This is a genomic window from Roseovarius albus, assembly GCF_900172335.1.
Lineage (GTDB): Bacteria > Pseudomonadota > Alphaproteobacteria > Rhodobacterales > Rhodobacteraceae > Roseovarius > Roseovarius albus.
Genome location: NZ_FWFX01000016.1, coordinates 1 through 57,313, shown reverse-complemented (window position 1 = coordinate 57,313; position 57,313 = coordinate 1). Strand labels below are relative to the sequence as shown.

The 57,313-nt window shown below is 53.3% G+C and carries 55 protein-coding genes; 33 read left to right on the top strand and 22 right to left on the bottom strand.

Annotation, left to right across the window (positions count from 1 at the left end; all coding sequences use genetic code 11):
* Window positions 1-107: 107 nt before the first annotated feature.
* The 4 genes from ROA7450_RS18635 (at window position 108) to ROA7450_RS18625 (ending at window position 3,205) form a co-directional block, all read left to right on the top strand.
* Window positions 108-1,046 carry a homocysteine S-methyltransferase family protein gene (locus ROA7450_RS18635; RefSeq protein ID WP_085807469.1) on the top strand — a complete coding sequence of 313 codons (939 nt, stop codon included), beginning with the start codon at window positions 108-110 and terminating at the stop codon, window positions 1,044-1,046.
* A 17-nt stretch (window positions 1,047-1,063) separates the two neighbouring features.
* Window positions 1,064-1,636: a GNAT family N-acetyltransferase gene (locus tag ROA7450_RS18630; RefSeq protein ID WP_159454103.1), complete on the top strand. Its 573-nt coding sequence runs from the start codon at window positions 1,064-1,066 to the stop codon at window positions 1,634-1,636.
* Window positions 1,637-1,958: 322 nt separating this feature from the next.
* Window positions 1,959-2,129, top strand: a complete 171-nt coding sequence (locus ROA7450_RS21345; protein WP_234999594.1) for a hypothetical protein — start codon at window positions 1,959-1,961, stop codon at window positions 2,127-2,129.
* A gap of 362 nt (window positions 2,130-2,491) precedes the next feature.
* The gene (locus ROA7450_RS18625; RefSeq protein WP_085807467.1) at window positions 2,492-3,205 is read left to right on the top strand and encodes an enoyl-CoA hydratase/isomerase family protein; all 714 of its coding nucleotides are present in this window, start codon (window positions 2,492-2,494) and stop codon (window positions 3,203-3,205) included.
* 111 nt (window positions 3,206-3,316) lie between these two features.
* Here ROA7450_RS18625 and ROA7450_RS18620 read toward each other — a convergent pair whose 3' ends face one another.
* Window positions 3,317-3,496: a hypothetical protein gene (locus ROA7450_RS18620; protein ID WP_085807466.1), complete on the bottom strand. Its 180-nt coding sequence runs from the start codon at window positions 3,494-3,496 to the stop codon at window positions 3,317-3,319.
* A 147-nt stretch (window positions 3,497-3,643) separates the two neighbouring features.
* On the opposite strand from ROA7450_RS18620, the gene ROA7450_RS18615 reads away from it, so the two are divergent.
* The 6 genes from ROA7450_RS18615 (at window position 3,644) to ROA7450_RS18585 (ending at window position 7,783) form a co-directional block, all read left to right on the top strand.
* The gene (locus tag ROA7450_RS18615; protein ID WP_143534528.1) at window positions 3,644-3,997 is read left to right on the top strand and encodes a hypothetical protein; all 354 of its coding nucleotides are present in this window, start codon (window positions 3,644-3,646) and stop codon (window positions 3,995-3,997) included.
* Window positions 3,998-4,120: 123 nt separating this feature from the next.
* Window positions 4,121-4,390: a ribbon-helix-helix domain-containing protein gene (locus ROA7450_RS18610; protein WP_085807464.1), complete on the top strand. Its 270-nt coding sequence runs from the start codon at window positions 4,121-4,123 to the stop codon at window positions 4,388-4,390.
* Window positions 4,380-4,739, top strand: a complete 360-nt coding sequence (locus tag ROA7450_RS18605) for a type II toxin-antitoxin system RelE/ParE family toxin (RefSeq protein ID WP_085807463.1) — start codon at window positions 4,380-4,382, stop codon at window positions 4,737-4,739. The genes ROA7450_RS18610 and ROA7450_RS18605 overlap by 11 nt, the downstream gene beginning before the upstream one ends.
* A 376-nt stretch (window positions 4,740-5,115) precedes the next feature.
* Window positions 5,116-6,831 carry a ParB/RepB/Spo0J family partition protein gene (locus ROA7450_RS21340; protein WP_234999593.1) on the top strand — a complete coding sequence of 572 codons (1,716 nt, stop codon included), beginning with the start codon at window positions 5,116-5,118 and terminating at the stop codon, window positions 6,829-6,831.
* Window positions 6,832-6,984: 153 nt separating this feature from the next.
* Complete coding sequence (gene mobC / locus ROA7450_RS18590) at window positions 6,985-7,554, top strand: plasmid mobilization relaxosome protein MobC (RefSeq protein WP_085807461.1); 570 nt, start codon at window positions 6,985-6,987, stop codon at window positions 7,552-7,554.
* Window positions 7,547-7,783 (top strand): hypothetical protein, encoded by a 237-nt coding sequence (locus ROA7450_RS18585; protein ID WP_085807460.1) that lies wholly within the window; start codon window positions 7,547-7,549, stop codon window positions 7,781-7,783. The genes mobC and ROA7450_RS18585 overlap by 8 nt, the downstream gene beginning before the upstream one ends.
* A 376-nt stretch (window positions 7,784-8,159) precedes the next feature.
* Here the strand turns inward: ROA7450_RS18585 and ROA7450_RS18580 are convergent, their stop codons facing one another.
* The 6 genes from ROA7450_RS18580 to ROA7450_RS18555 all read right to left on the bottom strand — a co-directional run bounded on the left by ROA7450_RS18580 (window position 8,160) and on the right by ROA7450_RS18555 (window position 13,763).
* A complete protein-coding gene (locus tag ROA7450_RS18580; protein ID WP_085807459.1) occupies window positions 8,160-8,837 on the bottom strand; it encodes a GntR family transcriptional regulator in 678 nt (225 codons plus the stop codon).
* Between the two features lie 97 nt (window positions 8,838-8,934).
* On the bottom strand, window positions 8,935-9,750 hold the full coding sequence (locus tag ROA7450_RS18575) for an aspartate dehydrogenase (protein WP_085807458.1): 816 nt from the start codon (window positions 9,748-9,750) through the stop codon (window positions 8,935-8,937).
* Window positions 9,751-9,792: 42 nt separating this feature from the next.
* Window positions 9,793-10,878: a threonine aldolase family protein gene (locus ROA7450_RS18570; RefSeq protein WP_159454102.1), complete on the bottom strand. Its 1,086-nt coding sequence runs from the start codon at window positions 10,876-10,878 to the stop codon at window positions 9,793-9,795.
* Window positions 10,871-12,319 (bottom strand): Asp-tRNA(Asn)/Glu-tRNA(Gln) amidotransferase GatCAB subunit A, encoded by a 1,449-nt coding sequence (locus tag ROA7450_RS18565; protein ID WP_085807456.1) that lies wholly within the window; start codon window positions 12,317-12,319, stop codon window positions 10,871-10,873. Before ROA7450_RS18565 ends, ROA7450_RS18570 begins: the two co-directional genes overlap by 8 nt.
* A 5-nt stretch (window positions 12,320-12,324) precedes the next feature.
* Complete coding sequence (locus ROA7450_RS18560) at window positions 12,325-12,483, bottom strand: hypothetical protein (protein WP_234999592.1); 159 nt, start codon at window positions 12,481-12,483, stop codon at window positions 12,325-12,327.
* 101 nt (window positions 12,484-12,584) lie between these two features.
* Complete coding sequence (locus ROA7450_RS18555; RefSeq protein ID WP_234999591.1) at window positions 12,585-13,763, bottom strand: M24 family metallopeptidase; 1,179 nt, start codon at window positions 13,761-13,763, stop codon at window positions 12,585-12,587.
* 371 nt (window positions 13,764-14,134) lie between these two features.
* On the opposite strand from ROA7450_RS18555, the gene ROA7450_RS18550 reads away from it, so the two are divergent.
* Window positions 14,135-15,748 (top strand): ABC transporter substrate-binding protein, encoded by a 1,614-nt coding sequence (locus ROA7450_RS18550; RefSeq protein ID WP_085807455.1) that lies wholly within the window; start codon window positions 14,135-14,137, stop codon window positions 15,746-15,748.
* A 202-nt stretch (window positions 15,749-15,950) separates the two neighbouring features.
* Here the strand turns inward: ROA7450_RS18550 and ROA7450_RS18545 are convergent, their stop codons facing one another.
* The gene (locus ROA7450_RS18545; RefSeq protein WP_085807454.1) at window positions 15,951-17,027 is read right to left on the bottom strand and encodes a LacI family DNA-binding transcriptional regulator; all 1,077 of its coding nucleotides are present in this window, start codon (window positions 17,025-17,027) and stop codon (window positions 15,951-15,953) included.
* A 45-nt stretch (window positions 17,028-17,072) separates the two neighbouring features.
* Here ROA7450_RS18545 and ROA7450_RS18540 point away from each other — a divergent pair, with 45 nt between their 5' ends.
* From ROA7450_RS18540 to ROA7450_RS18500, 10 genes are all read left to right on the top strand, one after another.
* Complete coding sequence (locus ROA7450_RS18540) at window positions 17,073-19,400, top strand: DUF1989 domain-containing protein (RefSeq protein WP_085807453.1); 2,328 nt, start codon at window positions 17,073-17,075, stop codon at window positions 19,398-19,400.
* Between the two features lie 29 nt (window positions 19,401-19,429).
* Window positions 19,430-20,395 (top strand): ABC transporter substrate-binding protein, encoded by a 966-nt coding sequence (locus tag ROA7450_RS18535; RefSeq protein ID WP_085807452.1) that lies wholly within the window; start codon window positions 19,430-19,432, stop codon window positions 20,393-20,395.
* 91 nt (window positions 20,396-20,486) lie between these two features.
* A complete protein-coding gene (locus tag ROA7450_RS18530; RefSeq protein WP_085807451.1) occupies window positions 20,487-21,542 on the top strand; it encodes a quaternary amine ABC transporter ATP-binding protein in 1,056 nt (351 codons plus the stop codon).
* A complete protein-coding gene (locus tag ROA7450_RS18525) occupies window positions 21,539-23,095 on the top strand; it encodes an ABC transporter permease (RefSeq protein WP_085807450.1) in 1,557 nt (518 codons plus the stop codon). Before ROA7450_RS18530 ends, ROA7450_RS18525 begins: the two co-directional genes overlap by 4 nt.
* Entirely contained in the window at window positions 23,092-23,868 is a 777-nt protein-coding gene (locus tag ROA7450_RS18520; protein ID WP_085807449.1) for an alpha/beta fold hydrolase, read from the top strand. Before ROA7450_RS18525 ends, ROA7450_RS18520 begins: the two co-directional genes overlap by 4 nt.
* 615 nt (window positions 23,869-24,483) lie before the next feature.
* Entirely contained in the window at window positions 24,484-24,630 is a 147-nt protein-coding gene (locus ROA7450_RS21070) for a hypothetical protein (protein ID WP_159454101.1), read from the top strand.
* Window positions 24,623-25,924: an NAD(P)/FAD-dependent oxidoreductase gene (locus ROA7450_RS18515; RefSeq protein ID WP_085807448.1), complete on the top strand. Its 1,302-nt coding sequence runs from the start codon at window positions 24,623-24,625 to the stop codon at window positions 25,922-25,924. Before ROA7450_RS21070 ends, ROA7450_RS18515 begins: the two co-directional genes overlap by 8 nt.
* A 39-nt stretch (window positions 25,925-25,963) precedes the next feature.
* Window positions 25,964-26,281, top strand: a complete 318-nt coding sequence (locus ROA7450_RS18510; protein ID WP_085807447.1) for an MOSC domain-containing protein — start codon at window positions 25,964-25,966, stop codon at window positions 26,279-26,281.
* Window positions 26,282-26,304: 23 nt separating this feature from the next.
* The gene (locus ROA7450_RS18505; protein ID WP_085807446.1) at window positions 26,305-27,579 is read left to right on the top strand and encodes a Zn-dependent hydrolase; all 1,275 of its coding nucleotides are present in this window, start codon (window positions 26,305-26,307) and stop codon (window positions 27,577-27,579) included.
* Between the two features lie 166 nt (window positions 27,580-27,745).
* A complete protein-coding gene (locus tag ROA7450_RS18500; RefSeq protein WP_159454100.1) occupies window positions 27,746-29,422 on the top strand; it encodes an amidohydrolase in 1,677 nt (558 codons plus the stop codon).
* Between the two features lie 3 nt (window positions 29,423-29,425).
* Here ROA7450_RS18500 and ROA7450_RS18495 read toward each other — a convergent pair whose 3' ends face one another.
* Genes ROA7450_RS18495 through ROA7450_RS18485 form a run of 3 tightly spaced genes read right to left on the bottom strand, consistent with a single transcriptional unit; the run spans window position 29,426 to window position 32,426 of the window.
* Window positions 29,426-30,340, bottom strand: a complete 915-nt coding sequence (locus ROA7450_RS18495) for a helix-turn-helix transcriptional regulator (protein ID WP_159454099.1) — start codon at window positions 30,338-30,340, stop codon at window positions 29,426-29,428.
* Window positions 30,341-30,360: 20 nt separating this feature from the next.
* Entirely contained in the window at window positions 30,361-31,413 is a 1,053-nt protein-coding gene (locus tag ROA7450_RS18490; protein WP_085807443.1) for an agmatine deiminase family protein, read from the bottom strand.
* Entirely contained in the window at window positions 31,410-32,426 is a 1,017-nt protein-coding gene (locus tag ROA7450_RS18485) for an agmatine deiminase family protein (RefSeq protein WP_200812985.1), read from the bottom strand. Before ROA7450_RS18485 ends, ROA7450_RS18490 begins: the two co-directional genes overlap by 4 nt.
* A 104-nt stretch (window positions 32,427-32,530) precedes the next feature.
* Between ROA7450_RS18485 and ROA7450_RS18480 the strand changes: the two genes are divergently transcribed.
* On the top strand, window positions 32,531-33,433 hold the full coding sequence (locus tag ROA7450_RS18480; protein ID WP_085807442.1) for a LysR family transcriptional regulator: 903 nt from the start codon (window positions 32,531-32,533) through the stop codon (window positions 33,431-33,433).
* Here ROA7450_RS18480 and ROA7450_RS18475 read toward each other — a convergent pair.
* The gene (locus tag ROA7450_RS18475) at window positions 33,394-34,413 is read right to left on the bottom strand and encodes an ABC transporter ATP-binding protein (protein ID WP_085807441.1); all 1,020 of its coding nucleotides are present in this window, start codon (window positions 34,411-34,413) and stop codon (window positions 33,394-33,396) included. The two genes, ROA7450_RS18480 and ROA7450_RS18475, sit on opposite strands and share 40 nt — an antisense overlap.
* On the bottom strand, window positions 34,410-35,399 hold the full coding sequence (locus tag ROA7450_RS18470; protein ID WP_085807440.1) for an ABC transporter ATP-binding protein: 990 nt from the start codon (window positions 35,397-35,399) through the stop codon (window positions 34,410-34,412). Before ROA7450_RS18470 ends, ROA7450_RS18475 begins: the two co-directional genes overlap by 4 nt.
* Before the next feature lie 222 nt (window positions 35,400-35,621).
* On the opposite strand from ROA7450_RS18470, the gene ROA7450_RS18465 reads away from it, so the two are divergent.
* The 4 genes from ROA7450_RS18465 to ROA7450_RS18450 are packed head-to-tail and all read left to right on the top strand — an operon-like array spanning window position 35,622 to window position 40,344.
* A complete protein-coding gene (locus ROA7450_RS18465) occupies window positions 35,622-37,277 on the top strand; it encodes an ABC transporter substrate-binding protein (RefSeq protein WP_085807439.1) in 1,656 nt (551 codons plus the stop codon).
* An 11-nt stretch (window positions 37,278-37,288) separates the two neighbouring features.
* Complete coding sequence (locus tag ROA7450_RS18460) at window positions 37,289-38,296, top strand: ABC transporter permease (RefSeq protein ID WP_085807438.1); 1,008 nt, start codon at window positions 37,289-37,291, stop codon at window positions 38,294-38,296.
* A complete protein-coding gene (locus tag ROA7450_RS18455) occupies window positions 38,293-39,222 on the top strand; it encodes an ABC transporter permease (protein WP_200812984.1) in 930 nt (309 codons plus the stop codon). Before ROA7450_RS18460 ends, ROA7450_RS18455 begins: the two co-directional genes overlap by 4 nt.
* A 15-nt stretch (window positions 39,223-39,237) precedes the next feature.
* A complete protein-coding gene (locus ROA7450_RS18450) occupies window positions 39,238-40,344 on the top strand; it encodes an agmatine deiminase family protein (RefSeq protein ID WP_085807437.1) in 1,107 nt (368 codons plus the stop codon).
* A gap of 364 nt (window positions 40,345-40,708) precedes the next feature.
* On the opposite strand, the gene aguB is transcribed toward ROA7450_RS18450, so the two are convergent.
* From aguB to ROA7450_RS18415, 6 genes are all read right to left on the bottom strand, one after another.
* Complete coding sequence (gene aguB, locus ROA7450_RS18440) at window positions 40,709-41,578, bottom strand: N-carbamoylputrescine amidase (protein WP_085807435.1); 870 nt, start codon at window positions 41,576-41,578, stop codon at window positions 40,709-40,711.
* Window positions 41,579-41,584: 6 nt separating this feature from the next.
* The gene (locus ROA7450_RS18435) at window positions 41,585-42,955 is read right to left on the bottom strand and encodes an aminotransferase (RefSeq protein ID WP_085807434.1); all 1,371 of its coding nucleotides are present in this window, start codon (window positions 42,953-42,955) and stop codon (window positions 41,585-41,587) included.
* Between the two features lie 164 nt (window positions 42,956-43,119).
* Window positions 43,120-43,575, bottom strand: a complete 456-nt coding sequence (locus ROA7450_RS18430) for a hypothetical protein (protein ID WP_085807433.1) — start codon at window positions 43,573-43,575, stop codon at window positions 43,120-43,122.
* 423 nt (window positions 43,576-43,998) lie between these two features.
* Window positions 43,999-45,459 (bottom strand): betaine-aldehyde dehydrogenase, encoded by a 1,461-nt coding sequence (betB, locus tag ROA7450_RS18425; protein ID WP_085807432.1) that lies wholly within the window; start codon window positions 45,457-45,459, stop codon window positions 43,999-44,001.
* Window positions 45,460-45,476: 17 nt separating this feature from the next.
* Window positions 45,477-45,830 carry a Rieske (2Fe-2S) protein gene (locus ROA7450_RS18420; RefSeq protein ID WP_085807431.1) on the bottom strand — a complete coding sequence of 118 codons (354 nt, stop codon included), beginning with the start codon at window positions 45,828-45,830 and terminating at the stop codon, window positions 45,477-45,479.
* A 12-nt stretch (window positions 45,831-45,842) separates the two neighbouring features.
* Window positions 45,843-46,925, bottom strand: a complete 1,083-nt coding sequence (locus ROA7450_RS18415; protein WP_085807430.1) for an amidohydrolase family protein — start codon at window positions 46,923-46,925, stop codon at window positions 45,843-45,845.
* Between the two features lie 130 nt (window positions 46,926-47,055).
* Here ROA7450_RS18415 and ROA7450_RS18410 point away from each other — a divergent pair, with 130 nt between their 5' ends.
* The 3 genes from ROA7450_RS18410 (at window position 47,056) to ROA7450_RS18400 (ending at window position 50,361) form a co-directional block, all read left to right on the top strand.
* Window positions 47,056-47,931 carry a LysR family transcriptional regulator gene (locus ROA7450_RS18410; protein WP_085807429.1) on the top strand — a complete coding sequence of 292 codons (876 nt, stop codon included), beginning with the start codon at window positions 47,056-47,058 and terminating at the stop codon, window positions 47,929-47,931.
* A gap of 78 nt (window positions 47,932-48,009) precedes the next feature.
* Entirely contained in the window at window positions 48,010-49,071 is a 1,062-nt protein-coding gene (locus ROA7450_RS18405) for an FAD-binding oxidoreductase (RefSeq protein WP_085807428.1), read from the top strand.
* Between the two features lie 288 nt (window positions 49,072-49,359).
* Window positions 49,360-50,361 carry a GlxA family transcriptional regulator gene (locus ROA7450_RS18400; protein ID WP_234999590.1) on the top strand — a complete coding sequence of 334 codons (1,002 nt, stop codon included), beginning with the start codon at window positions 49,360-49,362 and terminating at the stop codon, window positions 50,359-50,361.
* A gap of 84 nt (window positions 50,362-50,445) precedes the next feature.
* Here ROA7450_RS18400 and ROA7450_RS18395 read toward each other — a convergent pair whose 3' ends face one another.
* A complete protein-coding gene (locus ROA7450_RS18395) occupies window positions 50,446-51,630 on the bottom strand; it encodes a replication initiation protein (protein WP_085807426.1) in 1,185 nt (394 codons plus the stop codon).
* A 526-nt stretch (window positions 51,631-52,156) separates the two neighbouring features.
* Between ROA7450_RS18395 and ROA7450_RS18390 the strand changes: the two genes are divergently transcribed.
* The 4 genes from ROA7450_RS18390 to ROA7450_RS18375 all read left to right on the top strand — a co-directional run bounded on the left by ROA7450_RS18390 (window position 52,157) and on the right by ROA7450_RS18375 (window position 55,427).
* Entirely contained in the window at window positions 52,157-53,575 is a 1,419-nt protein-coding gene (locus tag ROA7450_RS18390; RefSeq protein ID WP_085807425.1) for an AAA family ATPase, read from the top strand.
* On the top strand, window positions 53,562-54,683 hold the full coding sequence (locus ROA7450_RS18385; RefSeq protein WP_085807424.1) for a ParB/RepB/Spo0J family partition protein: 1,122 nt from the start codon (window positions 53,562-53,564) through the stop codon (window positions 54,681-54,683). The genes ROA7450_RS18390 and ROA7450_RS18385 overlap by 14 nt, the downstream gene beginning before the upstream one ends.
* A gap of 124 nt (window positions 54,684-54,807) precedes the next feature.
* Window positions 54,808-55,032 carry an AbrB/MazE/SpoVT family DNA-binding domain-containing protein gene (locus ROA7450_RS18380; RefSeq protein ID WP_085807423.1) on the top strand — a complete coding sequence of 75 codons (225 nt, stop codon included), beginning with the start codon at window positions 54,808-54,810 and terminating at the stop codon, window positions 55,030-55,032.
* Window positions 55,029-55,427 (top strand): type II toxin-antitoxin system death-on-curing family toxin, encoded by a 399-nt coding sequence (locus tag ROA7450_RS18375; protein WP_085807422.1) that lies wholly within the window; start codon window positions 55,029-55,031, stop codon window positions 55,425-55,427. The genes ROA7450_RS18380 and ROA7450_RS18375 overlap by 4 nt, the downstream gene beginning before the upstream one ends.
* On the opposite strand, the gene ROA7450_RS18370 is transcribed toward ROA7450_RS18375, so the two are convergent.
* Together ROA7450_RS18370 and ROA7450_RS18365 are read right to left on the bottom strand one after the other, a co-directional pair.
* Entirely contained in the window at window positions 55,413-56,015 is a 603-nt protein-coding gene (locus ROA7450_RS18370) for a hypothetical protein (RefSeq protein WP_085807421.1), read from the bottom strand. The genes ROA7450_RS18375 and ROA7450_RS18370 overlap by 15 nt on opposite strands.
* Before the next feature lie 3 nt (window positions 56,016-56,018).
* A complete protein-coding gene (locus ROA7450_RS18365; RefSeq protein ID WP_370738220.1) occupies window positions 56,019-57,071 on the bottom strand; it encodes a tyrosine-type recombinase/integrase in 1,053 nt (350 codons plus the stop codon).
* Between the last annotated feature and the right edge of the window lie 242 nt (window positions 57,072-57,313).

Below are 57,313 nucleotides of genomic sequence, written 5' to 3'. Positions count from 1 at the left end.
CGTTTGGGCGATGCCGAATGCGGTTGGATTTGACGATCTTGTGACGGTGAGGATGTCAAAAGCTCTCCACCTGCCGCGTTTAGTCAGGCGAACACAGGAGAAAACCAATGCGACACGAAAAAATTACATTGCCCCAGCTATCGGGCGAAATATTTATGTCCGACGGAGGAATTGAAACAACGCTCATATTCGAGTTCGGTTTCGAACTCCCGGATTTTGCGGCCTTTCCGCTGCTGAATACCGTTGAAGGTCGGGACGCGCTGAAATCCTATTATCGAAAACACGCATCGATCGCACAACGGCATGAAAGGGGTTTTATATTTGAAAGCGCCACCTGGCGCGCCAGTCAGGATTGGGGTGATAGACAGGGATATTCGGTTGAGGCCATGGCCGATGCGAACCGCGCGGCGATCAAACTGATAGAAGAGGTGCGAGAGGAGTTTCCGGAACTCAAAGCGGTAATTTCCGGCTGTGTAGGGCCACGTGGTGACGGATATGACCCGGGCGAGTTGACGACGCCTAGCGAGGCTGAAGCATATCATGCACAACAAGTAAGAACATTTGCCAGCACCCATGCGGAAATGGTCAGCGCCATTACAATCACCAATACGCCCGAAGCCATCGGAATTACGCGCGCAGCTAATTCAGAGGGTTTGCCAGTCACAATTTCATTCACCGTAGAAACGGATGGTCGCCTTCCAACCGGCCAGCCGCTGGGAGAGGCAATTGACGAAGTCGACGCCAAAACCAGGAACGGCCCGGCCTACTATATGTTAAACTGCGCCCACCCTGACCATTTTCGCGATACGCTTGCCAACGGCGGCGACTGGTTGCGGCGGTTGAGCGGCATTCGCGCAAATGCCTCCAGACAGAGCCACGCCGAACTTGACGAAGCCACAGAACTCGACGATGGCGATCCGGTTGAAACCGGTCGAGATTATGCCGAGCTGCGTCAAATGCTGCCGCATCTTGTCGTGTTTGGTGGATGTTGCGGAACGGACCATAGGCATATCGAACACGCCGCTCGGGCGCTTGGCGCTGAATGAATTCGGAGAATCAAGATATGTTTGATAAATCTACAAACATGCGGCCTCTCGATATTGAGAGGTCGCGCCGATCGGAAGCGAAAGCGATGGTGCAAATTTCCATCAGACGGGCCGAGGTGCGCGACATCACTGCCGTCCACGTCATTTTGACTAGCGCTCATGTCATCGAAGGATCGATGCGCGTTCCACATGCGCCGCTTTCGACAACCGAAGACAGATTGAAAGAGCACGCCGACCGCGTGCAACTGGTCGCGGAAACTGATGGTGAGGTGGTGGGTTTCGCAGAAGTGCTTACGGACTTCGCCAACCCTAGAGGCAGGCATGCCGCGATACTAAACATGATTGCCACGCGTGAAGACATGCAATCGCAAGGCGTTTGTACCGCCTTGCTGGAAGCAATTGTTGAACTTTGCAGAGATCACTGGGGTTTGAGGCGCCTTGGATTGATTGTGTGGTCTGATAACACGTTGGCTATCAAGCTTTATGAAGCGAACGGTTTCCGGCACGAAGGTGTACTAAAGGACTACGTTCGATCCGGCGCTATTTACAAAGACGCTCATGCGATGGCGCGGATTTTTCCCAAGGGTTAGTTTTAGTGACTATTGAACAGCGGAGATTGCTGCCCGCTGTTCAATCGTTTGCTTGCGTGTGCCCAGCACAAATCACTCAAGGCCTTACCCTCAGCCTTTTCCGGTATAACGATGGGCTCTTCCCCGATACTCGTACATATCTACAGGAATCTTACACTTGATTTCCCGAGCAGTCTTTGACGCGCCTAGCGTTATCGCCGCAGAATGGAACGCCTTGAAACCGAGCATTGGTCGTCAGATCCGCTTGATGAAATGATGATCCTGACACGCATGGGCCCGGATCAAGTCCGATGGGTCCGTTGCACATGAGCGCGATGGTGACATGACTTACGTTGAATCAGACGGAACTGTGTTTCAGAAAACTGAGTTTGGCGAAGCGATGATGTCAGGTGGATTCTGTCGCGAAGTTTATCAATTTGCGATGGGAGGCGATGTTAAGCATTGGCATTCTCAAACCTCAGTCACAATTATCGGTGACAATTGTTCGAAATAAATCTGCGTTTTGGCAGCTTTAGTGGTTCAGTCTATGTGAAATACTACAAATTGTCCCTGGAATGTAGCACTCTGTTATCGGCGGGTTCTTGCCGATCTTCTGGAATTAGTGCATACGCCTATTCGGACCGGCAGTGCTGTAAATGGTATTTATTTAAGGCACGAACAAAGTGTAATCGCCGGTCCACGAATTCTCCTCCCGTCAGTCCTGCGCCTAACATTATCCCCTCCCGGCCAATCCCAAAACTTTGCGACAGAGCTGACGCGGGTGGTTACAACCGCGCGTGCGGGGAAGCCTTGACAGGCACCAGTGTTTTTCTTCCAAGTGGGCCGTAGAGGGGCTTTGGGAGGAGACCAGACATCATGCGTGTAGAACGTAAAGATCACCTCATGACATGGACGCTTGATCGCCCGAAGCAGTCCAATGGATTGGATGAGGCCACAATGGCCGAGATGGATGCAGCACTCAGCACTCTGGAAGATCGGGCGGCAAACCTGAGCTGCCTGCTGATCCGAGGCGATGAAACCGTTTTTTCCACGGGCCTGGATGCCGGTTTGCTTGAGATCTGCTTTGCCGATCGCGCCATGTTCACAGCTACAGTGCACCGTATGGGGAAGTTGCAAGACCGGATTGCGATGCTTCCACAGGTGACCATCGCCTGCGTGGACGGTGATTGTCGCCTCGGAGGATTGGAGCTGGCACTGGCCTGCGACTTAATCGTTGCGGGCACCGGTGCAAAGATCACTGATGGGCATCTTGAATATGATGCCATGCCGGGCGGCGGCGCAACCAAACGGCTTCCGCTGCGTCTTGGATATAGCGGTGCTTTGCGTTTTCTTCTTGAGTCGCCGCTTCTTAATGGGCAGGAGGCGCGGGCCATCGGACTTGTCGACGATGTTGCACCGGGCCTCGCACACGACCGTGGAACCGAGATTGCCGGTATTGTGACCGAACGGGACCCCGAGCTTATCCGCAGTATCAAAGCTAGTTTGCGCGCCGCCAGCCCGGTGCCCACGGATCAGTCATTTCTCCAGGAATTCCAGCACTCGGTGATTGACCGGTTGATCCCTGAGTAACTTCAAATACGACAACGCCTGCTCCACTGCTAATGTATTGAATTCGTCTCGCGGCAGCCGCTGGTATCCAGGCTGTGGAATTGCGCGCATGTCGTCTACAGCCTTTCTAGGCTATAACTTTAACTTACTCGCCTGGTACTCGATGGCACTTGCGAGCCCCTTCAGATGGCGCTTTTCTTCAACCGTCAACTCCCCCAAGCGGCTTTCCGTTTCCTCGAACAACACCTCCAGCTCCTTCATCTTTCCCTTCAGTCCATTGAGATGAGCGGCGCGATCTTCTTCTGTCAGCATCTGCCTTATCCTTTGTCCAACGCGACGTGGGGAAATCCTACTGGATTTAGGTCGGTAGTAATAGGGTAAGTAAGAGCATGTTGGCACGATGCAATTGAAGTTCAAGTTCTCAATCTCTGATCTTTGCAAATCACGCGCCCCTGGCGCGTGACCGCGTGCTCGTCTGAACCAGCTGCGCCGCGTGACGTACAGATCAAATTTCGCTCCGACAAAATTGTGCTGCGACGCGATCCCGGCATCAGCTGGCAGGGCATTGTGGTCGAGGACGGTCTGATCTCAGTGCAGGTGGGTGGTACCTGGGTGCGGATCAACTCCGATAGGTCCGTTGCACATGAGCGCGACGGGGGCATGACTTACGTTGAATCGGACGGGGCCGTGCTCAAGAAAACCGAATTCGTGGAGGCGATGATCTCCGGCGACGGGGTCGAGTTGTCGCGCCAGACGCCCACCACAATCGCCGCGATCCGCGAGGATGGTGTGCTCGCGAAATCGCGGGATTGACGACTGGCAATTGATGGCATCGTATATCGAAGTTGTGCAATAGAGTTGCCTGTGAATTTGGATAGTCAGCTTGCAAAATACTACTGAGTAGCATATATTGCTACTGGTAACAGGAGACCTGCCATGAGTGTTAAAGCATCCATTTCTCTGACGGAAACTCAGGACGCTTTTGCCCGAGATTTGGTTGGGCAGGGCCGGTATCCGAGCCTGAGCGCGGTACTGCAGCAAGGGCTCGAGTTGCTGCGCGAACAGACCGAAGCGAAAAACCTCGAAACCGAAGCGCTGCGCGCGCTCATTCAGGAGCGGCGGAACGCGCACTTTGTCGATATGGATGAGGGTCGTGCCAGAACACGCACCATGCTGGCGCGCAAAAAGGCCCAGCATGGCCTATAGGGTCGAGCGGTCCGAGGTATCGGATTGCGATCTGGAAGCCATTTTCGATTTTCTCTACGAGGCAGCACTTGGATTTGGCGAGGATGCGGCAACCGCGTTCGAGCGCGCCTCAACGCGCATTCTTGAAATCGAAGATGCAATGGATCGTTTGGGCGAGGTGCCGCATCAGGGCACGCTGCACCCGGATTTCTATGACGGGTTGCGCAGTGTCACCAAGGGCCGCGCCATTTTCTATTTCGATGTGGATGACACAGAGCATCTTGTTCGGGTCCTGGCCATCTTCTTCGGTGGGCAGGATCATCAACGAAGCATGCTGTTGCGTTTGTTGTCGTCAATGGACCCGGCTTAAGTCGCGAAGCCCCCTGCGCTCAGTCCATTCTACACCCGCCACCGAATGCCGAAGCCTGTCTTTGGTGTCTCTGCAGGTCGAGACAGAACCCCGATCCGCAGGGACTGGCGCTCCCGCTGGGGCAGCCAGGTCCTGACCGCGCCGCGCAACGAGCTACGGCTGCTGACAAGTTAATCCAAACTGTCGGCGAATTTCGATCAATGCATTGAATCGAGGCAGTTTCCAGTTGCAGCGCGGCGGAGAATACACCACTTCAATAGCAACCCTTGGATGTATCTGAGGTGGCCCACTCGTCCGAATTGATCATTCAAAACAGGGAAGTCATGTAATTGCTGAATAAGAGCGACCTTCGCCGGTTTGGCTGGAAGAATGGGCAATGAAGAACATCATCATCGCCAATAACAAGGGCGGGGTTGGCAAGACGACAATTGCCAGCCAGATTGTCTATGCGTTGGCAAATAAGGGCCATTCGGTGATTGGCGTCGATCTCGACAGCCAGCGCAATTTCACCGGATCGTTCGAAGACGTCACAGACCTGGGTAGCGCCCTTGATTTGGTGACCAAGGGAAATCCCGTAGTGGGTGAATTGAATGCCGGTGACATTGGTATTGTCTCGGGCCACAAGAATCTGCAGGCACAGAATTCTGATGACGTTCTGCTCAATGTCCGAAACGGCCTGTCCAAAAGCACCGGGGCCGACTTTTGCGTGATCGACGCACCGCCCAGTTTTTCCGAGGTGGTCTACGGGGCGTTGCTTGCATCGGATTATCTGTTGGTGCCGATTGAGCTGAAACGGTTTTCGCTCGATGGCATCGAGGGCGTGCTGGAGGCCTTTATCGCGGCACAAGAACACAACCCAAATCTCGCGCTTCTGGGATTGCTGCCGTCGCGGTTCGATGCGGTGAAACAGGGTGAACGGGATGCGCTTGTCGCACTTGCGGAGTCCTTCGAGCGCTTGATTGTGCCGCATGCGATCCGCAACCGAACGCTTATGTGCAGGCCCAGGATGCCGGGCTTGCCCTATCCGACATCAAGACACGCAGCGGCAGAGAAGCGGCGGCAGAGTTCGGCGCGTTCTTTGAGTGGTTTTATGAAAAAGTTACAGGAGAGACATGCGATGGCGCGCAGCCTGACAGACACGCTGGAAAAATTAGCGGCCTCTGGAAAACTGGATAAGTTTTCGGGAGGCAAGCAGTTGGATGAGGACGGCGCATACCAGATCGACCTTGCCAGTATCGAAGCCGATCCTGACCAGCCGCGCCGCATGTTAGATGAAGGCAAATTGCATTCGCTGAGTGAGAGCATCGCGGCGCAAGGTGTGCTGCAGCCGATCACAGTGCAACCGAAGAACGCCGACGACAAGCATCTCATCATCATGGGAGAGCGCCGTTGGCGAGCTGCACAGCTGGCAGGGCTGACACCCATTCCCGCCATTGTGCGCGAGGCAACTGCGGAACTGCGCGCAATACAGCTGACAGAAAACGTTCAGCGCGCCGACCTGACGACGATGGGGATTGCCCAGGCAGTCGATCAGATGCGCGAGGATGGCAAGAAACGTCCAGAGATCGCCAAAGCCTTGGGCTGGAGTGAATCCGCGGTTTCCAGATACGCAGGCATTGCAAAAATGCCGGATGAATTGCAGGCGCTGGCACGTTTGAGCGTGCCTATTCTCGCATTGTCCGATCTCAGCTCGCTGTGGAAAAAGGATGAGCGCGCCGTGCGCGCGTTTCTGGCGGCCACGCCGACAGAGAACATCTCGCGTGTTACTGTCGCTGGCTTGCGAGTCGAGATCGACGCGGGGCAGGGCGCGCATTCAACTGACGAGTCCGATCAACGGGATCAGCCCGTCTCAAGAGCGGCCAAACCGTCGCGGTTTTTGAGCGAGATCGCCCCTGACCCAGAGCCAGAGGCGATCTTTTCACTAACCGGTCCCGTCGCCATTCTTTGCCGGTATCGCGCCGACATCGGCAGAATTCTGACCGACCGCAAGGCAACATCAAACACGGCCCTCATGGTCAGCTTTGCCGATGGAAACCGTATCGAGGAGATTGCTCTCTCCGAGATCGAGCTGCTCGAAGTCATCGATGCGTGAGGCGATCTCAGTGCCCGACTGCGATCCATTTCCGGAAACCACACCCTGCCAAGCAGACGGCAAAACGGCCGTGTCTGGGAAATGTGCTCCCGGAGCACAAAAACGATGAAGGAAGTGACTAATGCAGGATAGGCGAAGCGCCAGCAACATTAAATGAAATCAATCAAATTACCCAAATCAAAACTCGCTGGAACCCTGCTTTCACCGGAGCGTCATGCGCAGCTCAGGGCCGCGGCAGAAGCGGAAGGGTTGACCGTCTCGAAGTATCTCGGGCGTTTGGTGGAGCTCGTGCTCGAGGATACGTCTCCCGTTGGCATTCAATCCGATGTTCCAACCAAAGCGCGTCGGGAAGGCAAAGTGACCGTCCGGCTTGGTCAGGAGGTTCGGCAGGCACTGGAACGAGAGGCGCAAACTCAGCACGTGCCAGTCTCAACCTGGGCGGCACGGCTTCTGACTGCGCGCGTCAGGTCCGCGCCACAACCGGTGAAGGGTGAGCGCAAGATCATTCAGGCGGCCTTTCGTCAGCTTCGCGGCATGGCGACCAACCTCAACCAGATTGCCGCGGTCATGAACCGCGGTGTGTTTACCGGTGACACCTACGCGCCAACGAAGGATGAGCTACAGGTGTTGCGCCGCGATGTTCAGGTGCTGAGGGCAGACCTGACCAAATACGCCGGAGGGCGGTTTGCCTTCCAGATAGGCGAGGACGTGAACGATGAGTGACTTTAAAGCCAAGCTGGGGTTTGAGGATTGCTGGTCCAATACTGGGAAAGGACGCTCAGTCCGATCACCAGCGGCGGGGAGTTTCTCGACAGGCAAGACTGAGAATGACGGGCAGGGGGGTGATGGCGCGGAAAAGAATCCTGCGGGCGGTTCTGTGTCGGGTGGGGCCGGGCGGTCAAATGCTCAATCCGCGTCGATCAGCACGGAAATCCATCGGGGCTCGCGGTGACGATATATCGGGCCGCTCAAAGAAGCCGGATATACATCAGCAATCGTAAGCGCCAAACCAGAACCAATCAGACCATTGCAATTAAGCGGGGTCCATATACATCCACACAGGACGTTCGCTACGGGCGCGAAAGCTGAACGGGGTTGAACTGACACATCGCGGGACATTGCAGTCATTGCACTCTTGGGCGTTTGCTGGCACAGCGCTGGAAATCCTGTTTTTGGTCATTCAAAGACATCGATCTGAGCAGGTTCGCAACCATGCTTTCGCCGCTGCCAGAACCGGCTAGACAATTAACGGACGTTGCCGCGACTCCTTGCTGATGCAGTGAACTGTCGCGCCGCTTCGCCACTTCAAACCACGCAGTCGGAATGCGCTATTTCGCTTTGTTCAGATGTGCCAACACCAAACCCAAATGTGCTTTGTGAATCGAAGCGGTCAGCTTGATGTCGCCCAATTCCAGACTGCGGTACAACAATTCCATCTCGTGCTGCAATTCGTCGATCTGCGCTTCGAAGTTGATGTCATCCAAGAGTAAAAACCAGAACCTGGCCGACTGATAAAAGAGCGTATCATTGAATTCTCTGAGGATTTGGTTGCGGACCAGACCATGGAGTATTTCGTGCAGCCGGATGATGATACGTGCGAATTCTTCTTTGTCTGGCGCAGTTCTGAGCTGGCGGCACCGATCGGTCAGTTGTTCGACCATTTCGAGCTTGGAGCCGTCGATGTCGACCGGTGTCGAGTCTGCAACGGCATCCATGAGGTGCATGCGAACGACGTAGATGTCTCGCATAGACTGCAGATCGATGGGGGCCACGATGGTTCCGAGCCCATGTTGGCTTATGATGAAGCCGTCATTTTCAAGGCGTTGCAGAACGGATCTTAGGGGCGTGCGGCTAATTCCGAACTCTTGGGCCAGGTCACGTTCATTCAGCCGAGAGCCCGGCGTGTAGTTCAGCAGGCAGATGCGTTTTCGCAGAATTTGATATATCTCTGCTTTGCTGTAGCGAATGACTTCCGAACTGCTCTCGGTATCATGTAGATTATCCATCAACAAACTTACTCCCTGTCGAGGCTGCGGCCGAGTGTGGTGGCGATCACAGCCTTGCCTTACCAAACATCCCGGATCAAACTGATCGTCAACATCTTTAGGTCCCGACCTGCAATGTTGCCGACTGATTTCGCAACAATGCGATCACGCTTAGCGGCGTGATCAGACCGGTTGCCGGGTTGTCAAGGGACGGGCGACCCTGAATCGCGACTGTGAAATCCGAACTGTCCGAGGTGACGCGCACAGTGTGTGTATTGCGCTCGAGCGTTGAGTCGGCCCAAACTTCCATGCGCGTCCGATCGGGCCCGATACCCGCAAGGCTGAGTGCGGCGGCAACATTGACGTTGGCAGGAAACTCGCGGGCCACTTCGGTGACCGATCCTTCGATAACCCTGACCGCTTCGGTGATCCCGGCGAGATCGATACCCGCTTTCGCTAGGTAAGGCGCCTTTATCAGACCGGCGACAGGTTTGCGGGTTTCGATCACGACCGATTGGATTTCACCAACCGCAGCCGCCTTGAGGGCATCAAGCCCCAGCATAGCTCCGGATGGGACAACGATCCGCGCGCCTTGCTCTTGCGCGTATGAAATCAGGTTTGGATGCTCTAACAGCTGGCTGCAGGACAAAACGATCAGTGTCTTGCCGGCTGATAAGACGGGACGCGCCAAATCAACGAATTGTGCCGGGGGTAGGCACTCCAGTATCCAATCGCACTCTCGCGCCAGGTCTCCGAAACTCATGAAAGGCGCAGGTTTGGACAAGGTCGCGTTCAATTCATCCGACCGCGCCTGGCTGCTTGCTGCGACACCTGCCAGATGAAAACCCGGTATGTCACCTTGGTCCAAGGCTCGCGCCACCTTGGCACCGATTGCGCCGGTTCCGGCAATGCCAATATTCTGTATATTACCCATAGGCTTCCCGACTTGGTGGTTTTTGCCTCGCAATCAAGGGTTTCACCGAAGACTTAAAGAGTCCAGTCGATCGTTGCCAGTTGTTCTCTTGTGTAGTTCGCAAACCTGTTCAAGCTGGCCAATCAGATCCGGGTCATCGCAAAAGGTCGTTACGATCCGATATCCTTGCGTATTTGCATCGACTTGCCAGGGCCTGAGCGTGATGCCCACGGCCTGCAATTCCGCCTGCAGCGTATCAGGCATTGCTACGAACAGCTCGTTAATGTGAACTGGATGGACAATTCTGACCCCTTCGCAGCGCCCTAATGCTTTTGCGATTCTTGACGTGTTGGAATTGGCTGCCTTTGCATTGATCAGCCACAGATCATTCTCTACATAAGAAAGAAGCTGTGCAGACATATAGCGCATCTTCGAGAACAGATGCCCCGCGCGCTTGTGCATGAAGCGCAATGTGCGGGCAATGTTCGTATCGAAGGTGATCACGGCTTCAGCATTCATCGTGCCGTTCTTGGTCGTGCCAAACGTCAGAATATCAACGCCACATTTCCAACTCATCTCTGCGGGTGACACGCCCAAATATACAAGCGCATTGGCAAAACGTGCGCCATCCATATGAGTTTTCATTCCTGCTTGGCGGGCAATTTTTGTGAGCGCTGCAATCTCTTCCGGAGAATACGTCACGCCTGCCTCAGTGGCTTGGGCAAAACTCAGAGTGCTGGCCGCCATGTGGTGCACATTCCCGACACCGTGCGCCGATATGCTTTGTTCCAAGGCCCCGGGAGTGACTTTGTTGTGTTCCCCCCCAAGCAGGGTCAGTCGACAGCCGCCGCTATAGAATTCCGGTGCGCCACATTCGGTCGTCACAAGATGCGCCTGCCGGTGGCAAAAGATCGTCCCGTAGGACGGTGTGAGCGCCCCCAATGCCAACCCATTGCCCGCAGTCCCGGTTGGGACAGGGAATACAAAGGCTTCACGTTCAAAAATGTCTGTATATACGGCATTGAGCCGCTCAGTGTAGTGGTCAGCACCATAGGCAGTCTCGACCCCAGTGTTGCAGGAGATCAACGCATCCATGACCGCTGGACAGATTGGTGCTCCGTTGTCCGAGTTGAATTGATAATTAGCCATCATGATGAACCTGATTTCGCACATTTGTGCCGACGTACCCGTCAATCCTTGGCAGCGGAACGGCAAAGTCTTCATTGCTCTCTAAGCAGTGGCCTGCCCTGAGGATCGTGCTCTCTTCGAAATAGCGGCCGACGAGTTGCAAAGCGACGGGCAAGCCTTCTGAGTGCATCCCGCAGGGCATTGTCAGGGCTGGGTGTCCTGTCATGTTGAAGAACGTGGTGAAGCGGGTGATCGCGTTACCCACAGCTTCCTCCACGCCATCGCGAATGGTATTAACCGCCCCAAGCTTTTGCGCAATTTCCGGTGTGGCCGGTGTCAAGATCACATCGACGTCTTCAAACAAGGCGTTTGTCTGTCGCCGATACTGCTCGATAAATCGTTTGGCGCGTACATAATGCTCTGCCAGCAGACACTGTCCAAGCGCTAGTCCTGCGCGGAAATCCTTCCCGTAAAGCTCTCCCCGCTCTTGAAGATAGGCAGAATGCGCGCTCAGGGCTTCGGGCATCTGGACCGTCAGCGAAATGGTGCGGCTGTGTTCCATGTCCGGAAAGGTAACCGGGATCAGCTTTGCACCTTGCTTTGACAGATGTGATTTGACCCGCTCCACTGCCCCCAGAATTTCCGGATCGGTTCGCTCAAAATAGAAGTTCTCAGGAATACCCACGCGCAGTCCCCTGACCCCACCGCCCAGATGATCAGCGTAGATATCGACAGGCTGGTTGACGGAGGCCGGATCATGCGGGTCGTAACCGGCAACGATGCCCAACAGATCGGCGCAGTCAGTAATGGTTCGTGTCATCAAGCCGACATGATCCAGTGTCCAGCAATAGGGCACTACACCGCTGGTGGGTACGCGGCCGATCGTGGGTTTCAGCCCGACAAGACCGTTCAAGGCAGCCGGGGCGCGCACCGATCCGCCCGTATCCGTCCCCAAGGCGGCGGGCACCAGGCCGAAAGCGACGGCTGCAGCCGATCCGCTGGATGAGCCCCCGGCAAGACGCGTGGGATCATAGGCGTTAACGCAGGTGCCGTAGACATCGTTTTCCCCGGTTGCGCCATATGCGAATTCGTGCAGGTTGGTCTTGCCCATGCTCAAGGCACCGGCAGCACGCAGCTGCATAATCGCGAACGCATCTTCCGTGGCGATCTGGTCATGAAATACGCGAGACCCTGCTGAAGTAAGCACACCTTCGACGTCGAACAGATCCTTGCTGGCATAGGGAATACCTGCAAAGGATGACCGGGTAAGGTCCTCGGGTGTGAGCTTTGCCGCAGACACTGCTGCCGATGCACCGGTGACAGTGATAAACGCGTGGGAAAGCGCATTAAACCGCGCAATTCGGTCGGCGAAGACGTGCACAAGCTCACTGGGTGTGATTTCCCGCGCATCAAGCCGCCGTTTCAGGGATCGTACGTCGCTGAATGCAATCTCGTCGGACATCGGGCTTATCGCTTCTGCACGGATTGTGCCGGAGGTATGGTTCCTAGGTCGATCTGCCGCAAGGTTTCCAATTCATCCAGAAGGTCTTGGAACCCCGTGATGATGCCCAGTTTCGGGTCCACCAGTTCGTCCAGTTCGTCGTCGGTCCACGTGTGAGACGCCATTTGCGAGCACAAGTTAGTCAAGGTTTGTTTCGTCAGCTTTTGCATGTGCATTACCCGTTCCGGGGCGCAGGGGGTACGCGCCCCGGAAAAATGTGAGCCCGTCATCGAATGATGAGGGTTTCAGGTGTTTGATTGGTCAGGATTTCAGCGCCATTCTCGGTCAACAGCACCGTGTTTGAAATGAAGTAGTCAATGACATCGGTGTTGGTGAACCAGGAATGGGCATGGAACACCATCCCCACTTCGAGCGTGCGCTGAGAATTGGGGAAAAGGGACGTCACCATTGATCCGCCTGTCCAGCTGGGCGGGAACCCGATGCCCACCATATAGCCGCAGTGATGGCGTTCGTAATCATGTAGGCCGGCAGAGGCAGCGACCTCCCGCCAAGCCGCATATGCATCACCCGCTTTGCCTCCTGGTTTCAATGCGCCGCAGATCGCTTTCATTCCGTCGATTGCCAACTCGGCTGATTTCTCGGCACCCTCGGGCGCGGATCCCACGTAGACCAAACGCCCCATCGGCGCCTGATACTTGCGGTAGGCGCCGCAGGTTTCCATGAACACGGCATCCCCATTGTGAAAGTGGTCGCCGCGCCAAGTGGTATGCTCTTCGCCCAGCCGGGTTGTTGGCCGGAAAAACGGGCCAAAGCCAGGGTACTCGCTGCCTTCAAGGATCGTCTTGTTGTGGTAGGCTGCAGAGATCTCATAATCTGATGCGCCGTCTCGGACCGCTTCGATAGCAGCCAGAGTGCCCAGATCGGCGGCACGCGCCGCGGCGCGCGTGTATTCCATCTCCAGGGGTGATTTGACCTGCCGCAGGTCGTCGATAATTCCGGATGCGTCGAACCAGTCCGCATCAGGGTCCCCTGCCTGGATGAGTTCTGCATGACGCGGGGTCAGAAAAAGGCTGCGCTTTTCGATGCCAACGCGCCCGCCCTTCAGGCCTAGGTCAGACATGGCCTGCAGGACGTAATCCGAAAGCTCTTCGTGATCCTTGTGCCCGTAGAACCGCGCGTTCGTGACCTGATTGTCAAAAGTTATCTGTTCCATCGCGCGGCAGGCAAGACCCATCTCGCCGTTTCGGTTCAGGATCAGGACATGCGCAGCAAAAAAACCCCAATGATCCATGCCTGTCAGCCAGTAGATGCTTTCCGGAACAGAAATCAGAATTCCATCAAGGTCGTTTTGTGAAAGCGCCAAGCGCGCGCGCTCAACGCGAGATGATAACTCCGACATCGGAAACGGAGCAGTTGGATTGGATGCTTTTGTGGCGACGTTCACGGTGGCCTCCTTTGTTCTGTGGGGTGAAGACATAACTCCTAGTGGTGCACCAATAGCAAGATACAGTCCGATTATTCAAGTAAATTCCGCCCCTTTTTTGACGATTTAGTGAATCATCTTGCGATTCCAGAATATATTGGTATACCAATTTTACTGGAATCAACGCCAAAAGGAGAGTTCAAAACCCTCAATCAATCCATTTTCGAGCGTCCAGAAAGCCGCAGATGAGGCTTGGAAATTATGTCCGCCCATCCACCGAGAGAGTGAGGCCGCGTTGCCGCCAACCGTAGATCCACCCGGGGAATGCCCGGGAAATCGCATGGCACTCGCGTGACCCTCAAACCAATAACCAACAGGAAAAAGGTGTCGTAATGACCAAAAGTACCGACCAAATCCTTCTGACCAAACTGGCAGATGCTGCAAAGACGGGCAGCATTTCACGCCGATCTTTCATGCACTACTCGATGGCAGCGGGCATGACCGCGAGCGCGGCCACCGGTTTGTGGACCAGCAGCGCACACGCACAGGAACCTCGCCGTGGCGGAACCTTCCGGGTCGGAATACACGACGGCAATACCTCGGATACGCATGACCCGGGCATGTATTCCTCGCGTCTTCAGATCCACCTTGTCCACCAACACCGCAGCTTCCTCACGCTGATCGAGCCCGATGGCACGCTTGGTCCAGATCTGGCCACGCAATGGACCGCCAACGCAGACGCGTCTGTCTGGACCTTTGAGTTGAACCCCAACGCCACGTTCCACAGCGGAAAATCGGTCACGGCGAACGATGTGATCGCATCGCTCAACCATCACCGCGGAGACGACACCACCTCGGCGGCAAAGGCTCTGCTTGCGGCTGTGACGGATGTTCAGGCCGATGGTGACCACACAGTCGTCGTCGCGCTTGAAAGCGGCAACGCAGACCTGCCTTGGCTCATGACGGACTACCACCTGCCGGTTTGCCCGGCCAATGACGACGGAACGCTCAACTGGCAAAGCGGCGACGGGTCGGGCCCCTATAAGATCGACAGCGGTGAATGGGGCGTAAGCTGGAGCCTGAGTCGCCACGAGGGCTGGCACCTGGAAGGGGCATACTTTGACAAGGTCGACATGCTGGTCCTCAACGACCCGAACGCGCGCCAATCTGCGTTGGTGACAGGTGACGTGGATGCGGTAACTGCGATCGACCTGAAGACATCCGCACTGCTGGAGCGTGATCCGAATATCGCGATCGACAACGTGCCCTCAGGTGCGGCGATCACGATGCCGATGCACTGCAACACCGCCCCCTTCGACGATGTCAACGTTCGCAACGCTCTTAAGCTTTCGATAGACCGCAATGAGATCATCGAGAAGATCGCTTTCGGCGCGGCCTCAATCGGCAATGACTTCCACCATTCGCCCGCCCAACCGTACTGGCCCGACGATGTCGAACAGCGCGAATATGATCCGGACCAGGCCAAGTCTCTTCTCAAGAAAGCAGGCGTGGACGGACTCACAGTCAGCATATCGACAGCAGACAGCCTGTTTTCCGGCGCGGTCGACATGTGCGTGCTTTACGCGGCACAGGCAAAAGCCGCCGGCATCACGGTCAACGTGGTGCGAGAGCCCAACGACGGTTACTACAACGACGTTTGGCTGAAAAAACCTTTCTGCGCAGTGTCTTGGGGCGCACGACCGACGCCGGACGTGATGTACACGCTGGCCTACAAGGATGATGCTGCGTGGAACGAGAGCTTTTGGCAGAACGAACGCTTCAACGAACTCCTCCTCCAAGCGAAGGGAGAGCTCGATGACAGTCTTCGCGCCGAGATGTACCGTGAAATGGCGATCATTGCCCGCGATGACGGCGGCACCGTCATCCCGATGTTCAATAACTTTGTCTACGCCCGACGCAGCAATGTAATGCACGGGCCCAACGTTGCCGCGAGCTGGGAACTTGATGGCGCACGCGGCCCAAGCCGCTGGTGGTTCTCTGGTTGAACATCAGGAAATTGCGGCACAGCCCCGATTGCGGGGCTGTGCAGGACAAACCGAGCTTTCGCTGCAAGTTGACCAATGGCAGTAATATTTACATTGCGTCAGACGTAAAACCTAGGTTGGCAGGATGTCGTTAGTCAACTTCGCGTTAGATCGAGCCATACTTTTTAGGTCGCCTTTCCAATTTCAAGTCTGCGGAGTTGTCTTAATTAAATTCTCGCGTGGAATTCCGAACAATCAACTCCGCTTGGAGAAGTTTTGATTTGGGTGCGACGTGGTTATCCAGCCATTCAACTATCGCTTCCCCAGTGGTTTCACCCATGGTTGCAACCGGCAGATGAACGGTTGTGATTTCGGGGAATGTGCAGGACGATGAAGGCAGGTCATCGATGCCCACCAATGACATCTCATCAGGCACTTTTATCCGATTTCGTTGTAATTCGAACAGAACACCTAAAGCCAGAACGTCAGAAAAACATAAAATTACGGAAAAAGACGTGGTTTCTGCGAGCAGCATTTGAGTTGCATCACAGCCACCTTGAACTGAAATGTTCGTCTCGAAGGTTTGCAAAGTGTGGTTCTGGTCTAAGGCCTTCAAACCTGACAGTCGAGCCAATGTTCGATCGTTGTCTTTCACCGGACCGTGAACCACCGCAATCTTTCGGTGCCCGGCAGACAAGAGGAAATCAAGAGCAATACGTGAAGCGCCGGCGTTATCGTAACCAATTGTCGGCAAATGATAGTTTTTATCATAACACGAGGTGGCGATCACGGGGAGGCGCGTCAGTTCGATTAATTTCTCGAAATCCGGACTATGCGTTACACCAGAAACAATCAGTGCTTCTGCACCTATATCTACTAGGCCTTGTGCCTTTTGTGCTTCAATATTCGGATCACCTTTTGTTGTTGCAACAACAAGCGATAGCCCATGCTCTGCCAGTGTCTTTTCAAGCGTTGCGAGAAATTTTGAGAAGATTGCGTTGTCGAGTGTTGGCACGATGGCTCCAACCACTCGAGTTCTGCCGGTATTGATTGCTCGGGCTGCCGCACTTGGTACGAAGTGCAAGCTTGCAATGACATCCTGTACACGGCGACGAGTATCTTCGGATACCGTGACTGGAGAATTCAATACACGCGATACTGTCGCTACTGAGACGTTTGCTGCCTTGGCAACATCTCTGAGGTTCGCACGTTTCTTGCGTTTCTGGTTGGCCAATTTTTTTGAAATCCATAGGTTGCCTGATTTTTCGATGAATACCTTGACACATGTAACTAGTTTCATCAAGATCGTGTAACTAGTTACATACTGCGACTCATACTTGAAACAATGCGAACCTTTTCGATCCTTCATGATTTTAGCAACAACGGCTATGAGACGCCTGCACGGGTCTATGCAGGGTTCCAAAAGCCATCACACGGAAAGACATTTGCACTCGCGCCACGCGAAGTTTCCTATATCCCCATGCAAATAGGCGACCTCCTGTCAGTCACGGGGAGTGGGCCAAACACTCGATTGCAAGTTTTAGCCTTTGACGAAACAGGCCGAAATGCCTTGACCTCTTTGGCACTATCCAAGACCGGGGAATTAGATTTGTCCAAAGTGGATAGCGACAGGCTGGTCGCTTGGATAGCGGCACAGGGTGGTGAGCCAGGCTCCGGTATAGCCATCGCCGATTTGCCCCGAAGTGAAGATCAGATCATATTGAAAGCCAGCGCTCCGATTTCAGTGTGGATCATGCAACCTTTGAAACGGGATCAACTGGTTACCGGAAGCAGTAGCGGTTCGGTTGTCGTTTCTCACCAACAGGCAAATGCTAGCGGCCCGATTTTACCTGACCCCTTGGGGGACGTGCGCGAGGAATTCACGGTCAAGCGCGGCACTGGTTTGTCCTATGAGGTTCGGCAGGGCGAAATAGTCCAGATCATCGATGTCGAGGGCCAGCAATGCTCGGACTTTGTCGCCATCAGAACGGATGGCCTAGATAAAGGTGAGGAATGGCTGATCGATAGTACCTCAACCCGATCGATGGTGCGTCGCGCCTATCCGGGCCCTGGCATGCTGGACAAATTCTATGACGGCGAAATGAGGCCCCTTCTGAACGTTATTCAAGATACATGTGGACGTCACGATGCATACGGCCTGGCTTGCACAGCACGGGGTTACGCCGAGCGCGGCTTCCCGGGTCACATTAACTGTTCCGATAACATTTCTGACGCTCTCACACCTTATGGTGTGAGACGTCGCTCGGCCTGGCCTGCGATCAATTTCTTCTGGAATACATGGATCGATTCACATTCCCACGAATTGCTGGTTGATGAAAGTCATTCGCGCCCGGGTGATTATATCGCGATGCGGGCGATGGAAGATTTGGTCTGCGCTTCTACCGCTTGCCCAGATGATCTTGACCCAATTAACGGTTGGAATCCCACCGATGTGCATGTGCGGATCTACCGGCCTGAAACTCCGATCCGCCGTGCGGTCGCCTACCGTGAAAAGGAAGATGCCCCGATGTCCATTAGTCAGGAATCCGCCTTTCATGAACGACTAGAGCCACTGACCCAGCATTTCGCACCCGCGCGGGATTTGTGGGCGCCGGTCAGCTTTCCGTCACACGGCACGTTGGGCGAATATTGGGCCTGCCGGGAAGCGGTAACTTTGCAAGACATGAGTGGCCTGCGCAAATACGACATCATTGGACCAGATGCCGAGAAATTGTTGCAGTTGGCGACGACACGCAATGTCGCCAAACTACCGGTGTGGCGTGGTTCTTACACGTTGATGTGTGATGAAACCGGTACGGTCATAGATGATGGCACGCTGTTCCGGCTGGCAAATGACTTGTTCCGCTGGTGCTGTGGCAGCGAAGAAAGCGGTCGAACATTACTATCATTGGCGGAGGAGCACGGGCTACAGGTACGAATCCACGACATGAGGAATGCGCTACCTAACCTAGCACTACAAGGGCCTAAATCCCGCGATGTGTTGCGCAAGATCGCTTTCACACAACCCCAGGTTCCTACCCTTGATCAGCTCAAGTGGTTTGGCTGCACGGTCGCCCGACTGAATGATCGCGAGGGGGCGCCATTTATGTTGTCACGCTCTGGCTACACCGGAGAACTTGGATACGAAATTTTTTGCTCTAAGGCCGATGCAATCACCATCTGGGACGCAGTGATGGAGGCGGGTAAAGAGTTTGGGATCACCCCAATGGGATCAGCTGCGCTTGAGATCATCCGCATAGAAGCGGGGCTGGCGGCTGCCAACGCGGAATTTGCTCCCGGAGTCGACGCGTTCGAGGCTGGCCTTGGATTTGCCGTTGACCTGACCAAAGCTGAATTTACTGGAAAGGCTGCATTGGAGCGGAATCAGCAGAACCCGCGGCAGGTCCTCAAAGGTTTGCTTTTGGAGTGCGATGATATTCCAGCGCATGGGGCTTCTGTTTTCGCAAATGAAAGACAGGTCGGAATCATTACCTCTGCCACCCGGTCTCCTTCACTCGAACACAGTATCGCAATTGCACGCCTTTCTGTGGAATACTCAGAAAATGAAACAAGGCTGGAAATCGGGCAGCTTGATGGACGCATGAAACGACTAGGCGCGAAAGTCACCGATATTCCGTTCATAGACCCGCGGCGAACGCGGGCGCGCGCATAAGAAAATATCTAATCAGCAGGAGAGAAACTATGACCCTAAACATGAAATCCCTGACATTGTCAGCCTCACTCGGCCTATTGGCGTTGCCCGCCGCTGCGGCTGAAGAGGTAAAAATAGGTGTCCCATCCTGGACCGGCGCCCAGGCGATCGCGCATCTATTAGGTGCGGTCGTCGAAACGCGGATCGGAGGCTCGGTCGAGTATGTACCTGGCAATAACGCGACGATCTTCCAAGCGATGGACCAAGGTAAGGGTGATATCGACGTCCACCCTGATGTGTGGTTGCCCAATCAACAGAGCTTCACTCAAAAATACGTGGATGAAGCAGGAACGGTTACCTTGTCGTCAAACCCTTACGAAGGAAATCAGGGTTTCTGTGTGTCAAAAAACTTCGGCGAGGCCAACAACATTACCGACATTGCCGATTTGGGTCGCCCTGATGTTGCTGCCCTGATGGACAGTGACGGCAATGGCCGCGGCGAAATGTGGATCGGTGCGCCAGGATGGGCCTCGGCCAACGTAAATGAAGTCAAGGTGCGTGACTACGGTCTTCTGGATTTCATCGAACCGGTCCGTGCCGAAGAAAGCGTCAAAACTGCGCGTATCAAGGATAGCATCGCCAAGGACGAAGGTTATGCTTTCTATTGTTATAAACCGCACGCGGTTTGGTACATGTTCGATGTGGAAATGCTATCGGAGCCAACATTTGACCCCGAAAAATACGTGATGGTGCAGCCATCGGATGATCCTGACTGGTATGAAAAGTCGACGGTCGCCTCTAAAGATGCGCTGAAGGACGTGCAGATTGCATGGTCCAACTCTCTGGCTGACCGTTCTCCGGCGATTGCAGAGTTTTTCGCAAATTTCCAAGTAACTGCGGATGACGTTTCAGCTTTTGCCTTTGAAATCAGCGCTAATGGTCGCGATCCGTCGGAAGTGGCTCTCGAATGGATCGATGCAAACCCAGATCGTGTAGACGCCTGGCTGGGCCTTTAATCCGACCCGGATGTCATCAACCAATGTGGCAGCGCATGTTTGCTGCCACATTGAAATAACAGGGCCATTTGTTAGGCCACGGGGGAGAGACATGAGCGACGATACCGTTATTGAAATTTCGAATGTCTGGAAGATTTTTGGAGCCAAGCCCGAAATCGCGTTGCAGGCAATACGCGAACAAGGCTTGACCAAAGCCGAGGTCCTTGCTGAACACAACTGTGTCGTCGGTGTCGCTGACGTGAGCCTGTCCGTGAACCGCGGTGAGATATTCTGTATCATGGGCCTGTCCGGTAGCGGCAAGTCCACGCTAGTCCGCCATTTCAACCGATTGTTGGAACCCACTGATGGAAAGATTGAGATTGAAGGCACCGACGTGATGGCGTTGGGACCACAAGAGCTTCAACAGTTTCGCAACAACAAAATCGGCATGGTGTTTCAGAACTTCGCATTGATGCCGCACCGCTCGGTTCTGGATAACGTGGCCTTGCCGTTGGAAATCCGACAAGTGAGCAAAAATGAACGCATGCGACAGGCGGCGGCCATTCTGGACATCGTTGAATTGGGGGCCTGGGGGTCTAAATTCGCGCACGAGCTTTCCGGGGGAATGCAGCAAAGGGTTGGTTTGGCGCGCGCTCTGGCGGCAAACCCTGACGTGCTGCTGATGGATGAGCCATTCTCGGCACTAGATCCGCTCATTCGGCGGCAATTGCAGGATGAATTCATCCGGCTCAGCAAGATCCTGAAAAAAACAACAATCTTCATCACACATGACTTGGACGAGGCTGTGCGTATCGGCAATCGAATTGCAATCATGCGTGATGGCAAAGTCGTTCAGATCGGTACGGCTGAAGACATCGTCATGAATCCTGCCGACGATTACGTGGCAGACTTTGTGGCGGGTATTTCGCGGCTCAAGGTGGTGCGTGCCCACGCAGTTATGCAACCGATTGATGACTATGTCGCCACCCATGGCCCGCTGGGTGCAGATTCACCGCGCGTCAACGAGAGTGAAAATCTAAGCACGCTGATCAATTTAGCGATCGACAACAGCGGTGCGATTTTGGTGGAAGATGGCGGTAGAGATGTGGGCCTGATCACACGTGCCGATCTACTGCGCACAGTAATCGAAGGGACGGAAGTATCATGAGCACATCCGACGTGAACCCCGATGGCGTAAACCCGCTAGAAGATACAGAAAGTGAAGCCGCTTTGGCTTATGCCGAAGAGCGACGCGAAAACATCCGGAAATTTGTACGAACCAACCCCGACTATTACATCAAGAATTTCGACAAGATCGGCGCGTCTGCTCGTTTTACGGCGACTTTCAATCTCATGGCCGGGATATTCGGCCCTGTCTGGTATGGCGCTCGCGGCTTGTGGACATGGGCCTTACCATTCTTAATTCTTGAAACACTTGCTTATGTACAGATTGCGCGCGGTCTTTTTGGAGATCTTGCGGCTGATGCAATGGCTCGCATCGCGTCAATCGAAGGAACACTGGAACTGCGCCGCCAGCAGTTGGAAGCCGCAATTGAATCAAACTCCGACAAGGTTGATGTCTATCAGCGCACAGTCGACTCGCTTGAGGCCAACATCGGAGGAATCCGTGCCGAAGCCGAAGCTTTGGCCGCCGAAGGCCCTTCAATAGTGTTGTGGGGCCTTGTTCTCTTGCTGGTTATCAAAACGATTCAGTCTGTCGTGGCCAATTGGGCGCTTGAGACGCGGTTTTCTGAATGGTTGTCAGATCGGTCAATCCGTTCAGCCATGCCTGTCTCTGAGATCGTGTTCAGTGCTATTTTCATGGCGCTGATCGTGACAGCGGCAATGATGCATTACAGTTTCCCCGGTCGTTTCTCATTGCTCAGCCACTTTCCAACAGATCCCAATATCCGTTTGACTGGCATCACCTGGGTGGAAGACTTTATCGCGTTTTGCGTCCGAAATAGTGAAGCATTCTTTGAAGGGCTCACGATTGGTATCCGAGCATTGCTTGATGCGTTGGAAGTTATACTTGTACAGACCCCATGGATCGTGATTGCAAGCCTGATCATCCTGCTCACCTGGCTAACCGCGGGGATCAGAACAGCGATCTATTCAGGCGCATTCCTCGCCTATATGGGCCTCTTAGGCTTTTGGGAGGCGGCAATGACAACATTGGCATTGCTAGGCACTGCGGCGTGTTTATCAATCGTGATCGGCATACCGTTGGGCATGTTCGCGGCTCGGCGTCCACGCTTCTACGCCTTCATCCAACCCATCATGGATTTCATGCAAACGATGCCTGCCTTTGTCTTCATGGTGCCGGTCATCGCGTTTTTCGGCGTCGGCAAACCAGCGGCCGTCATTGTTACGATGATTTTCGGCGGTACACCGGTGGTACGCCTGACTGTTTTGGGTTTGCGTGGCGTCCCTGAAAGCGTGCGGGAGGCGGCGATCAGCTTTGGCGCAAATAAGTGGTACCTACTCACCAAAGTCGACCTGCCGTTAGCGAGCCCCTCAATTCGGGCGGGTATCAATCAGACAATCATGCTGTCACTGGCGATGGTTGTCGTGGCCTCACTGATCGGCGCGAAAGGATTGGGTGAAGACGTTCTTGAAGCACTACAATATGCCAATGTCGGACAAGGCATTCTGGCAGGCTTTGCTATCCTGTTCTGCGCCATGATACTTGATCGCATCGTGCAGGGACAGCGGAAGTGACACCACTTGTCTTGGTGCATGGTTTCATGGGGGGCAGCGCGCAATGGGCACCACAACGGTGCGCGTTGTCGGACACCCGAAACCTGATCACGATTGATCTACCAGGCTTCGGACAAAATGCAGATTTGCCCAGTATTGACTCGATCAGCGGGTTTGCTGATTGGGTCCTGGATCAACTGTCCTACCTTGAGATCGAACGTTTCCACTTGTTGGGTCATTCGATGGGAGGGATGATCGTACAGGAAATGGTTCACCGCGCACCACACCGGGTCGATCATGTGATCCTCTATGCCACGGGCGCAGTCGGCAACCTGCCAGGACGGTTTGAAACTATTGAGGAAAGCAAACGGCGCGCCCAAACCGAGGGGTTCGAGGAAACCGCTCGTCGCATCGCTGCCACATGGTTTCTGAAAGAACATTGTGCAGCCGCCTATCCAGATTGTGCTGAAATAGCCGCACAAAGCGCACCAGATGCGATACTCAAAGGACTGGATGCAATGCGCCATTGGCGTGCCGACGATCGCCTATCTGCTATAAAGGCCAAAACCATGGTCATTTGGGGAGATCAGGACCGCACGTATTCATGGGCACAGACCGAACAGCTCTGGAGATCAATCCCTCAGGCCGAACTTGCTGTCGTTCCCGGTTGCGCCCATGCAGTACATTTGGAAAAACCAAATATCTTCAATGCATTACTGTCGGATTTTTTAAGCCGGACTGAAAAGGCCTCTGTGCTTGAAACTTTGATGGATCACCACCGTGACATCTCTTGAATGGTCGTTTTGTGGACCGCACAGCATCAATGGCCAAAATAGACTAACGTCAACAAGAAACCATTTGCTCTAGTTGAAACAGCAGCTTTAGGCACTTTGCACCTATTCGTTTGAACCGCAGCATTCGACAGTTTGGGCTCAAACAGGTCATCCATCCGTTTCCATAGATCATTGTCGGCATAACGACAATTGTTTATCCATTGAACGACACCATTAAGGAATAATCTCCGAGGCCAGCTCCGCGCTCCGAAGTGCTGCAGTTTAATCTCTGACGGCCTATGCAACGAACTTTGAAGATGTCTGACCGAAGGAGCACTTTTGTTCAGCTCACTAATGGTTTTCAAAAGGAGGAGACTGCGACGTAAACGGGTTTCAATTGTCTAGAGGATGTTGTCACGCCAATTTTCGGGTCAATGAAAAACCTGATGCTCGGATTTTCAAGCCGCGCGAGTGGCAGGGTTATGTCACAATCAATTGAGAAAATTTAGGCCCCCCAGCAACAGATGCCGTGCCAACACAACGAGTTGCTCCCCTAGTCCCCCATAGGTGGGACTCACATCCAAAGCTATTTCAGGAGAAATTAATGCTCACTCATAGCAAGTAGAGTAATGGAAAATGCTTAAAATTGCTTCTGTAAAAGAATGGCAAAACTTTGCGGTTAATTTGCAACCGGATACACAGCTGTTGGCTGATGGGAAATCGCAAGAGGCGTTGCTGAAGAACACACAAACAAAATCAGTTTGGATGACGCTGGATGGCTGAAATTGTTATCATAGGTGGTGGTGCCGGAGGCTTAGAATTAGCTATCCGGCTATCAAAGAAGCTGCGACGCAGCTCTAAAGACCGCGTGACACTTGTTGATCGGAAAATGAATCATGTGTGGAAACCGCTTTTTCATGAAGTGGCAGCGGGCACACGAGGAATTTCCGGAGATCAATTGAGTTATCTTTCTCTTGCTGACATGCACGGGTTTCGATTTCGCACTGGCGAAGTGTTGCACATTGACCGAGAGGCTAAAACTATAGCGATTTCCGGACGCTTGGGATCAACTGGAGAAAGCATACCTAAACGCACTTTGCCATACGACCATCTTGTTTTTGCGATAGGTAGTGAACCCAAAACATTTGGCATTCCCGGTATCACAGAAAATTGCTTTTTTCTGGATACGCTAGAACAAGCCAGCCGGTATCAAGATGCGTTTTTCGAGCACTGTCTGCGTTTGGATACAAAGAAGGTAGAAAAATCGGAACAGCTAAGAATTAGTATAATCGGAGGGGGAGCTACGGGTGTTGAGCTGGCCGCGGAGTTAACACATTCGATTGGTCATCTGACTCGGTACGGTTTTGACGCTTTTGATGCCAGCAAAAGCGTTTCGATTACGCTAATTGAGGCAGCGCCCCGCATTTTGCCGCAGCTAGATGAGACCCTATCGACAAAAGCGCTCGAGCGACTGCAAGAACTGGGTGTCGACGTTCGCACTTCGTGCAAAGTTCATGAAGTTTTGCCCAGTGGCGATGTGAAAACTGAGGATGATACAGTTATTACCTCAGACATTACGGCATGGGTGGCGGGTATCGGAGCACCAAGCGTATTGAAAGAGCTTGTGCCCGACTTTTATTTGGAATCCGGCTTTCTAGCCATTCAAGACACGTTGCAGCTACAGGGTGATGAGACGATGTGGGCCCTTGGCGATTGTGCTCGTTTGCTCGATCCCAAATCAGGCCGGCCATTGCCCCCAAAGGCGCAGGTAGCGTCGCAACAAGCTGAACATCTCGCCAACGAATTAAGTCGACTTCTAGTAACTAAGGCACCTGCTGGTGTGTTTCGATTTAAAGACCACGGGTCTTTAGTGAATTTTGGTTCGCATTCGACAATAGGTATGATGATGGGGAATTTACTTGGATCTCATAATGTAGACGGTTGGTTTGCTCGAAGAGCTTACAAACTTTTGTATCGTCGGCATCAGTTCATCCTGCACGGTGCGCTTCGGGGTTCTTTGCTTATTCTAAGCGAATGGCTCCGAGAGCGCGTTCACCCCCGACTGAAACTTCATTGATATGCAAGGGGTCAAATTTTTCAAAGAGGACTCTGAGCGATGATCATTCTGGGCCCAACCAAGATCGAAGGACGTGTTGAGGTCCTGCTGGCCAATGGAGATCACGACGACGAGAGTCTGAAATCAAAACCGATTGAAAAGGCAACGATGGCGTTCTCGCGCATTAAGGAAGACCGACCTTGCCGATATCCCGGTGATGAAATTGATCAGATACATCCCGGTTGCGGGAAGCGCTTTGTAAAGGCCAAAACAATTCGACGTGGCTTGGTTGCCTGGGTGGATAAGGAAGGCAGCATTCTAACAGGTGATCGCATCGCAGTTCACCGTCCTCCGAGACGTCTCTACCCTCACGCATGATCATTCTAGAAAAGGAAAGATTTATGACAGATCAATCAATCAATTCTGAACGTCTCTGGTCACGTATTATGGATATGGCTGAAATCGGAGAGATCCCTAGAAACGGCAGCCGTCGTTTGGCAATGTCACAAGATGACATAGATGGCCGAGAGCTCTTTCTCGCATGGTGCAAGAACAGAGGGTATCAAACATTCTACGACAAGATAGGTAATCTCTTTGTTCGCCGTTCGGGTACAGAAGTCAGCGCATTACCTGTGGTGTTGGGTTCACATCTTGATACGCAGCCGAATGGGGGTCGGTTTGATGGTATGCTCGGCGTTTTGGCTGGCTTGGAAGTTCTTGAAACCCTTGATGACCACAAAATTAGCACTCGCAAACATATAGATGTTGCGGTTTGGACAAATGAAGAAGGCACTAGGTTTCAACCTGCAATGATGGGTTCTGGGGTGTTTACAGGAACACTTTCACTTCCAGAAACCCTTGCAACGAAAGACTCTAACGGGGTTTCAGTCTCAGATGAATTGATTGCTCATGGGTATGACAAAGGTTTGCCTCCCGGCAATCATCGAATCGGCCGCTATATCGAACTTCATATTGAGCAGGGTCCGGTCCTTGAGGCCGAAGAGAAGACAATCGGTATTGTAACAGGTGGCCAGGCCATTCGCTGGTTCAACGTCACTTTGCAAGGCGAAGAAACACACGCTGGGCCAGTCCCGATGGCATCTCGTAAGGACCCGGTTCCAGCTCTTGCCCGGATCATTGACTTAGTCTTTCAGATTGCTGAAGTGGATATGGCTTCGCGCGCAACTATCGGCGAAATCGATACCTTTCCTAGCTCGATCAACGTTGTGCCAGGCCAAATTCAAGTATCTGTGGATTTGCGAAGCCCTGATGAATCTGTGCTCGAGAACATGCAACAGAGATTTCTAGAAGGAATTCAAACTATTGCAAAGGCAAACAAACACTTGAAGATCGAAGCGAACTGCATCTGGCATTCTGCTGTCGTTCAATTTGACAAAGATATGGTTGATGCGGTTCGTGGCGCGGCTTTGAAGCGCGACTATGCGGCGATGGAAATTGTGTCAGGTGCAGGTCATGATGCATTTAATCTTGCGCGGATTGCCCCAACAACAATGGTGTTTATCCCCTGCAAAGATGGAATTAGTCACAACGAACGAGAGTACGCATCTCCTGAACACGTGGAAGCCGGCGCAAATGTACTCCTAGATACTGCTCTTCAATTTGCGGGTAAAATTGTTAGTGCTGCTCAAGATGCAAATGCCGGCGAGCGAGTATGAGACTTTTGGGAAAAATAGCACCAACACATAAACTGATCTTTAGCTGCTGCGAATCTAAAAGGCTTGTAGCTATCTGGTTTCGGAGGTTCCGATCAGGATTGCCGACCTCATTCAAGGTATCTGGGCTCTTGGATGAACGCACTATGGTAATCGAGTGGAGATGAACATGAGAATATTCAACACGTTGGCCTTATTGTTGCTGAGTATTTCCCCACAAACGGTATTAGGACAGGCATTAGTTCTTACGGGCGGCGAAATCTATACCGTGGATGAAAACCGTAGCTGGGTCGAGGCGATCGCGATTGATGAGAATGGCATCATCACCGCAGTTGGTACGCAAAGCAGTGTTTTCGCGACTGTGGGTACTGATGCAAAAATCGTGGATTTGGGGGGGCGTATGGTGCTGCCCGGATTTCAGGACGTTCACCTGCACGCGGTCGAAGCCGGGGTGAACGCGGTCTTGTGTTTGTTTGAACCGTTTGATGATCTGAACGGATACCGTCAGAGTGTCATGGATTGCGCCGAAGATAGCGAAACCGGTGATTGGGTTCTGGCCGCAGGTGTCAACATGACAGCCCTGTTGGACCTGCATCCAAATCCGGTTGAGGTACTAGACGAGGTTGTGCCAGACCGGCCAGTTCTTATCCTGGACGATATTGGGCATGGGGCTTGGGCCAACTCGAAAGCGCTGCAGGCTGCCGGTTATGACACGGCGCCCGACGCGCCCAACGGAAATATTATTTTGCGCAATCAAGCGGGAACACCCAATGGTGTTGTTTTGGAAAACGCGCCAAACAATCTGCGTACTCTCGCCTTTCCACCAACCGAAGAAAATCTCAACTTTGCGTATGATAGTCTTCTGTCCGCAACTGCAGAGCTGAACGCAAATGGCATCACGAGTGTCAGCGATGCGGGTGGGTATTGGCCGCAGGGGCATCACAAAGTTTGGGACTGGGCGGAAGAGGAAGAAGCACTCACAGTCCGGGCATCGAACGCTTTTTACATCTACCCCGACAGACCGCTAGAGGAACAGCTAGCTGAGTTGCGAACGCTCTATCACAATGATCCTGACCGGCTTGTGCGGTTCAATCAGGCTAAGATCTATGTGGATGGCATTCTAAGTCAGGCAACCGGCGCCTTGTTGTCCCCCTATGAGCCGGGTTTGGGTTTAGAACCAGATGAAGAATACGGCTATCTATATTTCCCAGAAGAGGCGCTAAAGCGGGCAGCACGAGAATTAAGCGCCGCAGGATTCCAGTTGCACTTTCACGTTACCGGCGACTATGGAGCACGGCTTGCACTTGATGCGATTGAAGAGGCTGACCCGACAGCTGGTCCGCATCGACTGACGCACCTTTATCTTATCGATCCCTCGGATTATCCACGGTTCGCGGAATTGAATGCTGTGGCAGACATTCAGCTCGCTCCCAGTGCACTTGATGTCAACTACGTCGGCTTTATGGAGCAATTCCTCGGACAACGTGCGTCACACTTGCTTGCAGCTGGAGATCTGATCAACGCAGGTGCGACTGTAACACTTAGCAGTGATTGGGATGCTGATGAACTGAACCCAATGATCAAAATCGCGGCTGCGGTTGGCCGAAAACATAACGGTTTCCCAGATGTGGCGACTGCAATTGAAGCGATGACAATCAACCCGGCCTATCTTCTTCAGCATGATGATCGGACAGGATCAATTGAAGTCGGAAAATTCGCAGACTTGGTGATCATCAGCGAAAACATACTGGACATTCCCGTAGATCAGATTGCGGATGTCCAGATTGAGGCGACGCTCTTGCAGGGCCAGGCAGTCTTTGACGAAACCGGGCTTTTCTCCAAATGACGCTTAGTCGTATTCGCTCACTTGTCGATCAAGGTAAGTGAGCGGATCTTCTGTTGCATTTGATGGCGTTTGCGATAGCGCGTCGAGGAAGAGTGAAAACAATTCACCCTGAGAAGCGATGCCCAGCTTATTATGAATCCGCTTGCGGTGCACTTTGACAGTTTCCGGGCTGTTTCCTAGCTCCCGTGCGATTGATTTGGAGGAATGGCCTTTCAGGATCAATCGGACAATTTCTGCTTCGCGTTGGCTTAGTACAGAGGTAGAGAAGCGTTCAAACGATTTTTCGAGGTGTAAACCTATTCGGCCCTGGCCTTGAATGCTTTCAGGATTGAATTTGGGCCAATGGCGCTTGCAAAGCGCTGAAATGCAAGGGAAAAGTGCCGTCAACATTTCTCTGGCCGCATCCGAAAGCATAAATCCTTCGTCGCGACTACCTAAAGACAAAGATAGAAAAGTCCCTTCGCCAAAAGGCACGATGACGTTGGCTTCATCAAAAAGTCCTGTCCCGACATAGAAAGTCTCATAATATTCTGACGTTAAAAAGTCATCTGGCGCGCAGTCTTTCAGAGTGACGACACCGTCGTGTCGACCGTTTCGGATCAAGTTGTAGAAAGGGTCAAGCAGATAGGCAAAATCTAGGTAAGGCCCGATGGTTGCATCACTAAATTCATCATCCAGATTGTCGAAAAGCTCCACAGGAGAATGACTATCAAAATATGCGGTGATGAATGTACTGTCGTAGCCGGATGCCGCTTCGCACAACCTTGCAAGAGCAGAAAGGAAGCCATCTTGACCCACTAAGGTGACAACCTCTGAGAGGGCATCAAGACAATAGGTTAAGCTTTCCGGACCCGGAGAATGAATGTTAGTTTCTGCAATTCGTAAGTGGAATTTATTTAGTGTTGCGTAGGGTGACATCATGCGCTCCTTTCCAGATTTCAGGCGGGTTGCTGCTGAGTCATGCAGTGAATCCCACCACCGTTCCAACAAACGTTGCGAATATCCACTTGCACGATTTTTCTCTCAGGAAAGACCTGTCGGAAAACGTCGACGGCGGCCTCATCAGTTTCGGGCGTCCCGAATTTTGGCAAAACAATCCCACCATTTGCGATGTAGCAGTTCACATAAGACGTCGCTGAGGCATCGCTGCCGTCGTCATAGAGATAGGCCTCATTCATCAAGGTGATCTCGATTTCATTACCGTCAGCATCTGTTTGTCCCTTCAATGCTTTCAGGTTCTCACGACACACTTTCTGATGCGGGTGGTTGTCATCAGGATTGTCTTCAAAGATGACATGGCCCGGTTTGACAAAGGTCAACACGCCATCAATATGACCATCCGTGATCCATTCCTCAGTATCGCCGGGCAGCCAAATGACCTTGCGCGCACCAATAGCGTGGAACAATTCGCGTTCGACATCTGCCTTGGTCATGCCAGCGTTTCGATTTGGGTTTAAAAAGCAAGTCTCAGTCGTGATCACCGTGCCTCGGCCGTCACTGATCAGCCCGCCGCCCTCGCCGCACAGTGGGGACTGAAACAACGGCAGGTCCAGATGATTGATCAGATTAGCACCAATATCTCGGTCACCGGGTTCAATCGGAAACTTGTCCCCCCAGTTGTTGAAAATCAGGTTGGAGCCGATGGTTTGCCCAGCCTCGTTCTGCACAAACAAAGGCCCCGTATCACGAAACCACAAGTCATCCTGCGCCAGAGCAATGACGTCTACTTGGGGTGGCAAGAGCTTGCGCGCCTCATCAAAGACCTCTGGATGCGCCACGACACGAACGCGCTCGAACTGCGATATGGCAGTGGCAATTTCAACAAAAGCACCTTGAACCTGAGGCAGTTCTGCCCCCCATGTGTCAGCGTGATCATCGTGCACCCATGCCATCCAGCAAGCGGCGTGACGAGCCGTTTCTGCTGGCATGACAAACCCCAACTCTCCTGGAGTTTTGCCGGCAGACAGTTCAGCTTTTATATCAATGGTCATGCTGCTGGCTCCTGCTGAGTAATGCAATGGATGCCTCCGCCACCAATTGCGATGGAAGGGATATTGACCTGAACAATCTCGCGTTCGGGGAAATGCTCTTCATAAACTTCGCGCACTAGATCATCCTCGCGCAGATCGTATTTCGGCATCACGACCGCGCCATTGCAGATGTAAGAGTTCACGTATGAGCTGCAAAATTTCTCATGATCCGAGCCATGATCTGAGGCATCAGGAACTCGTACAATCTCGAGCGCCCGGCCCTTCGCGTCAGTTTGACCATCAAGTGCCGCGATGTTGGCTTTATTGATATCATACCATTCGCCATCAGCGGGACCTTCGCCTTCGACCAGCACAACCCCCGGCGCAAGGAATACGGCCGTACCATCTATATGGCCGTCGGTTTCCGTTTCCAGATGGTTTCCCGGCAGCCAAATGACTTTATCCCCGCCAAGCATTTCCTTCAGCTCAGCTTCAATCGCGTCAAGGCTCCAGTCAGGGTTTCGGTTCGCGTTCGGAAAGCAGCTTATAGTGCTAAGAATGGTGCCTTCGCCATCGACGCTGACGCCGCCACCTTCAGCCACCAACCGCGAGGTGAATTCACGTACATCTGCGGCACTGCAGATCGCTGCAGAGACAGCATTATCGCCTCCGTAGGGCTGATATTTTTCGCCCCAGGCGTTAAATTCAAACGAAACACCAGCACGATCTCCCTGATCATTCACAAGAAAGCATGGGCCAGCATCCCGCGCCCAGCTATCATCAATTGGATGTTCCAACAGATCAATATCGCTGCCCAGAAAGTTGCGGGCTGTTTTAACATCTTCGCTACGCACGAGCATTGTCAGAGGTTCAAATCTGCGGATCGCGTGTGCCACTGCTGCGTAGTTAAGGCAGGTTTCTTCCATGCGGTCCCAGACCTCAGGGCGTGAGGGCCACATCATCCAAGTCCGGGCATGCGGCACCCATTCGGCAGGCATGTAAAATCCGGCTTGCTTTGGGGTCAATTGTGACATGCGATATCTCCTACCTGTCCGTGAGTGAGTCTTGCTCGTAGCTTACACATGAGGTATACTAATCTACAAACCCGTAATTCTTATCATATCGATTAGTTTAATTCATGAATAATCCGTATCGCCTTCTCCCCCCGCTTGGAGCCTTGGTTGGATTCGAGGCCGCAGCACGTCTGGGCAGTTTTTCGTTGGCAGCTGAAGAACTTAACGTGACCCAGTCAGCGATATCGCACCAAATCCGCGCGCTGGAATCCCATCTTGGGCAGCCGTTGTTTCAACGGATCGGAAGAGGGATCGAGCTAACCGATGCCGGAACCGACCTTTACAACACCAGCGCAGACGCGTTGGAACGAGTACGCCTAGGCGTGCAAAGATTGGATGCCTATACCAAGCCCGGGACTGTCGTGGTTCATATACCGCCCAGCCTTGCCGCTGGATGGTTTATGCCGCGCCTGGCCGCGTTGAAATCCGAAGCCCCTGAGATCGAACCTTGGCTTTATACTGGTGAAAGCTATCAAGAACTGGCCGACACCGAATATGATATTTCATTCCGGCGCGAGCCGCCGCAATTGCCTGATGAGATTGGGCAAGTGTTTCTACAGGAATGCCGAGCACCACTGTGCGTACCCGCGCTTTTGGAGCAGTTAGAAGCCGCGCCTGACACGGTTCCCCTAATCCATGATGAGGAACCCGATGACTGGCGAAAGTGGTATGCGCATGCTGAGCGAGAGCGAGAAAACTTTTCAGCGGGGCTCAACTTTTCCGACCCGACGTTTGCTCTGGATGCCGCCGCACGAGGCATGGGTGTCTATCTGGGCAATCCAGAGCTGGCCAAGCCATGGCTTAAAGAGCATAAACTGGTGCAGGCCCCCGGCCCGGTACTCACGACAAAGCGCTATATTTACATGGTGACATTGGACCATCACCTCCAGCGACCCGACGTGCGTAAACTTTGGGATTGGTTGTGCCGTCACGCCCCATTGTCAGGTGATTCAACCTCGGTCGAATAAAAGCAGGCAGATTGACGGGCACTATCAACCTTATCCAACGACGGCACCTCTGTACGACAACGTGCCGGGCAACCTTTCTTTTCGTAGAGCCAACATCTGGTGTGAAACGGGCAACCGCTTGGAATTGCTGCATGCGACGGCACGTCGCCCTGCAAAACAATTGGTTTAGACCGTGCTTTGTTGCGGGCTTTCACCCGAGGCACGGCTGACATCAGTGCAGCTGTATAGGGATGCGCCGGATTGGCAGCCAATTCCTTGGCAGGACCAATTTCAACAATACGACCCAGATACATGACTGCAATTCGCTGACATAGATGCCGAACCACCGACAAATCATGGCTAATGAACAACATCGCCATGTTTTCTTGCGATTTCAAATCATCCAGAAGGTTCAGGATCTGCGCCTGCACTGAAACATCAAGCGCACTGACAGGTTCATCAGCAACAAGAACAGAGGGCTGGTTTGCAATTGCTCGTGCGATCGCAATGCGTTGTCTTTGCCCCCCGCTGAAATGCTGTGGGTATCGCGCGGCATGGGTCGGGCTCAATCCGACTCGTTCCAGCAATGCGTTAACCTTTGTTGTTTGGTCGTTACGGCCGGCGGTTTTTTGGATGCGAAATGGTTCAGCCAGTGTATGGCCCACGGTCTTTCGCGGATGCAGCGAGGAAAAGGGATCCTGAAACACCATCTGCACCCGGCGTGCCAGCTCATGCCGGTCACGATCTTTCTGTATATCAAGCGCTGTACCATCAACCTGGATCTGGCCTTGCGAAGTTTGCACCAACCCCACAATCGCTTTTCCCAAAGTAGTTTTTCCGCTTCCGGATTCGCCAATGAGACCTAAAACTTCTCCCGTGGCCACAGACAGTGAGATATCACTCAGGGCCCGAAAGGTCGCTGGCGGCTGGAACAACCCGCGCGCGCCTGGGGATGGAAATTCAACACTGAGGTTTTCAACCTCTAACGCCACGCGGTTCATGCTATTGCCCTTTCCATAGACACGTCCCCATTCAGTAAACAAGCGACTTTATGGTGCTCACGTTCGGTACTGAAGAGGCTGGGAATACGCTCTGCGCACTGGGGTTTGGCGTGCTTACACCGGTCCCTGAAGGCACAGCCCGAAGGGCGGTGCCAGATCGATGGAGGCGCTCCGGGGATGGGGGTAAGGCGGCTGTCGTCTGCATCTAAAGACGGGTGCGCACCAAGCAACCCAACAGTGTAGGGATGAGATGGATGTTCAAGCACCTCTTCAGCTGGCCCCCGTTCCACGTCACGACCAGAATAAAGCACAATGACCTCATCACACATCTGGGATACGACCCCCAAATCATGGGTGATTAGAATCAGCGCCATATTGAGATCCCGCGATAGTGTTTTCAACAATTCAAGAATTTGCGCCTGAATTGTCAGATCGAGGGCAGTTGTCGGCTCATCCGCGATCAAAAGCCGAGGCTCAAACACGATAGCCATGGCAATCATGACCCGTTGCCTTTGACCCCCGCTGAGCTGATGAGGGTAGCGCTCCAACATACCTTCGGGATCCGGCATACCCACCTGAGTAAGTACATCCACGGCTTTTTCGCGGGCTTCTTTCTTGTTTCTTCGGCGGTGGGCCTGAACACATTCGATAATCTGGTCGCCTATTCGCAAAACCGGGTTGAGACTGCTCATTGGATCCTGAAAGATCATCGCAATCTCTGTACCTTGCAACTGGCGGAATTCCTTTGGGCTCAAGCGAGCAAGGTCGGTACCATCAAAAATCACCTTGCCTGAGACATTCAAAGATTTGCTGTCGAGCAGGCCCATGATGGCCATAGCGGCAGTACTTTTGCCCGACCCGCTTTCACCCACAATTCCCAAGCATTGCCCCTGTTGCAAATCAAAGGAAAGGCTATCCACGATAGCGGCAGAATGCGCTTGGCGAACAACTGAAACAGTCAGATTGCTAACATTGAGCAGATCCATATTTAAATGACATCCTTATCCATGAAGACTTGAGAATTTACACCTACGGGTCGGTCCCGCACTTCCGAATCCTACGATATCAATACACGGAACGCGCCTGCATGGCTGTGCCCCTTTGTGGGTATCGACAGATTGGGGGTAACGAAGCGATCTTTAGAACATGCTTGCAGCGTGGAATCCCTGCGCCGCTGTCAATCGTCTGACCTCATACGGAGTCCACTCATGACCCACAAAGCCCAACGTCCCACCCTTTCACAGTTTCATATGCCGCGCCGGTCCTTTCTGGCAGGAAGTAGCGCGTTGGTCGCTTTGTCCACCACAACAGCCGGGCGCGCGTTCGCCGACAGTCAGGCCGCGCCCCCTGCTCTTGGGGCACGAGATCCTAAATCACTGGTTGTTCTGGTTGATGCAGCCGTTGAAAATCTTGATCCTGCGACCAACATCGAATGGGCCTATGGTCTGCGTCCTATTTACGAAACCCTGACAGTTCTGGATGGTACCGATACCCTGACGGTCAAGCCTGCACTAGCAACCGCTTGGGAAGCGAATGAGGACGCCTCAAGCTGGACGTTTACTCTTGCTGAAGGCGCGCTATTTCATGACGGCACAATATGCGATGCCGAAGCCATCAAAAAAGCAGTGACACGTATGGTTCTACACCCTGCTGGTCTTGCCGGAACTTGGCAGCTTGAGGACCCAGAGACGCAAATTGTTGTGTTGGATACCCATACCATCCGCTTTGATCTGGGCGAACCTCGGCCATTCTTTGATCGGCAGGTCAGCTCACAATACGGTTTCTGGATTGCCAGCCCCACTGCTGCAGAGGCCAACTCCAAAGGCGACGATGATCTGGGTTCAGAGTATCTGCAATCCAACCCCGTCGGCACCGGACCTTTCACGTTAGAAAGCCTTAACCCTGGTCAAGAGGCGATCTTCGCAGCTGATCCCGGATATCGGGGAGGTTGGGAACATGATCATTTTGATCGTGTGATCACCAAAACAATTCCAGTCTCGGCGACACGCCGGCAACTATTGGAAACCGGCGAAGCAGATATGAGTCTTGCTCTGGAGCCGGAAGATATGCTGGCGCTGCGTGACGACCCACGTTTCACCCTGTCCGACACACCAACCTTCACGGTGCAATATGTTGCCTTTGCCACAGATGGCATCCTTGCCGATCCCAGAGCACGGCAGGCAATATGTCACGCCTTTGATCATGATGCCTACATCGAGGAAGTCATTCTTGGCACGGGAGATAAACCCACTTCGGTCTTCCCTTCGCTCATGCAAGGAATGGATGACAAAAGCCGCCTGCTACCCTTTGATCTCGACCGTGCCCGTGCGTTGCTCGCTGAGGCCGGAATTCCTGAAGGCACTGAGCTAACAATGGCTTATTACGCGGGCTTTGGCGATATCGAGGGCCAGCTGTTGCAAGCATGGTTGTCAGAAATTGGCATTAATCTCCAACTTCAGGAGCTATCGTTCTCGGCCTATCTTGATGTCTTCTTTGGTGAAGGAACAGCTGAAGAGCGTCCCGACCTTTTCTACTTCTCCTGGTGGCCTAATGTGGATCATCCCTATAGTTTTGCATGGGGGCTGTTTAGCGGAGACGCGGCAACCTATGATGGCAACACAGGTCGCTATGCCAATGAAGAAGCGACCGCGTTGATCGATGCGATGCGCAATCAGGAACTGACCGATGAGATGGCCGCCAAATTCCAGCGCCTAGCTGGTATTCTGACAACAGAAGATCCGGCATGGTTACCAATCATGCAAGAACGCGCGCAATTTGTATCACGCAATGACATCGCAGGGATTGAAAACAACCCGATCTATGTGGCCACGCTGGATATGTATAATTTGTCCCGTAAAGACTGATTGGAAAGACAATGCTTCGTTTCATTCTCAGACGGGCAGTGGCCACAACTTTTCTGCTCATCGGAGTGATCCTGATGACCTTCGCGCTCGCCCGGCTTTTGCCGGGCGATCCAGCGCGTTTGATCGCTGGCGCACGGGCAAATGCCGAGGCGGTCGCCGCTGTTCGGGAACGTTTGGGGCTGGATGATCCAATCACAACCCAGTTTGTAACGTATGTGGGCAATGTGCTTGAGGGTGATTTTGGACGTTCTGTCATAACGCGCCGCCCAATTTCCGAGGACATCCTCACATTCTTTCCAGCAACCCTAGAGTTGGTGATCGTTGCTGCCTTTATCTCACTTGTGCTTGGGGTATTCCTAGGGGCGCTCGCGGCAGTCCGCAGCGGGAAGCCCACGGATATTGGTGTACGTGGCGTTGCTGTAACCGGGCTTTCGGTTCCGGATTTCTGGCTCGCTCTAGTGTTTCAACTGGTTTTCTTTGCCACGTTAGGTCTGCTCCCGTTTGGTGGTCGACTGGGAACAGGTGTAGCCCCACCAGAGTTTGTGACGGGTTTCATGACCATCGATAGCCTTATAGCAGGCCGTTTTGATCTATTGATCGATGCACTCAAACACATGATCCTGCCTGTGACCGTTCTGGCAATTCCTTCGATGGCGATCACGATCCGTGTCGTTCGAACCTCAATGCTGGAAGTATTGAATCAGGATTTCATCAGAACCGCTCGTTCCAAGGGGATCTCACCTGCCCGGGTGTACCGACATCATGCACTACGAAACGCGCTGTTGCCGATTGTGACCATCTTTGGCCTGAATACCGGCCTGTTGATTTCAGGGGCTGTCTTTATCGAACTGATATACGATTGGCCGGGTCTTGGGCGGTATACCGCAAATGCTATTTCGGCCTCTGATTACAATGCCATCATGGCGATCACGCTGGTGGTTGCGATTGCGTACACGCTGATCAATTTTCTAGTTGATCTGAGCTATTCCTTCATTGATCCGCGAGTAAATTTATCATGACCATGCTAAGCACATCTCCGAAAACGGGTTCTTTCGAACAAGGGCGGATCAAAAGCACTTTGGGATGGGGTTGGGGTTTCGCAACCTCATCAGGTCAAGCCATGTTGGCCGTTTCAATTGTGCTATTCGTCATTGTCACCGCCATGTTGGCTTTTGGCGCCTATGCGACTGACACCTATCTGACCAGCTTTGACCCCCTGAAAATGAACATCCGCACCCGGCTTGAAGCGCCAAGCGCAGAACACTGGATGGGGACTGACAAGATCGGCCGCGATGTGTTGGCGCGCGTGATCGCAGGGTCGTGGATATCGTTGTCTGTTTCCTTCGCTGTTTTGCTCGTCGCGGCAATCATAGGGACTTCTGTCGGCCTTATTGCTGGCTATGTAGGTGGGATCACTGATGAAATTCTGATGCGCATCACAGATCTCTTCTTGGCCTTTCCTGCACTGATTCTTGCGGCCGCCATCGCGACCAGCTTCGGTGGCGGCATGGTTTCCACCACTGTCGCACTCGCAGCGGTGTTTTGGCCTTGGTACACCCGGCTGATCCGCAGCCGTGTGCTATCACTCAAGCAGCAGGATTTTATTGCCGCCAGCCGGTGCCTGGGTGCCTCCCATACCAGACTTATCTTTTCGTCTTTACTGCCAATGGTCTGGCCACTGGTCATTGTACAAGCAACCACGGATGTGGGCTTCGTCATTCTTGCGGCTTCGGGTTTGTCGTTTCTTGGCCTTGGCGCGCAACCACCTACACCGGAGTGGGGAGCAATGATCTTTGACAGCCTGACTCATCAACCAGCGTCGTGGTGGTTGGCGGTGTTCCCCGGGGGTGCAATAGCCACCGTGGCTATCGGTTTCAACCTGCTTGGAGATTCCTTGCGCGACCATCTTGATCCGTCTCTCGGCGCGTCCGAAGCGGGCGTCTGAACGAAAGGTTAACACATGAACAGACGATATTTCCTTGCCGGGGCCACCGCCGCCGGCGTTTCAACCGCTTTGCCGTCCAGCGCCGCAAAATCAATCGATTACACCCAAACGGGCGCCCAGGTGATCGGCGGTTCAGCTGGGCAAGATGGTTATATGTTTCCGGCAGAATGGGCACGGCATGAGCAAACGCTGATGCAATTTCCGTCCCCGCAAAACTGGCCCCGTCGGCAGTTAAAGGCGGCGCGGAAGGAATGGGCCAATGTTGCTAATCTCGTGGCCGAATATGAACCCGTCACCATGGCGGTCAGGCCACAAGATCATGCAGCGGCGCAAGCCATGCTTAGCAACCAAATTAAACTGATCGAAATGCCTCTGAATGACGCGTGGTCGCGCGATAGCGGTCCAATGATTGTTCAAAACCGTGCAGGCGACCGCCGGATTGCTGGGTTTACCTTCAATGGCTGGGGAAACAAGTTCCCACCTTACAGTGCAGACCAGCTAGCAAAAGGCCGCTTTGCGGCGCACCTAGATATGCCAATGTATCAAAGTGACCTGGTCCTTGAAGGGGGCGCCGTAGCCTTTGATGGTCAGGGCACCATTCTAACGACCGAAGAATGCCTTTTGCACAAAAACCGCAATCCAGGCTGGACCAAGGCGCAAGTCGAGGCCGAATTAAAAACACAACTCGGTGCTGACAAAGTGATCTGGCTACCAAAAGGGCTGACCCCAGACCCGATCACCGATGGACATGTCGACGGGATTGCTGCCTTTGCGGCGCCGGGAGTGGTTTTGCTTCACACAATCCATGAAGCCGGTGATCCAAATACAGCCATCACAGCCGCAGCGAAACGCGTGCTGGAAAACACGACAGATGCGCGGGGGCGTCGCTTTGAGATCATCGAAATACCTTTAACAAGCTTCGATGTGGTGCACATGAATTTTTACATCTGCAACGGCGCGGTTGTTGTCCCTATCTCTGGAAAGCCATCAGAAGACAATACGCCGCTTGCGATCATTCGAGAGGCCTTTCCACGTCACAAGGTCCACGGGGTTTCCGGTCGAATGATTGGTGGCGGTGGTGGTGGCGTGCATTGCATCACACAGCAAATACCTGCTGTCTAAAAGTCCTAATCAAAGAAAAAGTGGGGGCCGCTAAACGGCCCCTAAAGTTGGGGGAGATTGGCTTTGGTTTTGGATTTGACGAAAGGTGTGAGCTCAGCCACCTGATCGTACAGACGCCTCGTTGTCGTGTTGAAAACCTGAGTATGCCAATCCAACGGCTACGCCGCCTTGTTCGGCAATCAGCCCTTGGTGTTCAGTTGTTTCGGTTAACAAAAGGCGCGCAAAGTTGTCCTCAAATGCAGAATCTGGAAGCGCTGTTTTATCAGACGCCAGAGACTCTGACCACAAACGTTCCCAATTGAGCTTATCTTTGAGTTGAATCGAGCGGATCACGACTTGGCGGTGATTTCATGAGCCATCATACCTATGTCTTTCCATCAAGTGTTTGCAAGGTGCCATAAGCATCAGGACGCCGATCCCTGAAAATACCCCATGAACCGCGAAAAGCAGCAGCTTCATCAAGATCTACAGTGGCTGTGACGATCGTTTCCGAAACCCGGTCTGCATCAGCAAGAATTTCCCCGGTGTAACCTGTGATGAAGGATGTGCCGTAGAACAGACCTTCAGTCTGGCCTTGCTTTTCCCGTCCTACGCGGTTCGAGGCGACAAGCGGTATCATATTGGCAGCAGCGTGCCCCTGCATTGTACGTCGCCAATGGCCCGCGCTATCAAGGTCGGGATTTTTTGGCTCTGTCCCGATTGCGGTCGGGAACATCAAAATCTCGGCTCCTTTTAAAGCCAGGCTACGCGCGGTTTCGGGAAACCACTGGTCCCAGCACACCCCACATCCAAGGCGGCCAAACTGTGTTTCTACAACCTGAAATCCGCTGTCGCCTGGATTAAAGTAAAACTTCTCTTCATATCCTGGAGCCTGGGGAATATGGGTCTTTCTGTAATTGGTCAGAATCGTACCATCCGCATCCGCGATAGACAGAGAATTATATCGCGCCAGACCGCTTTGCTCAAAATAAGAGATCGGCAGCACGACACCCAATTCATTGGCAAGGGCCGAAAAGTGACTGACCGCGCGATTTTCATCTTGCTGTGTCGCCATACTCAACAAACCAATATCCTGTTCCAAACAGAAATATGGTGTCTCGAACAATTCTTGCAGCAAAATAACCTGTGCACCTTGTGCCGCCGCCTGCCGAACAAGGCCCTCGGCTTTTTCAATGTTCTCATCAAGGTCCCAGCTACAAGACATCTGCGTTGCCGCAAGGGTCACATTTCGCATTTTGATTTACCTTTGTGCCACAAATTCGGTGATGCTTTCGTTCACTGTATTGATGATTTGGTCGCACTGCTCTTTGGAAATGATCAGTGGTGGTGAAAGTACAAGACAGTCGCCAACTGGACGTATGATCACGCCGCGCTCAATACATTTTTGAAAGATCGTGCCCGCGGCCTTTTCGCTCATATCGATTGGCGTCTTTGTTTTCTTGTCTGCTACCAGATCAATGCCCATCATCAATTGGCTGCCACGTACATCGCCAACAATCGGCTGGTTCAGAAGCGATTTGGCGCTGTCCTGAAAATAGGTTCCAACCTCCTTGACGTTGCCAAGAATGTTTTCACGTTCCAGGATCTCGATGTTCTTCAGGGCTGCGGCGCAGGCGACGGGATGCCCAAAGTAGGTCAATCCCATCGACAGCACCCCACCAACGCATTGAGGTTTTGAAATGACGTCGTAAATCTCGGTCGAAATCAGCGTCGCCCCCAGAGGGATGTAGCCAGAAGAAATGCCTTTGGCGCAGACCAGGATATCTGGCTGATAGCCATAGATAGCCTCTGACGCGAACCACTCGCCCAACCGGCCAAAGGCAGTCACAACCTCATCCGCAATGTAGAGCATGTCGTATTTTTTACAGATCTCCCACATGCGTTTGTGATATCCGTCTGGCGCGACGAGAACTCCGCCTGCCCCCATTATCGGCTCTGCGATAAACGCCGCGACATTGTCAGGGCCTAACTGCTGAATTCGCGCCTCGAATTCGCGCACAAGATAATCGCAATAGTCGCCGTCGCTCCACCCTTCGGGCTTGTCATAAAGATTAGCAGCTGAAACGTGCGTGATGAAATCCTCTCCGATCCGATCAAAACCCGTTTTGGTGCCGTGGATCCCAGTCAGAGACGCTGCAACATAGGTTGCCCCGTGATAGCCGTTTTGCCGCGAAATAATCTTTTTCTTGCGGTGTTGGCCCTTCATATCAAAGTAGTAATGCACCAACCGGATCGCCGCATCATTAGCCGTTGAGCCGCCGCAGGTGTAAAAGACGTGGTTTAAATCGCCCGGAGCCAATTCAGCCAGTTTCGCACCAAGAGTGGCAGCTGGAATGTTGGAGCTGTGCCCAAACGGATTGTAGTATTGCATGTTCATCACCTGTTCGGCGATGGTTTCAGCCATTTCTTTACGGCCGTGGCCAATGTTGACGCACCACAGTCCTGCTATTCCATCCAGCAGTTTGTTGCCATCTGTGTCAGTGACATACATGCCTTCTGCGCGCTCAATGATCTGGCTGCCCTCATTGGAGAAGGTAGAGAAATCCGTATAGGGATGGATCACATGCGCACGGTCATTTTCCCAAGCGTTGCTTTTATCAAAGGCAGTCATTCAGTCACTCCATCAATCCGGATCTCGGCAGGTCCACGTTAATCATGAGAACAGTTTACGCGATCTGCAGACAAACCGGAGTCCCCCTCAGGGGGTATCGACGCAGTCGAAAGTAACAGTGACTTGGTGTCAAATCTCCCAGTAGGGACTCAAATCCAACGCTGTTAACGTTTCCCACATGGCAGCGCGGTCTCACACAGTCCGCTGGAGTAAGAACCCAGAAGGTCCTGCAAGGCGGGATGAAACTCTGATTGCTCAAAAGTTTCGCAGATATAGTCACGATGCGGTTCCAGCAAACCTACTAGGGGTGAAGTCCAGTTCACATTCAAGCTGATGGTTTGCTCAGCAGTGTAGAGAACATATTCGACATAATGTTCATAAGCAGCATAGGCTTCAGAGGAGTGGGTGGCGCAATGATCAAACACCGCCAGTTCGGGTTTATTCAGCGTCACCTCCAATAGGCCTCGATAATATTCGCGAGCTGATTGCGCATTCTGCTGGGCTGCTGCGGCATCGATCTGCAATTTTACGCCAACAATTGCAATGATCGTTGCTGCTGCCATGATCATCGCCGCCGCTGCCTCAATGGCTTCAGAGTTTCTCTTTATCCAGTCCCACATTGAAATCTCCAGCGACCTCTTTTATCTTCTCCGGCGTTTTTCAAGAGTATTAGCATTACCTCGCCACCAGCCGAATCCGCTGACTTTAATGGCATCGCAATTTTTGAAAATCAACTAATCGCAGTGCTCCGCCTATCTTCGATCAACTGATTCAAAAAGACACGAATTGATTGACCAATCCCCCAATACGTGCCGCCTGTTCGTGCGCGGCTTGTCGCTCCGCAGCTTTTGGCAAACGCAACGGCTTCTTCGCGCGGTTACGCTGCGGCCAGATTCTTGGCCCAATTACTGCATTCATCGCGATGGCCCCTGCTTAAGTAGACATCGTCAGACCGGATGTAAGCCGAAATACCTGACAGGACGAACAGACCCGTCAGGGCAACAGAAACCATACCCGACCCGAAGCCACAGGGTAGAATCGGATCAGTAGCTGTTTTCGAACCGAGACATCGAAACATATACCGATTTGAGTTGGCTATAGTGTTCGATGGCAGCACGTGCGTTTTCACGTCCAATTCCGGATTGACCAACACCGCCGAAAGGCATTTCTACCGGTGTGAGATTATAAGCGTTTATCCAGCAAGTCCCTGCCTTGAGTTGCGATACGACACGGTGACCGCGCGCGAGGTCACTTGTGAAAACGCCAGCCGCAAGGCCGAATTCAGTGCTGTTCGCGCGGGCGATCACTTCCTCTTCGGTCTGGAACTCAAGCACCGACATCACCGGCCCGAAAATTTCCTCACGGGCAATTGTCATTTCATCCGTCACATCTGCAAATACCACAGGGCTGACCCATGTTGCGCCTTCGGGTAACGGCAAGGCCGGTGTTATGCGAGTGGCACCCTCTTGTTCCGCTTTAGCAATATAACTTTGTACCTTCTCCGCCTGCGCTTCACTGACCAGCGGGCCGATCTGGGTATCATCCATCATTGGATCGCCAATCTTGATCTTAGCGGTACGCTCAGCAAGACGGGCCAGAAAGGTTTCTTTGATATTCGCATGGACAAAGACGCGCGTGGCATTCGAGCAGATCTGGCCGGTCGAATAGAAGTTGCCGAGTATTGCACCCGAAACAGCACTGTCGATATCCGCATCATCGAAGATGATCAGTGGGGATTTCCCACCCAGCTCCATGGTGATGTGCTTCATCTGCCCTGCAGCAGCCGCGGCCACTGCGCGTCCGGTGGGGACCGAACCTGTCAATGACACCTTGGCAATACCGGGGTGTTCTGTCAGCGCGGCGCCGGTTTCACGCATGCCTTGCACGACATTGAACAAGCCTGCGGGGGCACCTGCCTCGGTCAGGATCTCAGCCAGTTTAAGAGCCGTCAGCGGAGTCAGCTCAGACGGCTTGAATATCATCGCATTACCGCATGCGAGTGCTGGCGCGGCCTTCCAGCATGCGATCTGAATTGGATAGTTCCATGCCCCGATACCAAGGCATACGCCAAGAGGTTCGCGCTGCGTGTAGGCCCAGTCACCCCCCAGCGGAATATGATCGGCTGTCAAGGTGGCTGCATGACAGCCGAAGTATTCTAGACAATCTGCACCGCTGGCAGCGTCAGCCTCACGGGTTTCAGAAATGGGTTTGCCGGTATTCAGAGTTTCTAAGACAGAAAGCTCTTCGTTGCGCTCTCGAATAAGGTCCGCAACTCTGCGCAGAACGCGCCCTCGTTCAGCAGGAGGCGTAGCAGCCCAGATGGCCTGCGCGTCGCGCGCGCAGGCCACGGCCCGTTCAACAATTTGCGGGGAGGCATTGTACAAACGGGCGATCACATCCCCTGTTGCCGGGTTGAGACAATCGAAAGAAACGCCAGAAGCATCTTCCAAGTAGCCCCCACCAACGTAATGAGAGGCTTCGGGCTGGTAAGAAAGTTGCAACATACTGGCGTTCCTTGATATCAGATGTGAACGTATAGATCGCTGCCATCGACAGAGACGTCGAAGCGGCGTGTTTTGACAGAAGAGTCGACGAGGAACTCACCCGAACGGATGTCGAATTCCCAGCCATGCCATGCACAGCGGACAATTTCGCCTGCACGATCATAGACAAATTCGGTTGAATCCGTCTGTTTTGTGGTGCCGCAAACCGGCCCTTCACACAGCGCCGCGCCTTTGTGAGGGCAGATGTTCAGCAGTGCGTGAAAGCCATCTTTCAGTTTGAAGACACCGATTGGCATGTTGGAAACGGTCACGATTTTGGCCGCTTCTTCTGGAATCTCATCTACCTTGCAGGCAAAATGCTTGGTGGTCATTTCAAGTTCTCCTTATTCAGCAGCCTGAACTACCGCGCGCGGCAGACGTGTGTAGACATCCAGTGCGTTGAGACCGAAGATCTTCTCGCGCCATGCGGGTGGTACGTGCAATTTGTTCACGTCGTCGTAATCCCAGTGCGGATAGTCCGAAGCGAACATCAGGGTGTTTTCGCCATCCATGGCTTCCAGCGTGGCCCAAAGGTGCTGGATATTGTCTGGCTGCTCGAGCGGTTGAGTGGACAGGCGGATGTGATCCCTGAAGTATTCGGATGGCAAGCGCTTGAGCCATGGTGTCTCTTTGCGCAGGGCTTTGTAGTTTGCGTCAAGACGCCACAACAGTGATGGTACCCATGCGATGCCGCATTCAATGATCACAACCTTCAAAGATGGCCATTTTTCGAACACGCCGTGTGCGATCAAGCTGGCCATGTGCGTCATGGCGGTTTGTGGCAGGATCGCGTGTGTTTCCCAGAAGAAGGTCGAAGGACCGGCGCCAACTGGGTTCGCGTTGATGCCGCCCTGGCCGCCCAGGTGCATCGCGAATGGCAGGCCCATTTCGGCGCAAGCTTCGTAAATCGGGTGGTAGAATGGGTCACCGTAAGGACGTGACGCACCGTGGCTGACCAGTACTTGAACAACGCGCGGGTGGCCACCCAAGCGGCGAATTTCGGCTGCGGCCAAGTGGGGATCTTGCGGCGCCACTACGATGGAGCCCCAGAAGCGATCATCTTTGGGAAGCCAGTAGTCGATCATGTAGTCGTTGTAGGCTTTGCACAGTGCATTTGCGTAGTAAGCATTAGCCAAAGTCGATGCTTCGATCGGCTCGTCACCAGTCAGGATCGCAACATCGATATTGTACTTATCGAGATGCTTTTCCTTCATGATGGTGTAGTTATCGTCTTCCTCGATTGGGTTGACGTCATGGCGGGCAAACCCCTCAGGGTGGAACCAGGGACGGTGTGCATGCGGGAACGCTCCGCGGGGGCCAGTACGCTCACCGCGGACGAACATATCCTTGAAAAGTCCGTCCATATACGGCTCTAGAACCGTAGCGCTGCACCAGTAGTTGTGGCAGTCGCAATCGACAATAAACATGCGATTCTCCTATTATTGCTTGTCCGAAATCAGACGGGCTGTGGATAGTGGTGACTGAAATTAATAAGTGTTTAGCCGATTCCAATAAATACGATTGTTGTTGTGTTATTGATCGAGTATATCGATTGATATGAACCGTCAGCTGCTCCATACCTACATGGATGTTCTGGAAACCCGGAACTTCAATCGTACTTCAGAAAGACTGAATATCACCCAATCCACAGTCAGCGCGCGCATAAGGCAGTTGGAAGAGGAGTTAGGTACTCGATTGTTCGAGCGCGGGCGTGGAGGGGCTGAACCGACTGCAGCCGGGCGCAGGTTTGAAACCCATTGCAGGTCATTGTTGGCGGCGTGGAGTTTGGCCAAACGGGATGTGTCAATCGGTGGAGGGCAAACTCGGCCACGGTTGAGGATTTCAGTCCAGTTCAGTCTCGCGCAATCCATTCTTGTGGACTGGGCGAAACAGATTAGAGCCCAAGTGCCGAGATTGGATCTATATCTAGAGTCAAATTTCGCACAACAAATTCAGAGAGATATCCTAACTGGAGAAACGGATATCGGAATTGTATTTGCATCTCAGCACTATCCAGATGTGCATGTTGCCGAGTTTGGTTCCGAATACTATGTTATGCTGTCAACTGATTGCGATAACCTTTTGGAGGTTAATTGGCTCCGATACATCAAGGTTGCCTACACGCCTTACTTTGATCGACAACATGACGAGATTTTTCCAAACTTGGCACGTGTCCAGACAGTAGTGGGGAGCGATAATATAGCGGTCCGCTTTTTGAAGACGGATGGAGGTACAGCCTTTTTTCCGGGTCTTGCTGTGCCTGCACTGTTAGAAACGGTTCCCGGGTTGAAACGTGTTCAGGGCGCGCCGGTGATACCTCAGCCGCTCTATTCGATAGTGCATAGCCGCAAACGCAATGACCCACTTGTAACGCAAGCGGTCTCACTCATTCGAAAGTTGATTCAAGATCATACAATCGATAAATTCGATTAAAGATACCGCTTACGTGGTATTTTAACATTTGATTCCGCTGTTACACTTGCCTGAACTACAGTCGAGGAAGCCAGCACCATGCTCATCGCAACCGAAAGCCCATTTTCGCTAAGCTCAGCGAATACCCAGCCCTGCTATGCGGGTGGGCCGGCCACACTGATCTGCAAGGCAGTGATCGAAGAAACGCACGACTGTAAAACTCTTGTATTCGAAGATTCACAAAGTCGCAGTTTTGATTTCAAACCTGGTCAGTATGTAACTTTCAGCTTTCTGATCGATGGCAAAAGCCATGTGCGCGCTTATTCCATCTCTTCAACGCCAACCCGGCCGCATAATATCCAAGTGACGGTCAAGCGCGTTCCAGACGGGTTGGTATCCAACTATCTCAACGATGAAGTCCGCCCGGGTATGGAAATTGAGATCGCTGATATCTCTGGCAGTTTTAACTGGCTGGATATTCCGTGCGAGAAGCCGTTGCTGTTGTCCGGAGGGTCCGGAGTCACGCCGGTGATGTCGATGCTGCAGTACATCACTGATGTCACTTTGGCCAAAGATGTGGTGTTCGTACATTTCGCGCGCTCTTACCAAGACATCATATTCCGCGAGCAGCTCGAGTTCCTCAGCAAGCGTTTCCAGAATGTGACAGTGCACTTGGTCGTGGATTCAGCAGAGGGCTCAGCCCCAAACATCGAGACCGGTCAAATATCATCCGAGCTGCTACAGCGATTGGTTCCTGATCACGCTGAGCGTAGCATCTTTATGTGTGGGCCTGAGGGTTTCATGAAAGCCGCACGCTCTGTTGCGGAAGAGATTCCATTTGCCGCAATTCATGAAGAGAGTTTTGGCGAGAAAATTATCATCGAAGAAACCGAAGGCACCGGTGGCGAAGTGTTCTTTTCGATGAGCGGAAAAAGCGGCAACTGTTTAGAGGGTGAAACACTGTTGGAGGCCGCATTGAATGCCGGTGTTTGGATCGATTCAGCCTGCCAACAAGGTGTTTGTGGCAATTGCAAAGTCTTGCTGACCCAAGGCCAAGTGGAAATGCAAGACATGGGTGGATTGCAGCCTGGAGAAGTTGAGGCCGGATATGTGTTGGCATGTTGCAGCTGGCCTAAAGGCGCCGTTGCGCTGGATGCATGATGAAAGAAAGAGAGAGGTTGGTCTGAAGATCCCTCTCAACACTAGAACAAGGATATGCGCCTGAAGCTCGAAACGAGAACTATAAATATAAGATATTTGCCAAGCTAACCGGTGATGAACACGTATGGTTGGCATGAGTTAAACAACTTATCGATTTGTGAAGAATAGCAAACCAAAAATTGAAACTATCAGTACAGGCGCATTGGCCTAAGTGTGTGATGAACTGGTGAGGAAGGGGCGAGAAATCAGAGTGATCTGAAACAAAAGATAGGGAGAGGAGACATGAATATGAGACCAACGAACACTGAAGTGCCTAAGGCACAACAGGCAAAGTCGTCTCCGCCATATGACTTCCAGTTTGTACTTGCACCAGGTTATTCAATGCTGTCGCTCGTGACAGCGCTGGAAACACTACAGAATGCGAATCTTTGTGCTGGCCGGCAGATTTACTCTTGGTCCTTATATTCGGTGTCTAACAATCCTGACTCCTCCCTCAGCGACTTACAGTTTCCCTGCTCTCCTCTGGCAAAATGCATTGAACCGAATGACATCGTGATTGTCGGCGGCGCATCAGTTTCATGTCTGAGTAACAAAACACTGAATGTTTGGCTCTCTCGCTATGCGCGCGGAGATGTTCGGGTCACCGGTTTGATGACCGGCTCTATTGTGATGGCTGAAACGGGTCTTATCAATGATGTCCCGGTTACCTTGCATTGGCAGTATCGAGACATGTTTGCGGAAATTTATACCGATGCTGAACTCAGCAGCCGACCCTATTTGTCAGCGGCCAACCGCTGTTCCAGTTCCGGCGGGGTTTCTGCGATAGATTTGTTTTTAGATTTTATCCAGCAAACTCACGGAGAAAAATTTTCAGCCAATGTTGCAGAGAGCATGAATTATGTAACGATTAGGCAAAATCACCAGATCGCAACTGCGGAAGCTTCGGCACGTCAGCGCATTGGAAACCCTCACATTCGCGTAGCACTGAAGATTATGGAGGAGAATCTGGAGCATCCTGTATCTCCCAAAGAAATCGCGCGAGAATCTGGTGTTTCGGTCCGGCAGGTTGAGCGTCTATTTAGTCGGTATTTGGGCAAGTCACCTAGCGCTTACTATATGCAGCTTCGTTTACGACGAGCGTATTTTCTTTTGACCCAAAGCGAATTAAGTATTGCGGACATCAGTTTGGCATGCGGTTTCAATAACCTGAGTCACTTTTCCAAGTGTTTCAGAAATGAGTTCGGCCATTCCCCTAAAAATGCTCTGGAAGAGCGGGTTTCACCGCGTTAACCCTGAGCCAGACCAGACGGTGTACCTTGCATTCACTCCATAATATGGAAGATATACAAGGTTAAAGTCGGATCGCCTCGAGTTTCATCCGCCCTCTATCCCATCAAAAAGCCCCGGATTGAACTCTTCCCAGAATGTCGCAATCTCGGCAGCGTTCACGGGTGACATCCAGCCGAAGCGCTCAAAATCTGCTCGCGCAACATTGTCCTCTATCCGGCTTAAGAACAGGCGCTTGTCAGCATCGCGTTGTGTGGGGCTGCGGCCCTGTACGGCCTGTTGCACCCGGCCCAAACGCTGGGCCTTAGCGCTTTGAGGTGCTGGCGCATCCCCCTGCCCTACTGCACCATAATCCTCTTTCAGGGCTGCACTCAGATAGCCAACCATGCTTTCGACGTTCTGGCGCTTACTGACATAGTCCAGCTTCGCTTCAATTGCCTCTTCCCCGTGGGTCTGCAGCCATTGCCGGGCCAACCGGTCACTGACACCAAGGCCGCGCAGCTTGCTGTAGATCGCCCCGTGACGATGCCCTTCCCCGTCATCCAGATCCAGAATGGCCAGTTGCGGGTTTTCCTTGATCTTGAACCTGATGTCCGTCACCGCCCTGCCCCGTTTGCGCGTCTCGGGTTCCAACAAGATATTGCTGGTCTTGTTGACCTCAGCCACTGCCGGCTTAATGATCTTGGCGTTCAGGTGCTTATAACTCTCATAATAGCTCGACCCATCCACCCCCATCAAACGGCGAAACAGCTCCAGCGACCACCAACCCGAACTGCCCGTGCGCACAAAGCGATAGCAATTTTCATACAGCGCCAGCGCGTGACCGCTGGTGAACCGACGTTGGATATTCAAATTGATCAGTGCAAACACTTTTGGATCATGCAGCTTGTCTGCCAAAGCCGGGGAATAGGCATACTCACAGACACCGTCCTTCAGCTTGGCATAGCTCAACAGGCTCGACACCCCCCATTCCTGCCGCCCCTTTTCGTCCAACATATCCCATTCGGCCACGGTTTCTGCCAGACCGCGCAAGGATTGCTTCAGGGTTTGAAAATCATTCGAGTTATAGCCGATCATCATGCACAACGTCCGCGCATCTATTTGGTGTCGCGCCTGACTGGCAAGCGTATCATACGCATTGAGCAGCAGCACATTCGAAAGCTTGCGCTGTAGTAACGTTAACTTCCCAGAGACATGAATTGCAGCGACGTGTTTTTTAACTGCGTCTCGCCGCAAAGAGCCCGTCAGCTTGTCACGCTGAATATCCGCCATTGCCTTGCCTCATTATTTTTTGCGAAGTATGCCCTTATAGGAACCCGCAGTCAATTACTTCTCAGGTTCCTATAATACTGTAAAATCCATCCTGTAAACGGGTCCTTTACAGGTAAGAACCCACTCTTCACACTCAGTTAAGGTACCCAAATACGGTGCTAGGGTGAACCAAAGATTGAGCCAGCGCGCACGAAATGGCATAAATAGGCTCTAACCGGAGTCTGGGACCCTTAATCCTGCGAATCGGCACCTCTTACCCTGCTTAAAGGTGCCTTTGGTCCTGCAAACGGATACCATTGGTCCTGCAGACGGGTCCCGAAAGTGTGCTAGTCAATTGATTTTAAATACGTAAATTGCAACAAAGATTCTAAATATCTAAAAGACTCTACAACTTTGTTGATGCCTTTTTATGTAAAATAATATTGGTTTCGCCGCGAAACTGACACGAGGGATTCCTTTTCGCAGAAACATGTGCGATAGTTCCACCAAAATCGCGTTACATATCGCACATCGTTAAGGAAGCAGGATGACAGCAGGCAAAGATCACCTTCCCCCGTATTTTAGCATCGACCCAAAACAAGCCGCCGAGCGTCTCACAGATCCTATCGACACCGCCCGATTCGCGAAAGCCGCCGCTTTTGCTGGCCGTGGGCGCGAGGATCTGGCCAAACGCGGCTATGCCCCGGATGGACAAAAACGCCTACGCCGGTTCTCAACCTGGGAGATCTGCCGCTACTTGATCCCCGTCGCTCCTGCCCATTTCCGGCGGGTGTTGAAAAAGCACCCTGCCCTCCCCCAAGGTCATGGTGAGGGTAATTCCAAGTGGTTCACGCTTGAAGAGGTTCTCACCCTGCGGCAGCATTTCGCCAGCGAAGGCGCTGCTGATCGCGAATATCAACCTTGGCGTCCCGAAGGGCTTCCGGCAAAAACAATTGCCATTGCGAATTTCAAAGGCGGCGTTGGCAAAACCTCGACTTGCGCTCATCTCGCCATGTCAGCGGCCCTCGATGGCTACAAGGTGCTGGTCGTTGACCTTGATAGCCAGGGATCTCTGACCTCGATCATGGGCGGTGATGTCCCCGATGAATGGTCCACCGCCTTTCCATTGATGGCCAAAGATTACGCTCAGGCGGTGCAGGCCGAAAATTCGGTCCGTGCGGCTGCCGGCCGCCCTGCCCTGCCCTTTGATGAAACCTTGACCGAGTCGCTCAACACCAATGCGCGCGATATCATTCAATCAACCCATTGGCCCAACATTGACCTGCTGGGTGCTCAGCTCAACCTCTACTGGGCCGAATTTCAGATCCCGGTCTGGCGCATGGGGTTGCGCAGCTGGTCACTGTGGGATGCGTTGAACAACGCCCTTACTAACGAACGCATCGTAGACGACTACGACATTATCCTGATCGATACTCCCCCTGCCCTCGGGTACCTCACGATTAATGCGCTTTCCGCCGCTGACATCCTGCTGGTGCCGCTTGGGGCCTCGTTTTTGGAGTTTGATTCAACAGGCCGGTTTTTCGACATGCTCTATTCCACATTTGCCAGCATTGAAGACGGTGAAAACGCCGCCCGCCGCCGTGATGGATTGCCCGAATTCCGTTTCGAATGGGATGCTGTACGCGCATTGATCACTCGCTTTGACGCCAATCAGCAAACTGATCTGGCGAATGTCATTCAGGCCTATTTTGGAGACTTTATGACCACCTATCGGCAAGAGGTCACTGCGATGGTCGGGCAAGCTGGTGAACAAGTGAATGGCATTTATGAGGCGGATTACCGCGAGTTCAATCGAGATACATACGTGCGGGGGCGTGAAACTTTTGATCGGACCTGGGCCGAGGTCAAAGAGATCATTCTCGGCACCTGGTATCGCGACCTACAAGAGGCGCAGCAAGACGCCCAAGAGCAAGAGCAGAAGGATTTGACACATGGCCAAGCGTAGAAAGCTAACAGCACCAAGCGCCGAAGACCTGACCAAAATCGAAGACGAGTTTCGCCGCGAAACCTCGGGCCGCGGGATGCTCGGGGTCGGGGGCACCGTTCCACCCATCGCGCAGGTGGCTGCTGAAACCGCAGCAATGACGGAAACCGTCCCATCTGAGCAACGCGCTGAAAACGCCCGTAACGCGGCGCAGGCGCAGGAACTGGAACAGGCACAGGCCGATGGCCGCTTGATGACAGACTTGCCGCTCTCTGAGATCGATGCCGACGCAATGATCCGCGACCGCATTGATCTGGACGAGGCCGAGCTGATGGAGCTGCGCCTGTCGATCGCCGCCAATGGTCTGCGCCTACCGGTCGAGGTGTTTGAACTGAAAGAACCCACCGCCAAAGGCGCGCGCTATGCGCTGGTCTCAGGCTATCGCCGTTATCGCGCGGTACAGGCACTGTTGGAACTGACCGCAGATGCAAAATACAAATCCATCCGCGCCATCATCAAGCCACGCGCCGATGCCGATGCGGCCTTTGTTGCCATGGTCGAAGAAAACGAGGTGCGCTCGGAACTCAGCCATTTTGAACGTGGGCGCATCGCGGTGATTTCAGCCCAGCAGGGGGCCTTTGTGAATGTTGAAGATGCAGTCAACAAAATGTTTGCGACGGCCTCCAAGGCGAAGCGATCGAAGGTGCGTTCCTTTGCCCTGATTTTTGAAGAGCTGGGGGATATGCTAAGCTATCCCGAACAATTGACGGAAAAGCGCGGTTTGCGTTTGGCACAAGCGCTGCGCGGCGGATCCGAGCGGTTGCTGCGCGAAGCCCTGGCCAATCACACGCCGGGCAATGGCGAGGAAGAATGGGCCATGATCGAGCCGGTGCTTGAGGGCGCAGAAGTGACCCCACGCGACACGAGCCGGGGCGGGCGACCAAAGGCATCGGGTGCGCCCAAGGTCGGTTGGCAGGGTGCGGAAACGCTCCATACGTCCAGCGGTGTGACCATCCGCAAAGTGCAGGATTCCAAAGGCTACGTTCTGCGGTTCGAAGGGACCGGTTTGGATGCGGATCTGATGGAGTCCCTGATGGTTGAAATTCAGGCGTTGCTGGAGAAACCCTGACGAAACGTCAAAGGTTTCGCCGCGAAACCCAAGCGCTATGATCTGAAAACAATGAGAAAAAGCCAATTTCTTGCCTCAACACCCAATCTTGTATATATAAAGGTGTATACAAAGGAGTGTCTCTATGATTGAGACCAAGATTCGCAAAGTTGGAAATTCGGCGGTCATGACGTTGACCACGGAAATGTTGACGATGTTGGACGTCAAAGAAGGCGACACATTGTTCGTGGTCCGTGGCGATGACGGGTCGATCAAGATCACACCGCAGGACCCAACAGTGGCCGAAGCCTTGGCCGCAGCAGAAATCGTCATGGATGAAAACCGCGACCTGCTTGAGGCGCTTGCGTGACAGGCCCTGTTTGGGTTCCATTGCGCGCCATCGTCACCGTCCATGATCGACAGATATCTCGCCACGGCGGCGGCTCTGGCCTGCGTGATATGGCCCTGCTGGAAATGGGTTGCGCCCGGGCGTTGAACCTTGCCAATTATAATGAACAGTCAACCCTGTATGAGATTGCAGCCGCCTACGCCTTTGGGATTGCCAAGGCGCATGCCTTTGTCGATGGAAATAAACGGACAGCCTTTGTGACAGCGGTGACCTTTCTGCGTCTCAATGGCCTGTCATTCCGCCCCTATCCGGTGGAAGGCGTGCGGATGATGGAAATGCTGGCGTCCAGTGATGCTTCTGAGTCGCAGTTTGCCACATGGTTGGAGCAGGGGAGCAGGCCGTTAGGGGAAGTCTGAATACCATTCAGAATGATCACCTGCATGATTGACCATGCCGGGCTTTGTCAGGCAGCCTCTGGGCGCGAGGAAACTGTCGATCCGACGCTTGGGGGCCTCATTCCAAAGGATGTTGAAGGCGCAAAGCTTGGGATAGAACTCCAGATGGGCATAGGGCAGGTGATCATGGATCCACCACGCAAGCGCACGCCAATCGGCGCCTTTGGCATAGCGATCGGCGAACCATGGGACGACAACGCAGGCTGCGGCACCCTTGTGGCCGTCCTGATCCAACATGTCCCAGATGTGGTATCCAGCGTTGTACCTGACACTTGCGCCGTGTTTGCGGGCATTGCCGAAGGCAGTCACCTTTGCCGAGCGATAGCCTGATCGGATTGCAAGCCTGCCGAACTTGGCTTGCAGGGGTTCCAGAAGGTCCTCGCACAACCGGGTTCCGGTCTCAATCGCAAGGTCTGGGTCTTCGGGAATGTTAGGGAGGCCGTAGAAATTCGCGATCTCCGACATCAGAAAATCCCGAAGATAAAAGGTCTGGCTCAGACGCACGCGCCCCAGTTCTTCAAGACCTTTCATCGATTTGGGGGAGCGCATCGCCTACAGCCCCGCGGCTTTGGTGAGATTGACCCGGAACCGGTCGCGATTGCGCTGATAGCGGCGGGTCATCTCGGCCGTGGCATGGCCAAGGTGCTTTTGCACATAGCGCTCATCCACCTGCGCCGAGGAGGCGAGGCCCGCGCGCAAGGAGTGGCCGGAGAAGAGCTTGAGGCGGTCCTTTTCGGGCAAGTCCGCGCGGATCCCGGCCTTCAGTACGCAGGATTTGATCAGTCGGGCGACGTGTTTGTCATTCAGGCGGCTTTCCAACGCGCGTTTGCCGTCACGCGCCGTGCGGGTGAACACAGGGCCAAAGTCGATTTTGGCGAAGTGCAGCCATTGCTCCAATGCATGCACTGGACAGCTTTGGTCCGAGGAGCCGCGGCCAATCTCGACCTCGCGCCAGCCGGTCTTGGCGTTGAGGGTGAGCAGGGCGCCTACCTCCTGAATGTCGATCCAGCCACCACTGTCCATTGTATCGTCTTTGCCGACATCGAGACTCACGATCTCGGAGCGCCTCAGACCACCGGCATAGCCAACGAGCAGGATCGCCCGATCCCGTAGCCCGCGCAGATCAAACCCCAGCGTGGCCACCATCGCCAGAATGTCCTCGGGCGTGATGGCTTCTTTCTGCACCGGCGGCCGCGCATGCTTGCGCTTGATCCCGGCCAGCACGGCGGCGATGTGACGGTTCCGGCGATCCAACGTCAGGCCTCGCTGCGCATAGTTCCAGCTAAGCCCGGAGAGGCGGCGGTCTATGGTGCTCACGGAAAGGGCAGGGGCCTTTCCTGCAGGCGCCGCCAGATCGGTCAGATAGAGCCCGATCATTTCGGGTGAGGGAGGCAGGGGCTCGGTTCCTTTGCGACGGCACCAGCGCGCGAAATGCTTCCAGTCGGCGACGTAGGCCTTGTTGGTGTTGTCAGAAGTTGATGCTTTGGCGTAATCGCGCGCGTTCTCAACCAGCCGGTCAAGAGTGCCGGAACCCGCGACTTCGGCGGGTAGGGCGATCGCGTCACCGTCCGCAGGTTCTCTCTCGTCGCGCTCGTCATTGTTCATCGCATCATTGGACGTTGAGCGCGATTTCTCAGCCTTAGGGGGCTTATTTTGGTGCTGTTTATTGCTGGCTTCCGACATGTCGCTGAGCATATCTTTTTACGTCCGATAAGGCAACCTTATTGGACATAGTTTCATTCTGTAAAGAGCGGCGGTTAATGCAGTATATTGTGGCATAAAACGCCGCTATGGGTTAGTGTGGTAGTATGACATATGTGCCCGCGAACCTGCACGACGCCCTTGAG

Coding starts and splice junctions, on each gene's coding strand:
- ROA7450_RS18470 (WP_085807440.1), bottom strand. CDS start 35,399: ATGGATCTGCTCAATGTTAGCAATCTGACTGTTTCAGTTGTTCGCCAA.
- ROA7450_RS18395 (WP_085807426.1), bottom strand. CDS start 51,630: ATGGCGGATATTCAGCGTGACAAGCTGACGGGCTCTTTGCGGCGAGAC.
- ROA7450_RS21345 (WP_234999594.1), top strand. CDS start 1,959: ATGACTTACGTTGAATCAGACGGAACTGTGTTTCAGAAAACTGAGTTT.
- ROA7450_RS18570 (WP_159454102.1), bottom strand. CDS start 10,878: ATGGCTAATTATCAATTCAACTCGGACAACGGAGCACCAATCTGTCCA.
- ROA7450_RS18535 (WP_085807452.1), top strand. CDS start 19,430: ATGACCCTAAACATGAAATCCCTGACATTGTCAGCCTCACTCGGCCTA.
- ROA7450_RS18410 (WP_085807429.1), top strand. CDS start 47,056: ATGAACCGTCAGCTGCTCCATACCTACATGGATGTTCTGGAAACCCGG.
- ROA7450_RS18630 (WP_159454103.1), top strand. CDS start 1,064: ATGTTTGATAAATCTACAAACATGCGGCCTCTCGATATTGAGAGGTCG.
- ROA7450_RS18370 (WP_085807421.1), bottom strand. CDS start 56,015: ATGCGCTCCCCCAAATCGATGAAAGGTCTTGAAGAACTGGGGCGCGTG.
- ROA7450_RS18610 (WP_085807464.1), top strand. CDS start 4,121: ATGAGTGTTAAAGCATCCATTTCTCTGACGGAAACTCAGGACGCTTTT.
- ROA7450_RS18400 (WP_234999590.1), top strand. CDS start 49,360: ATGAGACCAACGAACACTGAAGTGCCTAAGGCACAACAGGCAAAGTCG.
- ROA7450_RS18580 (WP_085807459.1), bottom strand. CDS start 8,837: ATGGATAATCTACATGATACCGAGAGCAGTTCGGAAGTCATTCGCTAC.
- ROA7450_RS18420 (WP_085807431.1), bottom strand. CDS start 45,830: ATGACCACCAAGCATTTTGCCTGCAAGGTAGATGAGATTCCAGAAGAA.
- ROA7450_RS18495 (WP_159454099.1), bottom strand. CDS start 30,340: ATGTCACCCTACGCAACACTAAATAAATTCCACTTACGAATTGCAGAA.
- ROA7450_RS18525 (WP_085807450.1), top strand. CDS start 21,539: ATGAGCACATCCGACGTGAACCCCGATGGCGTAAACCCGCTAGAAGAT.
- ROA7450_RS18485 (WP_200812985.1), bottom strand. CDS start 32,426: ATGTCACAATTGACCCCAAAGCAAGCCGGATTTTACATGCCTGCCGAA.
- ROA7450_RS18435 (WP_085807434.1), bottom strand. CDS start 42,955: ATGACTGCCTTTGATAAAAGCAACGCTTGGGAAAATGACCGTGCGCAT.
- ROA7450_RS18545 (WP_085807454.1), bottom strand. CDS start 17,027: ATGAAACTAGTTACATGTGTCAAGGTATTCATCGAAAAATCAGGCAAC.
- mobC (WP_085807461.1), top strand. CDS start 6,985: ATGAAATCAATCAAATTACCCAAATCAAAACTCGCTGGAACCCTGCTT.
- ROA7450_RS18460 (WP_085807438.1), top strand. CDS start 37,289: ATGCTTCGTTTCATTCTCAGACGGGCAGTGGCCACAACTTTTCTGCTC.
- ROA7450_RS18405 (WP_085807428.1), top strand. CDS start 48,010: ATGCTCATCGCAACCGAAAGCCCATTTTCGCTAAGCTCAGCGAATACC.
- ROA7450_RS18390 (WP_085807425.1), top strand. CDS start 52,157: ATGACAGCAGGCAAAGATCACCTTCCCCCGTATTTTAGCATCGACCCA.
- ROA7450_RS18635 (WP_085807469.1), top strand. CDS start 108: ATGCGACACGAAAAAATTACATTGCCCCAGCTATCGGGCGAAATATTT.
- ROA7450_RS18480 (WP_085807442.1), top strand. CDS start 32,531: ATGAATAATCCGTATCGCCTTCTCCCCCCGCTTGGAGCCTTGGTTGGA.
- ROA7450_RS18430 (WP_085807433.1), bottom strand. CDS start 43,575: ATGTGGGACTGGATAAAGAGAAACTCTGAAGCCATTGAGGCAGCGGCG.
- ROA7450_RS18550 (WP_085807455.1), top strand. CDS start 14,135: ATGACCAAAAGTACCGACCAAATCCTTCTGACCAAACTGGCAGATGCT.
- ROA7450_RS18505 (WP_085807446.1), top strand. CDS start 26,305: ATGACAGATCAATCAATCAATTCTGAACGTCTCTGGTCACGTATTATG.
- ROA7450_RS18380 (WP_085807423.1), top strand. CDS start 54,808: ATGATTGAGACCAAGATTCGCAAAGTTGGAAATTCGGCGGTCATGACG.
- ROA7450_RS18365 (WP_370738220.1), bottom strand. CDS start 57,071: ATGAACAATGACGAGCGCGACGAGAGAGAACCTGCGGACGGTGACGCG.
- ROA7450_RS21070 (WP_159454101.1), top strand. CDS start 24,484: ATGCTTAAAATTGCTTCTGTAAAAGAATGGCAAAACTTTGCGGTTAAT.
- ROA7450_RS18575 (WP_085807458.1), bottom strand. CDS start 9,750: ATGGGTAATATACAGAATATTGGCATTGCCGGAACCGGCGCAATCGGT.
- ROA7450_RS18620 (WP_085807466.1), bottom strand. CDS start 3,496: ATGCTGACAGAAGAAGATCGCGCCGCTCATCTCAATGGACTGAAGGGA.
- ROA7450_RS21340 (WP_234999593.1), top strand. CDS start 5,116: ATGAAGAACATCATCATCGCCAATAACAAGGGCGGGGTTGGCAAGACG.
- ROA7450_RS18465 (WP_085807439.1), top strand. CDS start 35,622: ATGACCCACAAAGCCCAACGTCCCACCCTTTCACAGTTTCATATGCCG.
- betB (WP_085807432.1), bottom strand. CDS start 45,459: ATGTTGCAACTTTCTTACCAGCCCGAAGCCTCTCATTACGTTGGTGGG.
- ROA7450_RS18450 (WP_085807437.1), top strand. CDS start 39,238: ATGAACAGACGATATTTCCTTGCCGGGGCCACCGCCGCCGGCGTTTCA.
- ROA7450_RS18585 (WP_085807460.1), top strand. CDS start 7,547: ATGAGTGACTTTAAAGCCAAGCTGGGGTTTGAGGATTGCTGGTCCAAT.
- ROA7450_RS18455 (WP_200812984.1), top strand. CDS start 38,293: ATGACCATGCTAAGCACATCTCCGAAAACGGGTTCTTTCGAACAAGGG.
- ROA7450_RS18565 (WP_085807456.1), bottom strand. CDS start 12,319: ATGTCCGACGAGATTGCATTCAGCGACGTACGATCCCTGAAACGGCGG.
- ROA7450_RS18605 (WP_085807463.1), top strand. CDS start 4,380: ATGGCCTATAGGGTCGAGCGGTCCGAGGTATCGGATTGCGATCTGGAA.
- ROA7450_RS18625 (WP_085807467.1), top strand. CDS start 2,492: ATGCGTGTAGAACGTAAAGATCACCTCATGACATGGACGCTTGATCGC.
- ROA7450_RS18510 (WP_085807447.1), top strand. CDS start 25,964: ATGATCATTCTGGGCCCAACCAAGATCGAAGGACGTGTTGAGGTCCTG.
- ROA7450_RS18530 (WP_085807451.1), top strand. CDS start 20,487: ATGAGCGACGATACCGTTATTGAAATTTCGAATGTCTGGAAGATTTTT.
- ROA7450_RS18515 (WP_085807448.1), top strand. CDS start 24,623: ATGGCTGAAATTGTTATCATAGGTGGTGGTGCCGGAGGCTTAGAATTA.
- ROA7450_RS18540 (WP_085807453.1), top strand. CDS start 17,073: ATGCGAACCTTTTCGATCCTTCATGATTTTAGCAACAACGGCTATGAG.
- ROA7450_RS18490 (WP_085807443.1), bottom strand. CDS start 31,413: ATGACCATTGATATAAAAGCTGAACTGTCTGCCGGCAAAACTCCAGGA.
- ROA7450_RS18560 (WP_234999592.1), bottom strand. CDS start 12,483: ATGGCGTCTCACACGTGGACCGACGACGAACTGGACGAACTGGTGGAC.
- ROA7450_RS18385 (WP_085807424.1), top strand. CDS start 53,562: ATGGCCAAGCGTAGAAAGCTAACAGCACCAAGCGCCGAAGACCTGACC.
- ROA7450_RS18475 (WP_085807441.1), bottom strand. CDS start 34,413: ATGAACCGCGTGGCGTTAGAGGTTGAAAACCTCAGTGTTGAATTTCCA.
- ROA7450_RS18500 (WP_159454100.1), top strand. CDS start 27,746: ATGAGAATATTCAACACGTTGGCCTTATTGTTGCTGAGTATTTCCCCA.
- aguB (WP_085807435.1), bottom strand. CDS start 41,578: ATGCGAAATGTGACCCTTGCGGCAACGCAGATGTCTTGTAGCTGGGAC.
- ROA7450_RS18415 (WP_085807430.1), bottom strand. CDS start 46,925: ATGTTTATTGTCGATTGCGACTGCCACAACTACTGGTGCAGCGCTACG.